The following is a 57,671-nucleotide window of genomic DNA, read 5'->3' as shown; positions in this document are numbered from 1 at the left end:
GAGTTCGTCGTGGCGCTCCGCGTCCTCCGGCTGAAGACCGACAAGGACGGCGGTGATCTCGGGCTCGATCTCGACCGGTTTTGTAGCTGCCAGGGCGAGGAGCGGTCGTGCATCCCGCCCGCGGGACAGCCGGAGAAGCTGAGCTGCGACAAGGCGATGGGGCGGGACAACCAGATGCCTGCGCTGTTCAACCTCGTCGAGCTTGCCTTGCAGGTGCAGGACCTGTCCGAGCGGTACAGCCAGTTCGCCGAGCTCGGCAACTGGGGCATCGTCTTCCACGTCAGCAACTACAACGGCCAGCTCGACGACTCGAAGGTGCGCGTCGCCTGGTACGGGAGCGAGGGGACCGCGGCGACGCCGGTGTGGGATGGCAACGACGCCTGGCCGATCTCGACGAGCACGCTCGAGAACGGGCTGCCGAAGTACTTCGACAACGACGCCTACGTCACCGACGGCACGCTCGTGATCTCGGCGCCGACGGGCGGGATCGCGGTCGCTGGCGGCAACACGCGGCTGCACATCAACCTGTCCTCCGGCACGATCACCGCGAAGATCCAGAAGGACGACTTCGGCCGCTGGGTGCTCCGCGACGGGCTCATCGCCGGCCGTATCCCGCAGCTCGAGCTCTTCCGCATGGTGCAGAGCTTCCGCGACGATACGGGGGCGCCGTTCTGCACCGACAACATCTTCTGGGGCGCGACGCAGGACGCGTTCTGCCGCGGCCTCGATGTGCAGACCGGCCCGCCCGAGCCGAACAAGCCTTGCAATGCGGTCTCGTTCGCGGCCGGCTTCGATGCCGATCCCGCGCTGCTCGGCATGCCGAAAGATCCGAACCCCGACACGATGGGCTGCCCGCCCGAGACCGATCCGATCGCGTCGTTCCAGATGTTCGGCTGTCCGCCGCCGCCGAATCCCTGACTCAATCGGTCGCGGCGTCGCCCGCGTCGCCCGCGTCGGTCGTGGCGGGCGTCGTCGTGCCCGCGTCCGCGGGCTTCACGACGAACGCGCAGTCGGCGAGTTGCTCGGGCTTGCGCGTGATCACGAGGCACGGCGCGATCGCGGCGGGATCCGCGGAGGCGACGAGCGGCTCGGCGGGGCAGTCGGCCATGGTCGCGGCGCCTGCGCGCGCGCAGCCGGCCACGGCGCGCACGGCCTCGACGCAGAGGGCCGTGGCGTCCGCGCTGGGCTCGACGTCGTTCTGGATGCCGTGCAGGCATTGATCGCGGTAGAGGTCGATGCAGAACGTCGCCTCGGCCTCGGTGGCGCCGCAGGCCTGCGTGGCTTCGCACCGGGCCGTCTCGATCTCCCGGCACGCGTCGATCCCCACGGCGTTCGAGCCGCACGCGCTGGCGACGCTGCCGGCGAGCAGGCCGAGGGCGGCGGCGAGGAGGTGGCGGGGTCCGAGGCGCAGGCGCACGGCGGTCGGGTAGCATGGCTCTTGGCCATGCGTCGAGCTTTCGGCAAAGCTACGCGCCGAAGCGCCGTCCCGACGGAAACGTCTGGCCGTCCAGGGCGCTGATCGAGCCGTTTGACCATGACGACCGCGATGATCCTCTGCGCCGGCCTCGGCACGCGTTTGCGGCCGATCACCGACGAGCTCCCCAAGCCGCTCGTGTGGGTCGGCGATCGACCGCTGCTCGCGCACATCGCCGAGCGGCTCGCGCGTGGCGGCGTGCGTCGCGCCGTGCTGAACACGCATCACCTCGCCGATCGTTTCGACGCGCGGATCCTCGGCGCGCTGCCGCTCGACGCGGGCGTCGTGCACGAGCCGAAGATCCTTGGCACCGCGGGCGGCGTGGCCGGCGCCGCGGCCGCGCTCGGGCCAGGGGACGTGCTCGTGTGGAACGGGGACATCCTCGCGGAGGTGGATGTCGCGGCGCTCGGAGCGGCGCACGCGAAGGCCGTGGCGGCGGGCGCGCTGGCGACGCTGGCCGTGGCATGGCGGCATCCGACGGAGGCGCGGATCGGGGAGGGGACGGCCGGGATCGGCGCGGATGGATCGGTCGTGCGGCTGCGCGGGGAGCGGTTTGGGGAAGAGGTGCGCGGCGCGGATTTCGTGGGCGTGCAGATCGTCGGCGAGCGGGCGCGCGCGCGGTTGCCCGCGGAGGGCTGTCTCGTCGGCGACGTGTATCTGCCGGCGATGCGGGAAGGCGCTCGGGTCGCGTCCTTTCCGATCGGCGGGGGTTTTTCAGATCTCGGAACCGCGACGACCTACCTCGAAGAGAACCTCCGCTGGATCGCGACACACGGCTCCTTCGTGGGTCGTGACGTGCACGTCGATCCCGCGGTCTCCGTCGTGACGAGTGTCCTCGGCGACGGCGTCACCGTGCGAGGGCAGGGCGAGGTCCGCGAGGTCGTGGCCTGGCCCGGCGCGACGTTCGAGGCGCCGCTCGCGCGCGCGATCGTGCTCGGGAGCGGCACGATCGTCCGCGTCTGAGGCGTCCTTCAGTCCGGGAAAAACGTCTCCACGTGCAGCGCGGGCGAGCCGTCCTCGAGCACGCCGCCCAGGATCGAAAGCGTCCCGTTCGGCGCGGCCACCACCGTCGCGCCCGATCGTGGCTCCCGCAGCGGCCGCTCTTCCACCGTCGGCACGCTCCGATCGATCACGAACACCCGCACGCGTTTTTCCGTCGAGGCCTCGTGCCCGATCACGATCATCCGCGATCCGCCCAGCGAAAACGCCTGCGACCGCGTGAGCCCCACGGGCAGCGTCGCGCCCGAAACCTCCTCGGTTGCGCATCCGGACGTGCAGCTCGGGCTCCACGTCCGCACCTTCGCCGCCGCTCCGGCCGCATCGATCCCGCCGACGAGCGCCATCTTCCCGTCGCCCGCCACCACCGCCGCCGCGCCCTCCGTCGCGTCCGCCGGCATGTCCCTTTGCACGAACGCCGTCCCGCCCTCCGGCAGCACCTCGAACCCCGCCGCGCTCGCGCTTCCGGAGGCCACCACGAGCCCCACGCCCGGCGCCCACGCCGCGGCCGCGCCCTTCCGCGCCGCCGACAGACGCAGCACCGACAGCGCGCCCGCCGAGCTCACCACGAGCACCTCGTCCGTCGCCGTCTCCGCCCGCGTCGCCCCCACCACGTAACTCGTGCCGGACGGCGACTCCACCACGAGCCCTCCGGCCACGTCGGCGAACGAGCCCGCGCTCTCCGGCCACGCCACCGCGTACGTTCCGCTCCCGCCCACCGCGCTCGCGCCCGTCTCCCCGACGAGCATCATCCCGCCCGGCCGTCCCACGATCGTCCGCGCCGTGAGCGGAAACGCGTCCATCACGGCCGGCCCCCAGCCGAGCAGATCGTAAAAATCCCCGAGCCGCACGTCGGCCGCGCCGTCCACACCCGCCGCCGCGCTCCCGCCCGTCGTCACCAGGAACTGCTCGCCGAGCACGGCCCCCGGCGCGTCCACGTGCGCCCGCAGGAGCTCCCCCGGCGGCCGCGCCCACTTGCCCACGCGTTGCACGAACACCGGCACGTCATTCACGAACGCGCCGGGCACGAGCCCCGTCAGCGACCGACCTCGCACGACCGTCGCCCCTTCGGCCGTGGTCCCCGTCACTTCGACCCCGAGCGGCTCGTCTTCGGGCACCTCGCCGAGATCAAACGTCCCGCCGGGCGTCGTCTCCGCGGCGAACGTCGTCCCGGTCGCGGTCTTCGCCTCGATCCGGATCTTCGTCACGGCGGGCGCGGCCGAGAACGTGTCCGTCTCGTGGCCCGTCACGATCTGCAACGTCCGCTCGAGCGGCTCCTCGCTGCATCCGCTCCCGAGGAGCGCCGCGGCCACGAGCCACCCAGCGCGCTGGTCCATTCGAGCGCTCACGCGGCGCGAGCGTAGCCCGAGCGCGGCTGCTTTTCATCTCGCCGCCGCGAAAGGCGCGCCCCGTGCTAGCAGGATCTCGCCGTGCTCGTCGGTCGACAGCTCCCCCTCGCGCCCGATCCGATCGCCCTCGCCGATCGACTGCGCGCCGCCGGCGCGGACCGCCTCGCCCTGCTCCACGCCGCCGACCGCACCCCCGGCCCCTACGCGCGGTTCTCGTACATCGCGTGTGATCCCGACCGCCAGTCGAGCGCCCTCGATCCGCTCGCCGACGACTCCGATTTTCCGCTCGGCGGCGCGACGGGCACCTTTCGGTCCGTGCCCCGCTGGATCGGCGTCTTGCCCTACGAGGGACACCGGCACCTCGAACGTCCCAGATGGACACCCCGGGAGGGCGATCGCCGACCGCGGGCGATGCTCGAACGACCGCTCTGGCTCCGGTATCCGGCCGTCGTCGTCGTGGACCATGCCGAGGGGCGGGTGTTTGCGGTGGGCGTCACGCACGACCACGTCGAGGCGCTCGCGCGGCGCCTGCTCTCGACGCCTGCACCAGCGGGGCGGGGGCCGTTCGCCGTCGAGGTCGCGGACGCGGAGCCGACGCGGCTTCATCTGGAACGGATCCTCGCCGCCAAGGAGCTGATTGCCCGGGGGGAGCTCTACCAGGTCAACCTGGCGCGACGGCTCCTCGTGTCGCTCGTGCGTGGCGAGCCGCTCGATCTGCACCGCCGCCTGAGCGCCGCCGCGCCGTCTCCGTTCGCCGCGTGCCTGCACCTCGACCGTGAATTAGCTGTGGTGTCCACCTCACCGGAGCTTCTGCTCGACGCCCAAACGAGGCATTCTCCCGGAGGCATGGAGTTTCCAGCAGATGGAATGCAACCCTTCATGTCGAACCTGCGAAAGGGTCGAAATCGGCCGGATCGGGGAGGGGATCCCCGGCAGAGGGCCATCCTGAATTCGGTCTCTTTCGGCCGATTGTTCACGTGTCCCATCAAGGGTACGCGACCGCGCGGAAAAGACGCCCGCGAGGACGCCGCGCTCGTCCAGGAACTCGACCAAGATCCCAAGGAAAACGCCGAACTAACGATGATCGTGGATGTGGAACGTAACGATCTCGGTCGCATCGCAGCCGTCGGATCGGTCCAGGTCCTCCACGGGCCCGGTGTGGTGACGCACAGAACCATCCACCACCGCGAGGCCCTGCTCGGGGCGTGGACCCGACCCGGCGCGACCCGGCACGACGTGCTCTCCGCCATGGTCCCGAGCGGCAGCGTCACCGGCGCGCCCAAAGTCCGCGCCATGGAGGTCATCGCGCGCCTCGAAAGCGCCCGCCGCGGCCTTTACACCGGCGGTTTCGGCCACGTCGCCCACGACGGCAGCGTCATCCTCGCCATGGCCATCCGCACCGTCGTGCTCCAGGGCCGTGAGGGTGAATACTTCACCGGCGGCGGCATCGTCGCCGACTCCGACCCCGTCCGCGAGCTCGAAGAGACCCGCTGGAAGGCCCTGCAACTCGAAAAAGCGGCAAATCGGGCCTTCGTGGCATCCTGATGTACGCCGATGTAAGACTATGTGTTGACAGAAAGTTGGTGGTCCGAGCGGCCTCGGGGTACTAATCCGCCCGTACGATGGGCGTCGAAGAGCAAGTTCGGAATCTGGTGGTGGGTGCACTCACCGATCTGGCGGGGAGTGGGGTCCTGCCGTCGGAAGTTACGTCGGCAGCGTTTTCGGTGGAGCGCCCGAAGCGCCCTGAGCACGGCGACCTGGCGACGAACGCGGCCCTCGCGATCCAGAAGGCAGCCAAGAAGCCGCCTCGGGAAATCGCGACGCTGCTCGCCGAGCGTCTCGGCAAAGAGCCCGACATCCGCGCGGTGGAGATCGCCGGTCCGGGCTTTTTGAACCTGCGCCTCGCGCCCGCGATCTACCAGCGCGCGCTCGGCGACGTGCTCGCCGCAGGGCCTTCGTTCGGGCGAGGGCCCGCAGGGCTCGGCGAGCGGGTGCTCGTGGAGTTCGTCAGCGCAAACCCGACGGGCCCGCTGCTCATCTCGCACGGTCGAGGCGCGATCCTCGGCGACGCGGTGTCGACGCTGCTCGAGGCCGTGGGGCACCGCGTCACGCGCGAGTACTACATCAACGACTTCGGCAACCAGATCCGTCTGCTCGCCGCGAGCGTGCTCGCCGTGGCGCTCGGCCGCGAGCCGCCCGAGGGCGGCTACGGCAAGAACGACTACCTCGAGGATCTCGTCGCCTGGCTGCAGAAGACGCACCCCGAGCTCATCGCCGACGACAAGGTCGACGAGCTCGCGCGCGTCTGCGTGACGCGCATGCTCGACGGCGTGCCGGGCTCGAAAGCGCTGCCGGGCATCAAGAAGACGCTCGCGTCGCTCAGGATCCAGTTCGACGGCTGGTACTCCGAGGAGAGCCTGCACCGGTGGGGCCGCGTAGGCGCAGCGCTCGCCGAGCTCAACACGCGCGGTTACCTCGAGGAGCGCGAAGGAGCACTCTTCTTCAAGAGCACCGACGAGGGCGACGACAAGGATCGCGTCGTGAAGAAGCGCGACGGGTACTACACGTACTTCGCGAGCGACATCGCGTACCACGCGGACAAGATCAACCGCGGCTACGACCGGCTCGTGAACGTGCTCGGTGCCGATCACCACGGCTACACGGCGCGGGTGCGCGGCGCGCTCGCGGCGCTCGGTTTGCCGAAGGAGCGCTTCGAGGTGGTGCTCTACCAGCTCGTGAACCTGCTCCGCGACGGCAAGCCCTACAAGATGGGCAAGCGGCTCGGCAACCTCGTCACGATCGAGGAGGTCGTCGACGAGATCGACGAGGCCGCGCGGCGAAAGGGCGCAGGCGCCGACGCGCTCCGCTACTTCTACCTCGCGCGGCGGAGCGACACGACGATCGACCTCGACATCGAGCTCGCCAAGAAGGCCTCGATGGACAACCCCGTCTTCTACCTGCAGTACGGCTACGCGCGCCTCTGCTCGATCCTGCGCCGCGCCCAGGAGAAGTTTGGGCTCCAAGTACCCCGGCACTCGTCCGCGCTCGCGGCGCGCCTCGAGCACCCGGACGAGCTCGCGATCCTCGGCCGGCTCGGGCGCTTCCCCGGCGTGGTGGCGGAGGCCGCGGCGCTGCGCGAGCCGCACCGGATCCTGTTCTACCTGCAGGAGCTCTCGCAGGACTTCCAGAGCTACTTCACGCGGCTGAAGAAGGACGGCGACACGATCCTGCCCCTCGACGCGCAGATGGCGGAGGCGGGCTGGCAGGAGAAGTGGGATCGGCCGAAGAGCGAGGCGCGGCTGCTCTGGATCGAGGCGATCCGCACGGTGTACGCCGCGGGGCTCAAGCTCGCCGGCATCACCGCGCTCGAGCGGATGCACAAGCTCGAAGGCGAGGCCGCCGCGGCGGAGAGCGGGGAAGAGGAGGCCGAAGCGTCATGACCGTACGTTCGGACATCGGGGACGGCGGGGCCATCAAGAACCTGGAGGACATCCAGGAGGCCGATCCCGCCTCGCGCCCGTCGCGCGCCTCGGCGCTCGTGCTCGCCTCGCTCGGCGGCGCGTGCATCGTGTTCGCGGCCGTCGCGCTGCTCCGCGCGCCCGTGAAGGAGAAGCCGACGAACGTGGATCCGCTCGGCGATCTCGTGGCGAAGGCGCACCCCGCGGGCGTGAAGGTGGACAAGAAGCCGGATCTCGCCGGCCACGAGATCACCTTCCCGGGGATGCTCTCCGACACGAAGAACACGACGGCGCTCGAAGCCGTGCGCTCGCCGCAGTCCACAAAGCAGCCGCCGCCGGAGGCGGCCGATGCGCCGCTCCCGCTGCCGCCGCCGGAGACGGTCGCGGACAGGCTCCCGCCGTCGCCGTTGCCGGCGCAGCACATCTTGCAGGCGCCGCCGGACTCGGCCGCGGGTCGCGACACGCTCACGCAGATGGCGAAACACGTGGCGCGGGAAGACGGCGCCGAGGCCGCGGAGGCCGGCGGGCCGGGGCAGTACCAGCTCCAGGTGAGCTCGTTCAAGACGCAGCAGGAGGCCGACAAGTTCGCCGCCGCGCTGCGTCGACGTGGCCACCGCGCCTACGTCGAGCCCGCGATGGTGAAGGGCCGCGGCCTCTGGTACCGCGTGCGCATCGGCCCCTTCAAGTACAAGCACTCCGCCACGATCTACCGGCAGGACTTCGAGGCGAAGGAGCGCTTGGTGACCTTCATCGTCGAGCCGCCCAAGAAGGACGCCGCCGGCAAGCTCGCGGACGAGAGCGCCGCGCAGTAAACGGCTACCGCCCGATTCCCCAGATCTCGCCCGTCGCCCAGGTCGCGTCGAGCAACGACAGCGCGCCGTGCACGACCTCCGCGGGCGTGCCGAAGCGGCCGAGGGGAGAGCGCGCGGCGAGTCGGTGCAGGCGTGTCGGATCGGCGTCGGCCTCGGGGTCGGCGACGATGCCGATCGCGAGCAGGTTGACGCGCACCTGCGGCGCGAGCTCGACGGCGAGCGCGCGCAGGCCCGTTTGCAGCGCGCCCTTCGCGGTCAGGTACGCGACGTGGTTCGGGAAGGGCCGCGTGACGCCCGCGTCGACGAGCGCGACGACCGCGCCCTCGGTGCGCGTGAGCTCCTCGGAGAGCGCGTTCACGAGCAGGAGCGGCGCGACCGCGTGCACGGCGAGCGTGTTCTCGAGATCCTCGCGCGAGAGCTTTTCGAGCGGTGTGTGCGGGAAGGGGCCGCAGGCGAGGATGATGCCGTCGAGCCGACCGCCTTCGAGCACGCGGCTCGCGATGCGCTCGGGCGCCTCGGGATCCCGCAGGTCCGCGCAGACGATGGTGGGTCGGCTGCCCGGCGCGCGTGTGAGCTCGTCGGCGAGGGCGTCGAGCCGCTCCTGGCTACGGGCCGTGATCGCGACGTGATCGCCGCGGTGCACGAGCGCCTTGGCGATGGCGACGCCGAGCCTACCGGTGGCGCCGACGACGAGGATACGCTTCGGATCGTGGGGGATCGTCATCCCTGCTCCTGCTCTCGGTCTCTGTCTCTGGAAGGGGAAGCTTGGACGTCGTTCGGGCGCGTCTCGTCGGCCACGGAGGCGGCGACGTGGAGCTCGCAGGAGAGCACGCCTTTCGTCCCGGCGATCTTGCCGGCGAGCGCGGAGAGGCTCTCTGCATGGCCGCGCAGCACCATCGTGTCGAGGTAGCGATCACGATCGATGCGCACGTGCTGGCTCGCGACGACGAGCTCGGCGCTGCCGGGTTCGGGCTCGGAGAGGCGCAGGACCTCGGCGCGCACGTGGGGCTTGTAGACGACCGAGAGCGTGGCGACGACGGGGGCGCCGCGGTCCCAGGCGGCGCGCGTGAGATCGGCGCGGACGAGATCGCGGATGGCTTCGGAGCGGTTCTCGTAGCCGAGCGCCGCGATGCGCCGATCGAACTCGGTGAGCAGCGCGCGGTCCATGGCCACGCCGAAGCGGACGAGATCGCTCATCGTTCGAACACCGTATCAGCTCACTGCTTCTTCCGGTCGAGGTGCCTGCGCGCGGCTTCCTGAATCGCCTGGGTGACATTCTTGCTCTTGGCGAGCTGGCGGACGTCCGCGTCGCGGAGGAGCGGGATCAGGCGCGTCGACATGGTGAGGGGCGTCTTCGGGTTCTCCACGAGGTTGCGCTTGATGGTGTAACTCTTCAGCCACTCGGCATTCGAGCCGAGGATCCGCAGCACCTCCTCGGAGACGTTGCGGTTCTTCGTGATGAGGTTGACGTCGTCCTCCTGGAGCATGGGGCTCCGGGCGACGGCGCTCGCGACGAGGCGGTTTCGGTCGCGCACGAGCAGGAGGCGCTCCTCCTTCGAGCCGAGCTGCGCGCGCCGCACCTTCTGGCTGATGCTCATGTCCGCGATGAGCTTGTAGAGCGGCTTGAACTTCGGCTTCACGGCCTCTGCGCCCTCGTCGCTCACCTCGTGGGTGTCCTCGGGGGCGGGCGAGGCGAGCGTGTCGGCGAGGGCGGCTGTCTCGGCGAAGAGGACGTCGTCGGGCGTGGGCTCGTCCGAGGCCTCGGGGATGAGCTCGCCTTCGAGCGCGGCCGCGGCCTCGCGGAAGGCGGGGATGCCGGAGAGCTCGAGGCCGTTTCGGCGCGCGAGGTCGACGATGCGATCGGCCGTGGACATGCGCGTCGCGCGGTTCATGTAGAGCAGCTCGATGAGCCGGGGGTGGGCGAGCAGGCGCGCCTCGTTCGTGGCCACGAGCTCGGTGACGAGCTCGGTCCCCGTCCGCGCGAGATGTTCGATCGTCGCCAGATCGACGCGCCGCATCGTGACGAGCTTCTCGAGGACGTCGAGCTTGTCCACCGAGGCCCGCGCGAGGGCGTCGATCACGGCCGGTTGGAGGTCACTCGCGAGGGCGGCGGCGAGCAGCGGCGCGGGCAGGGCGGCGAGTGTCGCGCGGGCCGTCGTGGCGACCTCGGCGCGCTCGCTTTGCGCGAGGTGCACGACCACGGCGAGGACGTCGGCCGGCTTCAGGCCCGGCGCCACGCCACGCGCGGCGAGCTCTTGCAGCTTTGGTGGCGCGCTCGGGTCGACGAGCTTCTGGGCGGGGCCTGGCAGGGAGCCGATGTCGATCGGGGCGCTCATGGTGGACCTGTGCTCTTCCGGCCGGCTTGCCATTGCTGGAGACCGTGCTCGGCACTATTCTCACCGACGTCGCGGTCCGTCGCGGCGAAAAGTTCGAGCCATGGGAAGCGGGCCTGCCGAAAGCGGGTTTCGCGTGACGTGGCAAGGCGTCCGTCCCGCCGGCTCGCGGGCGGAGAGCAGGGAGCTCGACATGGGGATCATGGATTTCGTCAAGGGTGGCGTGCGCGAGATGATGATTGCGCGCCCCGATAGGTTCAAAAACCTCATCGTCTACAAGCACCCGGATCAGAACATCCCGTTCTGGTCGCAGCTCACCGTCGACAGCGACGAGTGCGCGCTCTTCTTCAAGGACGGCAAGTACATGGGTTACTTGCCGCCGGGGCGTCACACGCTGCAGACGCAGAACATCCCGTTCCTGAACAACCTCATCAACAGCTTCACGGGCGGCGACGTCTTCATCGCGGAGATCTACTTCGTGAAGATGCAGCCGATCCGGAGCGTCCCGTTCGGCGGCCCGCTCGAGTCGATGGAGGATCCGATCCTCTACGAGTTCGTCACGCCCCGCATCTTCGGCGAGTTCTCGCTCGTCGTGACGGACCCGGTGCGGTTCGTCATCGGCTACCACGGCCAGGCGGCCGGCGCGCAGGACAACGACGTGATCCTGAACTGGATCAAGGGCCTGTTCTTCATGAGCGTGAAGACGGTCATCGGCCAGATGTGTGCGCAGCAGGGCAAGAGCCTGCTCAACCTCGGCGGCATGAGCATGGAGATCTCGGGGCGCATCCAGCAGAGCGCGCCGAACCTCGACGAGATCGGGGTGAAGATCCTGCAGATCGGCAACTTCAACATCAACTTCGCGGCCGACGATCAGAAGCGCCTGACGGAGGCGAACAAGGCGCGGGCCGAGGCGCGGCGTGGCGTCGGGATCGCGGCGGACACGGCGCGGGCGCAGCAGTTCCAGCTCGATCAGAAGTTCCAGCAGGATGCGCGGTACGTGCAGCACCTCGCGGGCTCGCCGGCGTGGAACAACTACGCGGCCGGGCAGGCGATGATGGGCGCGGGCGAGGGCATGGCCAAGGGCGGCGGGAACACGGGCGTCGCGCAGCTCGGCGCGCAGGCCGCGATCGGCGTGGGCATGGCGCAGATGATGCACCCGCAGAACTTCCAGCAGCCGCAATACGCTCAGCAGCCGCAGCAGCAGCCGCAGCAGCAGGCGCCGGGCGGGGGGCAGAGCGTGGAGGCGCGGCTCCAGAAGCTCGCGTCGCTGAAGCAGCAGGGCCTCATCAGCGATGAGGACTTCAACGCGCGCAAGGCGAAGATCCTCGAAGAGATCTGAGCCGCCGAGCGGCCTCGACCCAAGGGCACGGGCGCCTCGCGAGAACCGCGGGCGCTCGTGCTTCGTACGTTCGAGAAGGTTGCCCAACCCTCAGGCGCATTGATACCGTGGGGACTCGGGGGCAGGGCGGTGGAAGCCGACGGTTTGTCCCCGCGCGGGACACCCATTTTGAGGACGCGGCCTGCCGGTTCCTCGGTTAGAGTTGTTCAGTGGCGCGAACCATCCGCATAGGGAACGACGCTCCGGCGCCTTCGCCCGCCCCTCCTCGCGAGCCGAACGGAGCCGCCGTGGACGCATCGCTCGTGACCGACGGGAAGCAAAAGCGGGCGCGCGCCCGGCGCTGCCCCGCCTGCGACAAGTGCTTCTCCGGCGAGGTGCGCTTCTGCCCGTACGACGGCGACGCGCTCATCGACGCGCCGGACTGGAACCCGAACGCCGATCCGCTCATCGGCCAGATCATCGACAGCCGTTACGAGGTCGTGTCGGTGCTCGGCGAGGGCGGGACGGGCTCGGTGTACGAGGTTCGGCACACCACGCTCGGGCGCAGGTTCGCCCTCAAGGTGCTGCGCGCCGACATCGCGCGCGACGCGCAGATCGTCACGCGGTTCATCCAGGAAGCGAAGGCGGCCGCGGCGATCGGGCATCCGAACATCGTCGCCGTGAGCGACTTCGGCGAGGTCGTTCCGGACAAGAGCGCGCCGCTCAGCTCGAAGGTCCCGTACTTCGTGATGGAGCTGCTCACGGGGAGCTCCCTCGCGAGCGTGCTGCGCAGCGAGCGGATCCTGCCGGCGGATCGCACGGCGGCGATCGGGCTTCAGTGCGCGCTCGGCCTCGCGTCGGCGCACGAGGCGGGCGTCATCCACCGCGATCTCAAGCCGGACAACGTCTTCCTCGTCCGCAGCGGCGATCGCGAGTTCGTAAAACTACTCGATTTCGGCCTCGCGAAGATCGCGGGCACGAGCCGCGTCACGCGCCAGGGCATCATCTTCGGCACGCCACACTACATGAGCCCCGAGCAAGCGATGGGGCAGCCCGTGGATCATCGCACTGACATCTACGCGCTCGGCGTGATCATGTACGAGTGCCTGACCGGCCGCGTGCCCTTCGAGGCCGACAGCTTCAAGGGCGTGCTCGATCAGCACATCCACGGCGCGGCTGTGCCCGTCGAGCAACGTGTCCCCGATCCCTCGCAGATCGGGCCGCTCGGCGAGATCATCAACCGTTGCCTCGCGAAAAACCCGGCCGAGCGGTTCGCCACGATGGCGGAGCTCGCAGCGGCGCTCGAAGAGGCGATGGGCCTCATTCCGCAGAGCGGCGATCTCATGTTCGGCGAGGAAGGCCAGGCGATTGGCCCGCCGCGCGCGGAAAAACGCGAGGCGCCTGCCGCGTCGGCCGCGCGGGGGCCGCTCGTCGTGGTGCTCGCCGCGGCCACGGTGATCGCGCTCGGCGTGGTCGCGTATCTCGCGATCCAGCCGCCGCTCACGCCGCAGACGACAGGGGCGACGGCGACGGCTCCCACGACGCCGACCGCGCCGACGGCGACGGTTCCCGCGACGCCGACGACGCCGGCCGCAGTCGCGACGCCTGCGCCGACGCCCACGGTGACGACGCCGCCCGCGGTCACGACGGAGGAGCCGACGCCGCCGACGCCGACCGCGCAGGTCCCGCCGACGCCGACGGGCGCGCAGACGGCCGTGGTGCGTCCGTTTGGCACGACGACCGGCGGCACGTGGAAGAGCACGGGCTCGCCGCCCACCGCGACCGCGCCTGCGACCACGCCGACGCCGCCGCCGACCACGACGACGAAGAAGAAGTCGGGCGGCGGTGGGGACGTCGTCGATCCGTGGGGCTAGCGAGGACCGCCGGCGTTCTCGATCACTTGCGAATGACGGGCCCTTGCTGCCGGGATCACCCGACTTGACACCCGACGCGCGCCCTCGCCATCCTTCCTGGGCGGAAAACCCTCGTGGCAAAACAACAGCTCCTCCTGGTCGACGCTGACGCCCGCAGCCTGCGGGTGCTCGAAGTAAGCCTCAAAAAGGCCGGTTTCAGCGTCACGACGGCGCAAGACGGAGCGGATGCCCTCTCGAAGATCGAGCTCTCGTCGCCCGACCTGATCCTCACCGACACGCGCCTGCCGAACATGGACGGCTACGCGCTCGTGCGGCGGCTCAAGGAAAACCGCGATTGGGCCTCGATCCCGGTCGTCTTCCTCACGAGCCAGAAGTCGATCGAGGACAAGATCCGGGGCCTCGAACTCGGCGTCGAGGACTACCTCACGAAGCCGATCTTCGTCCGCGAGCTCATCGCGCGCGTGAATCTGCTGATCGCGCGGCGCACGCGCGAGGGCATCGCCACGAAGCAGCAGAACCAGACCGGCGGCCGCACGCGCTTCAGCGGGCTCGTCTCGGACATGGGCGTGGTCGACTTGCTGCAGACCTTCGAGGTCAGCCGCAAGAGCGGCATCGTGCACATTCGCTACGAGCGGCACGACGCGCACATTTACTTCCGCGAAGGCAAGGTCGTCGACGCGACGCTCGGGCGTCTCATGGGAGAGGAGGCGGTGTATCGCGCGCTCCTGTGGAACGAGGGGTCGTTCGAGGTCGAGTTCTGCAAGGTCGACAATGTCGACGTGATCGGCGCCTCGACGCAGGGCCTCCTGATGGAAGGCATGCGGCGCGTCGACGAGTGGGGGCGGCTGCTCGAAGCGCTTCCGTCGCTGACGACGGTGTTCGAGGTGAACGCCGAGGAGCTCGTCGATCGGTTGAACGAGATCCCCGACGAGCTGAACGGGATTCTTCGGTTGTTCGATGGCCGTCGTGATCTGATGGGCGTCGTCGATGCGTCGCCGTTCGAGGATCTCTCGACGCTGTCGACGATATCGAAGCTCTATTTCGAGGGGCTGCTCGTGCCCCGCATGGAACCCTCGGAGCCGCCGGCGCCGCCGGAGGACGCGATGGTAGGCGAAGGCGCGCACGACGAGGCGGCGCCGCAGACCGCGATGGCGCGTTCGCTGCTCGGCGCGACGTCGTCGCAACGCGCGGTCATCCCCGGCGAGCCGATCGCGCCGATGCCGGGGGATCTGCTCTTCGAGGATCCGGTCGTGCCAGCCGCGTCGTCGATGATGCTGTCGGCGACGGCGCCGGTGAGCACGCGCGGGCGAGGCGCATGGGGCGGCGTGACGAGCCCGATTCGATCGATCGGGATCTCTCCCGCGCCGGAGAGTCGGCTGAATCCGCCGCGCGGGCCGGAGACGATCCGGCAAGGGACGCCCGGCGCGAGCGCGGTGGCAGCGACGCGCGCGGTCGAGGAGGAGCGGCCGCCGCAGACGCGTCGCGCAGGGGGGAAGGGTGCGCTCGGCGCGCCGGGGCGGCTCGCTGCAGACGAGGGCGAAGAGACCGCGCCGCCGACGACGGCGTCAGGTCGAGCGCCGGGCGCAGCACCGCCGCCCGTGTCGGCGCCGGAGCCAGCGGCCCATGCAGCCGCGGACGCCGCGCCGGAAGAAGCACCGCCCGAGCCGCTGAAGGCCGCCGAGACGACGCAACCCACCGAGCGTGAAGCCGTGCGGCTGCCGGAACCCGAGGCTGCACCGGAGGAGGCCGCGTCGGAGGCGGCCGAGGCGCCAGCCGAGGAGGCGACGCAGGAAGAGGCGCCTGCCGAGGCCGCGGAGGCGACGCAAGAAGAGGCGCCTGCCGCGGAGGAAACAGCGGCCGCAGAGGCATCGGCGGAAGCGGCTCCGGCCGAGGAGAGCGCGAGCGACGAGGGCGCGGCGCCTCCCGCGGAGGAGGCGTACGCGGAGGGATCGGGCGAGCCGCTGGAGGATGCGGCCAGCGCGGAGATGGCGCGCATCAGCGAGCCGCCTCCGTCGAGCGACGTGCTCCCGATCGGCCCGTCGCCCGAGCAACGCGCGCGTCAGGCGCGGATGATGAAGATCGTCGGCGGGGTGCTCGCCGTGCTCGCAGTGCTCGTGCTCATCGGCATCGCGAAGCAGCAATTGTCCGGACGAACCGACACGAAAGGCACGAGCACGACGCTGCCGACGCCGCCCGCGCCGACGCCGACGACCACGCAGAACACGGTCGCGCCCGCGGTCACGACGCAAGCGCCTGCGCCCGCGCCGACACCGACGACCACGCCGACGGCAGAGCCCACGGCCGCGCCGACGGTGGAGCCCACGGCGGCCCCGTCGTCCGCGCCGACCTCGCAGCCGGCGTCGACGGGCAAACCTTCGGGCGGTGAGGCACCCGCGTCGGAGCCTACGCCTCCGCCCACGCCCGCCGATGACTCGGGCCCGCTGCCGGTGCGGATCCAGAAGGCGATGGAGTCCGGCAACATGGGCAAGGCGCGGCAGCTTGCGAAGCAGTACACGCAGCAATCGCCGGGCAGCGCCGAGGCCTGGTACCTGCTCGGCGCGGCGGGCGGAGGCGCGTCCGCGTTCCGCAAGTGTGCCGAGATCGCGGGGCCCGAGTCGGCGCGCGGCGCCGAGTGCCGCGCGCTCGCCGGGATGTGATCACGCGTCGTTCTTCGGTGCGCGGTCGATTCGCGGATCGAGGAGCGGCGCGAGCAGATCGACGAGCAAGGTCGAAAGCACGACGGCCGTCGAGGCCACGAGCACCGTCGCGACGATGACGGGCCCGTCACGGTTGAGGAGCGACTCGACGGCCATCTGCCCCATGCCGGGCCACCGGAAGAGCCGCTCGGTCACGACGGCGCCGCCGACGAGCGCGCCGAGATCGAGCGCGGCGAGCGTGGTAATCGGGACGAGCGTCGGGCGCAGGCCATGCACGATGAGGGCTCGCACGCGTGAGGCGCCCTTGGCGAGCGCGGTGCGCACGTGGTCTTCGGCGAGCGCGGCGCCGAGCTCGGCGCGGACGAGGCGCGAGTAGAGGGCGCTGCCGTAGATGCCAAGCGTGAGGGCCGGTAGCACGAGCGAAAGAAGATGCTCGCCGGGGGTTTTTCCGAGCCCGTCGTACGGGAGCACGCCGAGGCGATGCGCGAGCACGTACTGGAGCACGAGCCCGGTGAGGAACGTGGGCGCGCTGATGCCGAGGAGCGAGAGGCCCGCGCCGAGCTCGTCCCATCGGCTGCCGCGGCGCGCGGCCGTGGTGATGCCGAGGCCGAGGCCGAGCGAGAGCTGCACGAGCAGCGCGGCGAGCGCGAGCTCGAGCGAGCGCGGGAGCTTCGCAGCCACGAGGTCCACGACGGGCCTTCGATAATGAAAGCTCTGCCCGAGATCGATGTGCACCGGCCCGATCGCCGCGCAGCTCCGGTGCTCGCGCTCCTTGCGGGCTTCCGCCGTGGGGCCCGCGCCGGTGTGCACGAGCCTTCGCATGAAGCGCAGGTACTGCACGCGGAGCGGGCCGCCATGTCCGTAGAGCTCGCGCGCGCGCGCGACGTCGGCGGCCGAGGCCTGCGGCCCGACGAGCATGCGCACCGGATCACCGGGCAGCACGTGCACCAGGACGAACGACACCATCGTCACGCCGTAGATGACGACGAGCGCCCAGCCGACGCGGCGCGCCAAACGCGCGAGGCTCATCGCCATGGCGAACCTCGTCGGGAAGCGAAGGGGAGCAAGAGCGACGCGGGCCCGAGCTTCGATTGTGTGTGTGCCTCGGCGAGGGCGACCGTGTCGATCCAGGTGTCGCGGAAGCGCTGCGGGACGATCGGGTGCGGCGTGTAGCCGCGCACGTAGGGTTGCCAGATCTCGAAGGCGCGCGGGGAATACACCGGCACCCACGGGGCCTCGTCGCGGACGATCTCCTCGGCGCGCACGAAGAGGCGGCGTCGCGCTTCGGGATCACGCTCGCTCGACGCGGCTTCGAGGACGCGGTCGAACTCCTCGTGCGCGAAGAAGGCGTAGTTCTGCGAGTGGTCGTCGTCGATCGCGCGGGACGAGAGCGTGGGCTCGAAGAAGTTTCCGGGGTCGGGGAAGTCGGCCTCCCAGCCGGCCCAGCCCATGGGGGTCGTGCGCCTGCGTGAAGCTTCCGCCAGGTACGTCGCGAAACTCGTGAGCCGCAGCCGCACGCGAAGTCCGATACGCGCGAGCTGCTCCGCGAAGACTTCGGCCGCTTGCTGCTCGAACGTGTCCGCGGGCGCGAGGTAGTCGATGGGATGCGGGTAGCCGCCGCGGCCCGTGGCCGGGTCGAAGGCGTATCCCGCGCGCCGCATTTCTTCGAGCGCCGCGGCGAGGTCGTGACGGCGCATGGGCGGGATGCCCTCGGCCCCCGGGATGCCTTCGGGGAGCACACGCGACGTGGCGCGCACTTCGCTGCGCACCTTTTCGAGCACGCTCGGATCGACCGCGAGCGCGACGGCGCGACGCACGGCGCGCACGTCGAAGGGCGAGAGCTCGGTGTTCATGAAGATCGCGTTCGTCGCGCGGGAACGTGAGAACGCGTGCTGCCCCGACCACGCGGAGCTCGCGCGGTAGAGGGCGGCATCCTGGCTGCCGAGATCACGCGTGTAGTCGAGCGCGCCGCGTTCGAACTTGTAACGTTGCGACGTGGAGCGCTCGCTCGTGTGCCACTCGATCGCGTCGAGGTAGGGTTTGCCCGGCTCGAAGTAGGCCACGTGCCGCGCGAGCCGGATCGGAGCCTCGGGCTCCCACGACGCGACGCGAAAAGGACCGGCGCCGCAGGGCAAGGGCGGGTGGGCAGCGTCGACGGTTGCGCCGGAAGACGGGCACACGGGCGCGGCGAACGCGAGCGTGAGGAGCGGGAGGAACGTCGGGTCGGGGCGCTCGAGCGTGATCTCCACGGTGAGGTCGCCCGTGGCGCGCACGCCTTCGAGGTGAGGCGTTTTGCCCGCATGAAAGGCGGAAAAACCGAGGATGGACGCGTAGTGGCTCGCGGCCGGGCAGGGCGTGCGCGGGTGGAGCGTGCGTTCGAGGGAGCGCGCGACGTCGGCGGCGCGGAGAAGCGCGCCGTCGTGGAAGACGACGCCGTCGCGAAGGAAGAAGGTGTACGTGCGGCCGTCGGCTGCGATCTGGATGTCGCGCGCGAGCTCGGGGACGATGCGGCCGTCTTCGGCGAAGGTGACGAGGCGCGCGAAGACGAGGTCGGAGAGCGCGGTGGCGGCCTCGTCGTAGGCGAGCGCGGGATCGAGCGTACGCACGTTGACGATGGTGGCGACGCGGAGCGTGCCGCCACGCATGGGTGCGCGATCGGGCGGATGCGAGGTGAGCGGCGGCGCGACGGGCGCCGGGCGGATGACGGCGAGGAGAAGGAGCGCGGCCGCGACGAGCAGGAGATCGGCGTGCACGCGTGCCTTCGGCGGGGTTTGTCCCGACGGAGCTTCCAACGCGTCGCGCAAACCTTCGCCGACGCGACCGAACGCGAGCACGGAGATGAGGATGGCGATCGCGGGCGCGGCGACGAGGCCGAGGCGCGTGCCGACGAAGGGCTCGGCCTCGTACAGCATGCGTCCCCACGTGGCCTCGGGCGGCGGCACGCCGAGCGAGAGGTACCCGAGGACGGCCTCGGCGAGCATCATCTGTCCGACGCTCGTGGTCGCGAGCACCACGATGGAGCTCGCGGCGTTGGGAAGGACATGGCGTAAGACGATACGCACGTGCCCCGCGCCGAGCGCGCGCGCAGCCGTGACGAACGAGAGCGAGCGGATCTGCATCGTCTTCGCGCGGAGCACACGCGCGAAGCCGCCCCAACCCGAGAGGCCGAGCACGCAGAGCACGGTGAGCGTGTCGGATCGACCGACGAACGCGCCGATTGCCGTGACGACGAGCAGGAACGGGAGCGCGAGCAGGATGTCGACGATCCGCATGAGCGTGACGTCGATCGCCGCGGCGCGCGTCTGTGCGGCATACCCCGCCGTCACGCCGACGGCGGTGCCGACGAGCGTGGCGATCAGCGTGGCGAGGGTTGCGATGCCGAGCGAGAGCCGTCCGCCGTGCGCGAGGCGCGCGAGCACGTCGCGGTAGAGCGCGTCGGTGCCGAGGAGGTGTGTCCGCGAGGGACCGGGGGGCGCGCCGAGCGCGTCACGCACGAGGGTGAAGTCGCTCGTGTTGGGATCGTGCGGGACGAGGAGGGGACCGAGGAGGGAAAAACCGACGAGCCCGAGCACGAGGAAAAACCCCGTACGTTGCGCGGGGTTCTTGGCGAAGGTCCGCGCGGCCTCGCGGAGGTTCACCGTTTGCCCTCCAAGAATTGCGCGGCGAGGTCGGCGAACTCGCGCGGGCGCTCCTCGTGCGGGGCGTGCGCGGCGTCGAGGATCGCGAGCTTGGCCTGGGGCAGCTCGCGCGCGAGGCGCTGCGCGGAGGCCGCCGGAAAGATGCGATCGTCGCGGCCCCACACGACGAGCGTGGGCGTCGTGATGCGCGTGATGCGCGCGACGATCGGTCGCGTGTCGAGGATGGCGCGCAGCACTGCGTACGCGCTTTCGCGCGCGGAGGGGCCGTTGAAGAAGTCGTAGTGCTGATCGATGCGCTCGTGCGGCAGCGCCGCGCCGGGGCGGAAGAACTCGTCGCGGAAGTAGGAGCGGAACGTCCTGCGTCCGTAGAGCTGCTTGAAGATCGCGCCGCCGAGCACGGGCAAGAGCGGCAAGCGGCCGCGGAGGCTCAGCGGGAACGGGTAACAGAGCGCGTCCTCCACGACGAGGCGCGTCACGAGCTCAGGGTGTTCGGCCGCGAGCGTGAGCGCGACGGCCGCGCCCATCCCGTGGCCGATGACGGACGCGCGGCCGACGCCAAAGGCCGCGATGAGATCGGCCATCGACTCGGCGAAGGCCTCGATCCCGTACGGATAACGTGTCGGGCTCGGCTTCTCGCTCTCGCCGAACCCGGGCAGATCGGGCGCGATGACGTGAAAGCGCGGCGCAAGCGCGTCGATGATGTCGTCGAACGAGCGGTGGCTCACGAGGAAGCCGTGCACGAGCAAGAGCGCGGGCCCCGAGCCTGCTTCGAGGACACGCATGCGGACGCCGCGGGCATTCACATCCCGCAGGACCCGCGCAGGGGGGTCGGGGTTCTTGTCGGCCATGGGAGGGAGCAAGCCTATCAGTCGTGCGGAAAGCGGCAGTCAGTGTAGGGAGATGCACTCATTGACGGGGGAGGGGGGGATCCTCAGATGCACAAAACGGTCAAGAAAAAACGATCCTAGGGCGGACCGAAAATGTCCTAGTGCGTTTCGGAAAATGCGGGAGGCGCAGGCTCTTCGCGCATCCGGAAATAATCACAGTCCGTTAGATTGACTGTATTCTACTGAGTGGAATACATTCACGAGCGTCGTTAAGGGAGCTGCCCCGAACGGGGCGGAGGCGGAACCTTGCAGCGGATCTCGGACGACGCGCTCGATCGTCTCGAACGCGAACACGAACAAGGCATCACGTCGGCCGAGATCCTCGACATCTTCGCCGCCCACGGGATCAAATTCAGTGAGGCCACGCTTCGAAAATACGTACAGCTCGGCCTCCTGCCCCGGAGCGTCCGGGTCGGCAAAAAGGGAAAGCACCAGGGCTCGCAAGGGCTCTACCCGGCGACGGTGGTCAGGCAGATCCAGCGCATCAAGGAAATGATGGCGCAGGACTACACGATCGAGGAGATCCAGCGGGAGTTCCTCTTCGTGAGGGGTGACATCGAGGAGCTCGAGCGGACAATCGGTAAAGTGTTCGATGCGCTTCGTGACGCAGCCAAGGATCGGCGAAGCGACACGAGCGATCGAGCCATCCATCAGGAGCTCTCCATGGCGGAGAGGCTCGCCAAGGACCTCGTGGCCAAGCTCTCGGCGATCGAAGAGCGATTGATGGCCCAGGCCCGGCTCTCGCGAAGAGCAGCGGCAACAGGCTCCTGAAGGACCGAAAAAAAAGATTTTTCCGCGGCGTCGCGGTTGACGCCTCGGGGCTGATTTCAAGTCGATGAAGGACGGCTGGACCGTCCTCCATCGATGAAGACGAAAACGTAATCGACAGGGAGCAGGACCCCTGCACTCGTCCGGACCGGTCTCCGAACGGGCAGGGGGACGTGCGCGCGCAGTACGGAAGGACCAGCGGGAGGCAGCGCATGGCAACGATGGGTGATGGCGAGCTCGGCGGTTTCGGAGAGCTCGAGGACGATATGGACAGCGGCATGAACGACGCGCAGACGAGGGAGACCGGCGACGAGAACCTCGTCGAGGGCGCGCTCGCCCGAAAGGCAGCCCCCGCAACATCCGCAACCGCGATCACGCGCGAGCAGAGGCGCTCGCGTCGCAAGCGTGAGGTCCGCGCCCGGACGATCAGCGTCAAGCGCATGACCAAGCGCGAGCTCGAGATCGGGCGGATGCTCTATCCCGAGGTGGACTACTGGAAGCCGCGCACGCGCGCCGAGTGCGCCGACGGTCCGCGGCCGTGCCCGTACGTGTCGTGCAAGCACCACCTGTTCCTCGACGTGTCGGCAAGGACGGGCGCAATCAAGCTGAACTTCCCGGATCTCGAAGCCTGGGAGATGAGCGAGAGCTGCGCGCTCGACGTGGCCGATCGTGGTGGCACGACGCTCGAAGACGTGGGCGCCATCATGAACCTGACGCGCGAGCGCATCCGTCAGGTCGAGGTGAAGGCACTCGCAAAGCTGCAAGCGCTGCGCGACATGATGGGGCTGCGCGACTACGTGGACGAGGGTCCCGTCGGCAAGCGTCGTCTGCCCGTGCTCGCGCAGAGCGACGACGAGGACATCGACGAGGAAGAGCGCGACGAGGACGAGGACGACGACGATTTCGATGATGACGACGCCGCCGAGGCCAAGGCAGATTCGGATTCGGATTCGAAGGAGCCGCAGCTTCTCGAAGAGTCGGACGATCTGTTCTGAGGGGAGCCCCGCAGCGGCGTAGCGCCGGGGTTTCACCCCGGTCCCGACCAGGGGCTGTTCGCCCCTGGACCCGAACCAGGGCAAGCCCTGGACCTCAGGTGCATCGACCGCGATGCGGTCGATGCATGGGATCAGGGATCCGGGTGCGTCTCGACCACGAGGAGCGCGTTTTCGGCGAGGGACGTCGCAAGGAAGGCGGCGATCGCTTGGGCCGTGGGCGTTTCGCGGGGCGTTTGGCTGCGGCCAGACCAGAGCTGGATGAGGCGGCGGCGCGGGTCGGCGCGTGATTCGGTGTCACGTCGCGACGCGAGCGCCGCAGCGCGGCTGAACTCCGGCGCGCCAAGGCCCGAGCGCGAGAGCCGGCCAAGGAGCGCGCGGACGTCGTTCACCGCAGACGCAAGCAAATCCGAAGGCGCGCGGACGTCGATGACGAGCGCAGCAGCTTGATTCGTGCCGACGATGCGCGCCGTCGCGCGGACGCCGTTCGAAGGCGGGAGCGCAGCCTCGAGGAGGCCACCGTCGCCGCCGAGCGCGAGCGCGACGAAGAGCGCGAGGTCGTGGCCAGACGCAGAGACGGCCGGCATGGGCGCCGCGACGAGCGCCTGCGCGAGGCCTGCATCACGCGCGAGGCGCGCCGTGAGCGGGCCCGTGCGAGGCGCGCCGCGTGTCGAGGTCGGACAAGCGCGCGCAGGCGGTCGCGGGACGAGCCATCGATCCACGGCCTGCGCGACCTCCGCAGCTTGCGCGGCGTCCGCATTCGCGAGCACCGCGAGGCGGAGCGGTCCTTCGAGGAGCGTGCGCAGCCGGAGGCGCGTGCCTTCGAGGCCCGCACCAGAGACACGCGTGTAGACGCCGAGCGGATCGAGCCACGAGGGATGTTCGGGCACGAGCGCGGACGCGAGCGTTTCGAAGGCGACGCCGCCGCGGCCGGTCGTGCGCTCGATGTGCGCGAGCGCCGAGGTGCGCGCTTCGGTGAGCGCGAGCGACGTGAGCGCAGTCGGCGACAAGGCACGCGCAGCCGCATCGCCGACACGCCGCGCGAGTTCGACGGGCGTTTCGTGTTCGTCACGCGGCGCGGCATGCGCGACGAGGCCGACGCCATCCGGTCCGACCCAAGGTTCGAGGGCGACACCCGCGTTCGGATCACGCGAGGCCGCGGCCGCGAGCATCGCGAGCGCCGTCAAGCCCGCGTCGGTCGCGCCTTCGTCGACGACGCCACAAGGGCTCGCGACGAGGGCCCAGAGCTCACCCTGGCCACGCTCGACAGCGGCGCGACGCTCGACGACAGGCTCGTTCGCCTTCGCCCACGCGCTGTCGAGCTCGGCGGCGAAGGTGCGTCCGGACGATCCAGGCGCGGTCGTTGCGCGTGGCGGCAAGGCGAGCGCGACGGCGAGACGCGGAGGCGCAGAAGGAACGGGCGTCGTGAGATCCCACCAGGCAGCGCGGGATGCGGCGTCGCGCGGGTCGGCCGCGGAGAGGATCTGGCGCATCGCGACAGAGGCGTTCGCAGGGGCCGCGCTTTCGAGGCGGATTTCGTGACGCGTGATGGCAGCCGCGCGGGCAGCTGCGCGCTCGAGCGCAGCGGGATCGATGCGCACGTCGGGCTCGATGGTGACGCTCACGCAGCCGCCGCGGGCGCGCGCGACGCCGACGACCTCCACGGCGTGGAACGCTTCCGGCAAGCTGCCGAGCCGCGCATGGAGCGGTGAGCCCGGAGCCGCGAGGCGCTCAGCGGTCGCGACCGCGCCGAGGGCATCGCCGAGCCGAACGGCGAGCGTGACCTGACCGCGCGGCGCGCTCTGCGGCGGCGCGACGTAACTCGCAACGGTGTCGGCGGTCGGGAAGGGATCGGCGGCGGGCTCGCCGATGGGCCAGCCTTCGCTCGCTTCGAGCGCCTTCGCGACGAGCGCGCCGAACGACGCGGGGCCGACGGCGGCGATGGAGGCGCGTCCTGCGTGCAGACCTTCGCGGCGTTGTCCTTCGAGCTCGCCGGCGAACGTGGGCGCAGCGGGATCGGGCACGGGCTCGCTCGGCGAGAGGCCGAGGCGCCCCGTGCACGCGGAGGCGGCCGCGAGCTCAGGCGCGTCGAGCGGCGTCTTGCGCAAGGCCAAAAGGCGGCGCGTGACGAGCGGCGTCTCGGGCCCGTTCGCGACGACGGGATCGCGCATCGCGCGGACGAGCGCACCGAAGAAGGGCGTGATGCGCGTGGTGTTGTCGACGAGCCACTCGACGCGGAAGCCGGTGCGATCGGCGCGCACGCGCGTCTCGAACCCCGCGGTCGTGAGGCGCGCCTCGACGAGCGCCGAGAGCACAGCGGCCGTGGCCGGGCCCGGATCCGTGGCGAACGCGACGGCGATGGCGGGCGCGGGATCACCGTCGCGGTTCACGAGCGTGAGGCGCGGGCGTTCGTCGAGGGCATGGACCTCGATCCCCGCGATCGGCGCGCCCCCGGGCGCGGTGAGCACCGAAGGACCACCCCGCGTGGACGTTGCATTCGCGCCGCTGCAAGAGGTGAGCACGAGGGGCGCGGCGAGCGCGGCGAAGCGCACGAACGTTCGCGACGGAGGCCGCCGCGGGTGGGTGTCGGGCGGGGTCTCGGGCGTCGTCTTCATGGCCGGTGCGAGGCGCGAGCTCGGGGGATCAGAGCTCGAAGTCGGCCGCGGAGCGAGGCGCGATCTTGAAGCCGTAGAAGTAGGTGACGACGCCGGTGACGGCCTTGAACTTCACGCCCTCGGCGAGGAGCGGGCCCTTGTTCTTCAGGTCGAAGAGCTCGTTCGAGATGCTCGGCACGTCGATCTGGCTGATGCCGCCGCCGACGTCGATCGGCGCGGAGTAACGGCCGCTGCTCTCGTACGCCTTGTCGGCGATCTCGACATTTTCGATGCGCACGAGCATGCCGAGCCACTGGCGCGCGCCTTCGTACGTCTTGAGGTCGGTGGTCGGGATCGTCCTCGCGGGAAGGTCCGGGCCGAGCTCGAAGCGGAACGTCATGGTGCCGCCGATCTCCGGCAAGGTGCGGCACTGCGGGAACGGGCCGCTCGTGGGACCGGGGAACTCCATGAGGTTGCCGAGCACGTCGACGACGTCGCCCTCGGCGAGGCGTAGATCCGGCGGGCTGAACGAGGGCGCGTACACCGTCATGCCGGAGTAGGGGCCGATCGGATCAGCGCAGCCGTCTTGCACGTAGTAGTTGCCCGACGCGCCGTTCCCGGTCTCGTCGAAGCGATCGATGGCCACGATGCGCAGGCCCGAGAGGTTGACCGGCCGATCGGGCGGGTAGCTGCACAAATTGCTCATCGCCTGGTCGGGATCGACCCAGGTCGGCTCCGAGACGACGTCGGACAGTCGGTCGCCTCCGCCACAAGGATCGGCGGCGGGCTTGCTGGGCGGATCTCCCGTGCCGCCGTCACCCGTGCCGCTGCAGGCCGAGGTGGCCAGGGCGACGAGGAGCGCAAACAAGGAAGTCCGCGCGGCAACGCGGGTCGGGGCGCACGGGGCGAAGCGGTCGCGAAACAAGCGCATCTCCTGCCCGGGTCTTACCACGTCTCGGGCGATGCTTGGATCCAAAGGCCCGGGCAGCTCGTTCGTGTCGCCCGCGAAACCATGCCTGCCCCGAGGCGCGCACGTTGCTATAGGGAGAACGTGCTCTCCGGTCGCGCGCTCGCTCTCGTGGTGCTTGCCTGGTCGCTGTTCAAGGTCCTCGTCGGGAGGCTGTTCGGGCGGAAGACGGGCCTCCCGCTGTTCCACGAGAACTACGACGCCGACGGCCTGCCGGCGCTCGACCCGTCGGAGCGCGAGCGCGTCGCGAGTTTTTCGCGGTGTATCGCGTGCGGGCGTTGCGACGTGGGCGAGGCGGATCGCATCGCGGCCTCGAACGGGGAGTACCCCGGGCTCATGACGATCGTGCTCTCGTCGTCGCGCAGCATGCCGGACTACGACGCCGCGGCACGCTCGCTCGCGCACGTGCCGATGGAGGTGCTCGCGCAGAAGGAAGAGATCTGCCCGACACGCGTGCCCTTCGTCGAACTCGCTCGGTTCGTGCGATCGAAGGCCGGCGCAAAGCAGCTCCCGGCGCCGAGCGTCATGGCCCGGGCGGCCACGGAAGACGCGGAGGCAGCACCGGCAGAGCGCGAGCATCCTCCGGCGACGGCTCCGACGTAGGATTTGCTTTTCGCCCCCAGCATGTCGGGATAGACGGGAGATACGGCCGCGCCTCGGGCGCGCCTCCCGATCATGCTGGTTCGACGTCTCTTTCCTGGGCTCGCGCTCGCAGCGCTCCTCGGCCTGTCCACGGGTTGCGGCGGCGGCGCGGAAACGGCGGGGCGAGGCGCGGTGACGCCGGATGCGGCGTCCGCGGGCGGAGCCGGGGCGGGGCGTGAAGAGCGCGGCAAGGCGAGTTATTACGCGGACAAGTTGAAGGGGCGGCCAACCGCGAGCGGCGAGCCATACGAGCCGACCGAGCTCACGGCCGCGCACAAGACGCTGCCGTTCGGCGCGATCGTGCGGGTCGAGCGCGAGGGACGTTCGGTCGAGGTGCGGATCAACGATCGGGGTCCTCACGTGCGAGGGCGGATCATCGATCTGTCGCGGCGCGCGGCCGAGGCGCTAGGGATCGTGCGGATGGGCGTCGCCGACGTGGTGCTGCGCGTGGTGTCGATGCCGCCGCCGAAGACAGCGGCGAAGAAGAAGAAGCGTCGCTGATACAGGCATCGCCTGCCGTTGCGCCGGGGTTTCACCCCGGACCCGACCAGGGGTTGTCCACCCCTGGACCCGGACCAGCGCAAGCGCTGGACTCGGGGTCGATGAACTGCGCGATGCGCAGTTCATCGAACGGTCGCCGTCAAGAGGCCCGTCATCCTGCCGAACACGTGCCCTCTGCCGTCGACGGCGCGTGTTCGGCGGCGCAACGGATGCCTCCGGCCGGCGACCGCCGGAGGGACGTTGCCCGCCCTCCTGACGTTGGCCTCGGCGCTGGCTGATCGTCCCCTGCGACAAGGCACATCAACGGCCGACGGTCCGTGTTCGGCTGCTCGACAAGGCTCGTCGGCCGCCTCCGACCCGTGTCTTCGGGCTCGACCTTCCCCGGGGAACACGCCTCGCCACTTGTCCGGCGGCGAGATACTTGCCCTGTCGCGCCGACGAGCCTTGTTCGGCTTCGCGACCGAGGTCCGGCGACGGTGACGTGGCATGTCGCGGAGCAGAACAGACGAGGACGAGGGCCGATGTCGCCTGTCAGCGCTGCGACTTTGGTCTTGGTCGGCAGAATCGCCCTTGGTCTTGCCACGGCCTGTTCGATGAACTGCGCGTTGCGCAGTTCATCGACCCCGGGTCCAGCCCCTGGCTGGTCCGGGTCCAGGGGCGGACAGCCCCTGGTGGGGCCTGGGGCAACGCCCCAGCGCTACGCCGCCCCGAGAGCCCCTCTCACACGAGCCGGAGCCGCGGGCCGGTGGAGAACGCGGCGATGTGGCCGCTCTCTTCGACGACGTAGACGTCGCAACGCTCGTCCACGCGGAAGAGATCGGGCACGAGATCGGCCGGGACGCGGCCGAGGAGTTTTCCATCGCGAGGACGCACGACGAAGAGCTCGCTCTGCGGGACGAAGAGCGCGCCCGAGCGGAGCATCGGCTCGAGCCTTCGCGGCCTGTCGCCCTCGGCGCCGCCGAAGACGTGACGGTAACGCGTCGCGCCGTCCTTCGCGTCGATGGCCACGAGCTCGCCGCCCTCGCTGTTGAGGATGACGGTGCCGTCGACGACGAGGCACGAGGCCGCTGAGGCGCAGGCGACGATGTCGAAGCGCGGGGCGCCTGTGGCGCGATCGAAGCCGACGAGACCCGTGCCGCGGCGGCCGTGCGTCTGGATGACGACCGTGTCCGGCGCGAGCAGGGGCGCGCCGAGTGGGCGCGTCTCGGCGGGAAGATCGATGCTCCAGCGCGCGGCGCCGGACCAGGGATCGATGTGGTGCAGGCGCGCGCTGCCGCGATCGACGAACGCGCCGTCGCCGCTCACCGCGAAGAGCGCGTCGTGATCGACGGTGACGTGCGAGGCGAAGCGGCGGCGATCGCAGAACCGCCAGACGACCTCACCCGTGAGCACGTCGAGCGCGACGAGCGCGGACTCGCCCGAGGCCACGACGAGCAACTTGCCCGCGCGACGCACCCGGAACATGCCGCTCCTCCGCGACGCGTAGCGCCACCGCACCTCGCCGCCGTGCAGATCGATCGCGGCGAGGTGGCGCGCGCCTTCGTTGACGACGAGCATGCGCGGGAGGCCCTGCGTGCTCACGACGACGCCCGACGCGCTCGCGCCGGTGCGCGGCGTGAGGTTCGTGGTCCAGAGGACGTCGCCCGTCTGCAGGTCGTGCAGGTGGAGCGCGCCTTCCGCCTCCATGCGCGCGAGGCCGAGGGGCGTCATCACGCTCGCGGCGCGAGGCACGGGCCGCGTCCACGCGAGCTCGCCGGTGCGACGATCGATGCAGGAAAGCTCGCGCGTGGCGCCGACGACGAGCGCGTCGCCGCAGAGGAAGGTGGCGCGCAGGTCGATCGAGGGGATCGCGGCGAACCAGCGCGGGGTGTAACGCAGGCGGCTCGAGGCGAGGGTCTCGTCCTCGGGCGGAGCCGGCGGCTGGCGGAGGGACGCGGCGAAGGCGCGGTAGCCCTCGGGCGCGTCGTTGATCTTGGAGTCGTCGCGCGTGAGGTCGCGCATGCGCTCGCCGAGCTCGCGCACCTTCGTGCGGAACGCGGAGAGGCGGAGGTTCTGCGCCTGCGCGCGGTCGCGGCGCACGACGCTCCGCGCGAGGGCGCGGCCGAAGGCGACGACGCTCTGCACGAGCGCGCCCACGTCGACGGCGGGGAACGTCCACACGTGTCCACGCTCGTCGGCGCCGCGGCGCGGCATGCCGATCGTGAGCGAGGCGTGGCCCTCGCCCTGGATACGCACGGCGCAGATGGCGCCGCCGATGGTGAGGCGCCGGTAGTAGGGCCGGCCGAGCGCCCACGCCGAGAGCGCCTCGAGCGTGATCTCGACGAGCTGCTCCGCGAAGAGGAACACGAACACGTCGGGCAGCTCGCGCGCATGCTCGGCGACGATGACGCGCAGCTTGCCGCGGAAGAGGAGCGCGAAGAGATCGGCGCGTTGCACGGCCGTCTCCGCCGTGGCCGAAGGCACGGGCGTGCGCATGAGGATGTCGGCCGCGATGGTGATCGGCACGTCACCCGTCGGCTCGACCGCGACGACGGCGGGCTCGGGGAGGTCTTCCCCCGAACCGAAGGGCGCGCTCGCGGCGAGGTGCTCGCGGGCCGCGGCGATACGCGCGGCTTCGCCGTAGAGCTGCGACCGCGGCCCTTCGCCGTCGAGGGCGGCGAGCGAGGCGATGGCGCTCTGCTCCGAGCGGCCCGCGAGCGCGTCGAGCGCGCCGAGGATCCGCGTGGAGAGCGCGTCGCCGTCGACACGTCGCTCGTGGATCGCCACCTCGGGCTTCGAGCTCGTCTGCGCGAGGGAGACGAGCACGTCTCGTCCGGCGCGTTCGAGGCCGAGCTCCCAGGGCTCGCCGCAGAGGCTCACGCGGAGGGCGGCGCGGCGCCTGCGCGAAGCGCAGAGGTCCGCGACGGAATAAGCGAGGTCGATCACGAGCGAGGTCGCGTCTCGCTCGGGAAGGACGGTGGCGTCAGGGGCGCGATCGAGCACGAGGTCGAAGAGCGCGCGCAGCGCCGGGCTGTCGACCGAGGTGGTCGAGGCAGGCTGGATCTCGGGGCGTCGGGCAACGAGAGTGAGGCCGGTCATCCGTGGGCCGAATGCTAGAGAGGCTTCTGTCGCTTCCTAAGTTTTGTGCATCGATCGTCGCGGAGTGGACAAACCGATGGAGTGTCGCTAGGAGCCCGTCCGTGCCGGTTTTTTGGCCGCGCGCCCTTGGATTCGCCGCGCTCGGCGCGGTGCTCGCGCTCCTGCCGGCGCTCGTCCTGTACGGCTTCACGGTCGACGACGCGCTCATCCCCGCGCGCTACGCGACGCACATCGCACGTGGCCTCGGCTACCGCTGGAACATGCACGGGCCGATCACCGACGCCGTGACGCCGCTCGGGTTTCCTTACTTGCTCGCGCCGTTCGCCGCGCGTGGACCCCTCGACGCGCTCGCAGCCGCGAAGTTTCTTGGGCTGCTCGCATGGACAGCGGCGGCGGCGCTGCTCGCGGTCACGATCGATCGTGCCTCTTCGTCTCGCGCGCGCTGGTCCGCGCTCGTGATGTTGCCCGCGTCGGCGCCGCTCGCGGCCTGGAGCGTCGCAGGGCTCGAAACGGGCCTCGCGACGGCGCTCGTGTCGATCGCGGTGTGCCTCGTCGCGCTCGGGCGCCCCGGGGCGGGCGTGTTTCCGCTCGGGCTCGCAGCCGCGCTTCGGCCGGAGCTCTTGCCGTTCGTGCTCGTCGTCGCGATGACCCCGCCGCCGGGGGAGCCGATGCGCCTCGGACGCGCCGAGGTGGTTCGTGGGGCTCTCGCAGCGGCTCCTTTTTTTCTCGTCGTTGCGATCCGCCTCGCCGTGTTTGGTTGTCCCACGCCGCTCGCCGTGCTCGCCAAGCCCTCGGATCCCTCGCTCGGCGCGAAGTACGCCCTCGCGTGCTTCTTGCTCACGGGCCCGCTCGCGCTCGTCGCGCCGCGCGCGCTCCTGCGATCGACGGCATTCGTGCGCGGGCTCGTGCTCGCCGTCGCCGTGCACTTCGCCGCGGTCGCCGTCGCGGGCGGCGACTGGATGCCACTCTCGCGCCTCGTCGTCCCCGTGCTCCCCGCGGTGATCCTCGCCGCTGCGCATCTTGCCTCCGTCGCGGACGCGCGCGTGACGGCGGCGCGCGTCGCGCTCGCGCTCGCGGGCGAGCTCTTCGTCATGATCAAGATCGGCCCCGTGGCCGCGCGTGTCGGGGCGGCTCGGACCGCGCTCGTGCGTGAGCTCGGTCCCGCGCTCGAAGGCGCTCGTGTCGTGGCTTCGCTCGACGCCGGCTGGGTCGGCGCGGCGACCGAGGCGAGCATCGTGGATCTCGCGGGGCTCACGGATCCGGCGATCGCAGCCTTGCCCGGCGGGCACACGACGAAGCGCATCGCGCCGGCGATGCTCGACGCGCGTGGCGTGGATACGCTCGTCCTCCTGCTCGCGCCGGGCGCGCGGGTCGAGACGCCGTGGACGGCTTCGATCTTCGATCGCGGCGTCGAGGCGCGGATCGCGAGTTTCCCGGAAATGGCCGCGAACTTCGTGGTGACCGCGGAGAGCCGCGTGCCCGGCTTGCCGTACGTGGTGCTGCGCCTTCGGGCCGACGCGGCGAGGGACGTCAGGGGCGAAGCCCCTTGATCCGAGGCCACGGCCGGCCTTTGATGCGGCCATGGCGCGGCTCGTCGAAAGCCTCTCGAACTTCTTCGGACGGGTCGAAATCCTGGCCCGCGGCCTCGAAAACGAGCGCCGCGCCGCAGAGCTCTCGCTCGCGCGGGGCCGTCCGCTCGAAGCGCGTGACCTCGCGCGGACGATCCTCGCGAGCGTGCCCGGCTCGCCGCTCGGGCTCGCGCTTTGGGCGGACGCTGCCGAGGATGCGGGCCTCGATCACGAGGCTGCCGAGGCGCTCGCGGAACTCGCCACGCTCGTCCCCTGGCGCGCCGACGTGTGGCTCCGGCTCGGTCAGGCGCGAGCGCGCATGGGCGACGTGCGTGCCTCCGAGGCGCTCGAGCGCGCCGCCGACGCGCCCGAGGAACGCGAGGCCGCGCGGCTCGCGCTGCTCGACCTGTGTGATCGTGACCTCTGGGCCAGCGATCCGGCGCGGGCCGGCCGCTGGCTCGATCGTATCGGCACGTCGCTCGCGGTGGCCGCGACGACCGGGACCGAGCTGCCTGCAGCGCCCGATCGCGAGGTTGCGCTGCGACGCGCCGAGTGCGCGCTCGCGCTCGGTGACGTGAACGCGGCTGCGCGGTATGCGCCCGTCATCGACCCCGAGCGAATCGACGGCCGCGGCGCGCTCGTCCGCGCGCGGCTCGCGTTCGCCGCAGGGCAGTGGTCGACCGCGCTCGAGCTCGGCCTGCGCGCCTGCATCCTCGACGCGTCAGGCTCCGCGGAGCTGCTCTCTGCGCTCATCGCAGGCTGCCGCGACGTCGTACTCGTCGATCGTGCGCGACGCGTGGTGACGGCGGCGGGCCTCATCGAGGAGCCCGCGTGGGCCGCGGCGTTCGCGTTCGCCGAGGGCCGGCGGGCCGACGCGCGCGCCGCGCTTTCACGAGGCCTCTCCGCCGGGCACGCGGGCGCCGCCGCCGCGCTGCTCCGGCTCGCCACCGAGACGCGGGATCTCGACGCGCTGCATGCGCTCGCCGCGCGTGATCCGGGCCGCCTGCCCGAGGACCTGGGCACGCTTCGCGAGGGCGCCGTGCTCGCGGCCGAGGGACGTCATCGCGCGGCCCTCGCCAAGCTCGAGCGCGTATCAGGCGAGGCAGCGGCGTGGGCGGCCGAGATCGCGAGCGGCATCATCCGGAGCTGGGTCCCGGGCGATGGCATCGCCTCCTGGCCCGACTTGCTCGACGAGCTCGGCCGCTCCGCGCGCGCGCTCGAGCGGCTCGACGTCGTCACGGGCGTCGAGGCGATCGCCGTCGAGCGCGAGCGTCCGCTGCGTGTCGCCGTGGTGGGCGAGTTCAACGCCGGCAAGAGCACCTTCCTGAACGCGCTCCTCGGCGAGGACGTCGCGCCGACGGGCGTCTTGCCCACGACCGCGACGCTGCACTGGGTCGCGTGGGCGCCGGATCCTTTCGCGCGGATCGTGGTGCGCGGCGCGCCCGATCGCGTCGTACCGCACGCCGGCTTGAAGGCTGCATTGAAGAGCCTCGCGGGCAGCGGCGAGCGGGTCGAGCGGGTCTTCATCTACGCGCCGATCGAGCGACTCAAGCGCGTGGAGATCCTCGACACGCCGGGCTTCAACGCGCCCGATCCCGATCACATCGCGGCGGCGCGGCAGGCCTTCGACGAGGCGCACGTCGCCGTCTGGCTGCTCGACGCGAGCGGACCGATGAAGGAGAGCGAGCGGCGCGTGCTCTCCGAGATCAAAGGCCTCGGCGTGCCCGTGCAGATCCTCGTCAACAAGGCCGATCGCCTCTCGCCCGACGAGCTCGCACATGTCCTCGTGCATGTGCAGAAGAGCCTCGAAGAGACGGGGATCGGCTCCTACGCGGCTCCGCTCGCGTTCTCCGCGCGGCTCTCCTTGAAGGGCAAGCTCGGCGACGCGGCCGCGCTCGAAGCTTCGGGATGGGCGGGCGTCGAGGCGCTCTTCGCCGAGCGGATCGTCGATCGCTCGGCGGAACTGCGCGAGCGCGCCCTCCGCCGCAGGGCGCTTCGTATCGCGCGCGAGCTCGCGTCGGTCGCGGCCGCGCGCGCCGCGGAGGATCGGGCGAAGATCCAGGAGGCGCGCGCGATGCACGAGGTGCTCCTCGCGTCCGCGGCCAAGCTTCGCCACGATCGACGCACGATCGCGGCCTCGATCGAAAAAGGGCTCGAGCATGCGCGGCGCGTGCTCGCCGCGGATCTGCGCCCCCTCGGCGATCTCGCGGACGAGCGAAAGCGCACCGATCCGGGGCTCGAGGCCTATGTCGAAGAGCGCTTCGTTTCCAGGCTCACGGACCCCTTGGTACACGAGATCGCGCAGCACGCCGGCGTCGCGGTACCGCCCGCGGCCGCGGCCTCCGTGCGCGCCGCGCTCATGGGCGCGGTGGCTGCGCTGGAGAGGCCTGCCGAGCGTGTCGATCAGCCGCTCGGGCGCGTGATCGAAGCTGCGATCGTGGCCTTCGCGGCGGCGCTCGTGGCCGCGACGGAGGTGGGCCTGCCTGCGGCGCCGTTCGCGCTTATCGAGCAGCGTGCGGCGATGGTGGAGCGCGCACTCTCCGCAAAGACGTGAGCGGCCCGGCCCGGAAAAACACTTTGGAGGCTCGCGGGCCGCGTATTTCGTACCCCGCTCGTCTGCACGCGGGTATCATCGCGCCCAAGAATTTTGCGGGATCGAGGCAAGATCATGGATTTGTCGTTTGGCGGAAGCAGTGACACGCAGAAGCGAAATTCGTATCGGCGCGGCCTCCTCGGCGGGCTCGCGCTCGCGCTCGGTATCGTCGCGATCACGCCCTCCTGCTCCGTCATCGTCGACACGGGCACGAAGCAGTGCGAGGTGAACACCGACTGCCCGAACGGCATGAAGTGCGAGGCAGGTGTCTGCGTCGGCGGCGGCGACGTTCTCTGCGCGAAGACGAGCGACTGCGGCTCGCTCGGCCAGGATCAGTTCTGCCGCAAGGGGCCTGGTGATGCGTCCGGCGTTTGCAGGTCGCTGCTGTCCCCCGAGTGTCAGGTCGTCGAAGGGGATCCGACGGCCGACAACGTCTTCCTGATCGGCTCGATTCACCCGACCACGGCGACGGGCTTCGACGGCGAGATCGGCGTGTCGATGGAGAACAGCATCCGGCTCGCGGTCCGGGACATGAAGCAGAACGTCGGCGGTCTGCCGCCGGTCGGGGAAGGGGCCACGCGCCCCGTCGCGATGATCGGCTGCACCGATGCGGGCGAGGGCAGCGTGAGCGTCAAGGCGGCCAAGCACCTCATCGACAACCTCGGCGTCCAGGCCATCATCGGCGGCGCCTTCAGCGGCGTCGCGATCCAGACGGCCAACGAGGCGACGGTCCCAGGGGGCGCGCTGTTCATCAGCGCGTCCGCCACGGGCATCGCGTTGACGGACCTCTCCGACAAGCCCGCGGGCGCGACGGCCGGGCTCGTGTGGCGCACCGTCCCTTCGGACATCTTCCAGGCGAACGCGATCGTGCAGTACGTGCCGAAGCTCGAGGAGCGGATCCGCATGGAACTCGGGCTGATGGATGAGCAGATCAAGCTCGCGCTCGTCCACAAGGGGGACGCATACGGCCAGGGCCTCCGAACCGCCCTCCAGACGACGCTGACCTTCAACGACAAGCCCGCGCTCGACAACGGCGAGAACTTCCTCATCGTCGACTACGGCGATCCTGACGGCACGACCAAGTACCCCGAGACGCTCGAAGCGGTGAAGAACCACGGCTCGCACATCGTCCTGCTCATCGGGACGGGCGAGGCGGTGTCGTCGCTGTATGGCCCCATCGAGATCGGGTGGAACAGCGCGCTCGGGTACAAGCCGCGGTACGTTTTCTCCGACTCGAACTACAACACCGGCGCGCTCGCGGGTGCCATCGACGTCGGGGCGGATGCCGCGGCCAAGGCCGACTGGCGCAGGCGCACCACGGGCGTCGTGCCCGGTCCGCAGAACACCGACCAGAACTACCAGCTCTTCGTGAACCTGTACGGGACGACGTTCGGGACCGAGAACGGCGACCCCTCGATCCTCGGCGCAGCGAGCGCGTATGACGCCGCCTACTTGCTGTTCTACAGCGCGTCGACGATCGCCGACGGCGTCATCACGGGCCGGAAACTCGCCGCGGGGATGACGAAGATGTCGAAAGCGGATCCTCCCGGGGACGAGATCAACTCCGGCCCGACCAAGCTCAGCGATACGATGAAGAAGCTCATGTTGGGCGAATACAAGTCCATCGATTACAACGGCGCCTTCGGCCCGCTCGACTTCGACCCCGAGACGAATGATCCCGTGGCGAACATCCAGGTGTTCTGCCTGTCCGACGATGGAACCGGCAAGACCAAGGAGCAGCTCTCAGGCCTGTACTACGAAGCTGACTCGCATTCGCTCAAGGGCTTGTTCACCGACGCCTGCAAGTAAAGCGGCTCGCTGAAACGAACGAAACGCCGTCCTCCGGGGCGGCGTTTTCGTTTCGAATGCGCTTGCAATGTGCGGACACGAAAAAGGCCGCGGTGCTCTCGGGCGCCGCGGCCTTCGTTTTGGGGCGGGGAAGGGGGCTAGAAGCTGCCCTTGAGCGTAAAACCCGTCGGCGAAACACCGACGTCGACGCGCTTGATCAAGCCCGTCTTCGGTTGCTCCTTCGCGGGCGCGGGATCACGCACGGTGAAGTAGAGCGTCACGGCGCCCGCCACGACGGCGGCACCCGTGAAAATGTCGCTGACGAGCGCGAGGGTTGCCGTGGAGCTCGAGGCCTCGTCGAGCTGCGTCTTCGTCGCGCCCGAGTCGGGCTTGCGCAGATCCGCGAGCTCGCCGTTCTTCGAGAGCGCGAGCACGCCTGTGGCGACCGCGCCGATCGCGAGCGCGCCCGTCACGCCCCAGCCGGCCCACGGGACCGACTTCGGCGGCGGGGGAGGCGGGGTCACGGGCGCGCTGTTCGTCGCCGGCGCTGTTGGCGTCGCCGAGGCCGTGGGGAGCGCCGTGGGCGTGGTTCCCGTCTCGGACGGCCTTGCGATCTCTTGCAGATCGAGCGTCACCTTCTCCGAGTCGAAGCTCGCCACCTCGATGGTCCGCGACGCGCTCGTCCGGCCTTCTTTCGTCGCCACGATCCGGTGGCGACCCGGGTTCACGAGCAGCGGCTTCGCGAAGGGCGACTTGCCGACGGGCACGTCGTCGATCGTCACGTCCGCGTCCGGGACGCTCGTCACGATCTCCACGCGCGCCACGCGGGTGCGCAGCTTCTCGATGTCCTTGTCCACGTCGGCGCGGCGCTTCGCGTCGATGTTCGCGCCGCCCTCGGCCAGGTATTTCTCGAACGAGACGAGCGCGTTCGCGTAGTCCTGGAGCTGGAAGTAGACGTTCCCGATGTTGTAGAGGACGTTGTAATTCGGGGCGAGCTCGTTCGCGCGCCGGAACTCGATGAGCGCGGCGCGGTAGTCACCTTCGCCGAACAGCTCGATGCCGCGCTTGAAGCGCCGCGACGCTTCCTCCTTGGCTTCTTTCGAGGGTTCGGCTTTCGCCGGGGCCGGCGCCGCGGCCGGGCCCGCGGGCTGCTGGGCCGAGACGGCGAGGGGAATGACGGGGAGCGAGAGGGCGACCGCGAGGGCGATACGTCGGGATGTCTTCATCACTGATACGGGTTGTTCGGGTCGACGGTGCGGTTCGTCTTCTTGGTGCCGCCGGTCTTCATCGGATCCTCGGCGGTCGTGGTCGGCTGCGGGACGAAGATGACCTTGGTCTTTTCCTTCGAGGTGTCCGTGGGTTGCGGCGTCGCCAGCGGCGCCGCGGCCTGCTGCTCGAGGACCATCTCGATCGTGCGGTCCTTGTCGAACGTCACGTCGCGGCTGCGCGTGGTGAAACCCGAAGCCTCGGCCTTGATGATATGCGTCTTGTCCTCGCGGGGGAACTTGCCGACGAAGGGGTTCGTCGCGAGCTCCTTGCCGTCGAGGAAGATCTTCGCGTTCGGCGGCGTGACCGTGATCGTCACCTCGATGTCACCCGCGACCGGCGCGGCCGTCGCCTGCGTCGGCGGTGCAGGCGGGGGCTTTTGCGTCATGAACCAGACGCCCGCGCCGATCGCGGCGACCGCGATGAGTGCGACCGCGCCGAGCACCCCACGCTTCGGGCCTGCGGCCGTCTGCGCGCCCGTGTTCGTCGCGGACGCCGTCGAGGCCGTGAGCGAGGTCGGCGACGACACGCCGTTCGTGCGGCGCGTGCCGGGCGACGAGAGATCCTGGCTCGACATCGCCTCGCGCGCGCCCGTCCGATCGACGGACATCGGGCCCGACGCCGACGTGCCGTCGAGGTGCGGGAGGTTGATCGACTGGAACTCCGTCGTCGCCAGCGACTTCGCGGCCTTGAGCTGGGCCTCGACGATCTGCTTGATCTTCGAGCGGTTCTCCTCGAAGTGCTTCGCGACGAGCTTGCCGACCTCGCGTAGCGAGGTCTTGTCGCCCATCTGATCCAGGAGCTCTTCGAGCGCGGCCGCGAGATCCGTCGAGGTCGCATAACGATCCTCGCGACGCAGCGCGAGCGCCTTCATCACGATCTTCTCGAGGCCCTCGGGCACGTCGGGATCGACCGAGCGAGGCGAGGGGATGTCGCCGTTGATCAGGCGATGCAGGACCGTCAGATCCGGGATGCCTTTCCAGAGGCGCCGGCCCGTCGCGGCTTCCCAGAGCATCACGCCCGCGGAGAAGATGTCCGCGCGCCGATCCACACGCTCGCCGCGCGCTTGCTCGGGCGCCATGTACGCGACTTTGCCCTTCACCACGCCGAGGCGCGTCTCGGCCGACGAGTTCATCGCCTTCGCGATGCCGAAGTCGACGACCTTGACCTGACCTTCGTACGTGACGAACACGTTGTGCGGCGTGACGTCGCGGTGCACGACGTTGAGCGGCGTGCCATCGAAATCCGTGAGCTCGTGCGCGTGATTCAGGCCCGAGAGCATGTCGACGATGATGCGCAGGTGCATCGCGAGCGTGAGCCCGCCGTCCCGGCCGATCCGGTGCAGGACGCGGTTCAGCGGCTGCCCTTCGAGGTACTCCATCGCGATGAAGTACCGATCGCCCTCCTGACCGACCTCGTTCGTCTGCACGACGTTCGGGTGCGACAGACGCGCCGCGAGCCGTGCTTCATCGAGGAACATGCCGAGGAACTCGGGATCCGTCGCGAGTTGCGGGCGGATCTGCTTGATCACGCAGAGCTTGTTGAACCCTGCAGGTCCCTGCACGACGGCCAGATAGACCTCGGCCATACCGCCATGGCCGAGCTCGGCGATGAGCCTGTATTTGCCGAGGGTATTGGCCTCGGGCCCCTTCGTGACGCTGGACCCCTCCATGGTCGACATTCACCTCGCTGGAGAGCCGGATCGGATCTGGGCGTGCGTGCTCCAGTACGCACCCCCACGTCAAAGCATGGTACCGAAGAGTGCCCCTAGAGCGCAATCGATGCGAGTTTTCGGTGCGCAAAAAAAAACGGGCTCACGGTTCGCACCGGAAGCGTGGATCCAGGCTCGCGCGTCACGTGGTGGCGCAGGGTACATCGAGCTCCGCAAAGGACCGAAAGGGAGGTCCTCGCGCGGCGTGGCTCGCCGTCCGAGGCTGTCCGGGGGGCGGTTGACGGAGGGCCCCGAGGTCGGGCACCGTGGCTCTCGTCGCATCGACGGGAGGCGCGCATGACGACCAGGGCCGGTGTCGGTTTCTCGAACGAATCGTCCTCGACCGACGCAGGGACGGCGGCCGCGCAAGAGGCGCTGCGCACGCTCGGCGGAGGGGAAGCCGACATCGTCTTCGTCTTCGCGTCGACGAACCACGACTACGGCAAGCTCCTGCCCGCCATCCGCAAGATCACCGGCCCCGTGCCGCTCGTCGGGTGTTCCACCGCGGGCGAGTTCACGCACGCCCACGTCGGACACGGCTCAGTGGCCGTGATGGCCGTCAAGAGCGACGTGATCCGGTTCCGCGTGGGCTTCGGCCGCGGGCTCAAGAGCGCGCGCCAGAGCGCGACGACCGAGGCGCTCCGATCGTTCGCCGCCGAGCACCGCGCCGCGCGTACGGCCGGCTTTGGGCACGCGACGTGTATCGTGCTGAGCGACGGGCTCGCGGGGCAAGGCGAGGACATCGTCGAGTCCGTCCACGCGGGCGCAGGGATGCTCGCGCAGGTCGTCGGCGGCGCCGCGGCGGACGACGCGGCGTTCGCCCGGACCGACGTGTTCCTCGACGATCGGCACTACACGGACGCGATCGTCGTGGTGTCCGCGTTCTCGAGAACGCCGATCGGCATCGGCGTGCGGCACGGCCTGTCGCCCGCGTGTCCGAGCATGATCGTGACGCGCGCCGTGAACAACGTGATCCACGAGATCGACGGCCGCCCGGCTCTCCTCGCCTACGAACGTTTCGCGGCGGATAGCCGCGAGCCGTTCACGGAGGCGAACCGCGACGCGTTCATGATCACGCACGAGCTCGGCATGCTGACGTCGAGCGGCGAGTACAAGATCCGGGCGCCGCTCAAGGCGACCGAGGAAGGCGCGATCGTGATGGCCTCCGAGGTGCCGGTGGGCGCGAGCGTCACGATCATGCGCGGCAGCGAGGAGAAGCTCGTCTCGGCGGCGGAGCACGCCGCCCGCAGCGCCCTCGCGAACCTCGCGGGGGGTCGGCCGGGCGCGGTGCTGGTCTTCGACTGCATTTGCCGCCGGATCTTCCTCGGCGAGCAGTACAAGCGTCAGGTCGCCGCGTTCCGCTCGGTCGTGGGTCAGGACGTGCCGTTGATCGGCTGGGAGACGTACGGCGAAATCGCGCTCACGCCCGGCCAGCAGTCCGGCTGGCACAACTCGACCTCGGTCGTCGCGATCTTGCCCGACTGAGGCAGACGATCCCGGTTGAAAAACGGTCCGACCGAGCCGAAGCTGAGAAGCGGAGACCAAGTGGCTGACAAGACGGATTCGAACGAGCAGAAAGAACGCGATCCCGCGGCCCGCCGCGCGGTCACGCGGCGCAAGATCGACGTCTACCTCGATCGCATCGTCAACGACGTCGAGGCCATCGCGCGAGGCGATGACGGGCGCGAGCTCTCGGCCCCGCCCGCGGACGAGCCTCGCGCGGCCCGCCTGCACGCGGCGCTCTCTTCGCTCGTCGAGTCGAACCGGAAGGCCGGCCGCGGGATCGTCGCGGCGACGCGCTTTCGCACGCTGGGCCAGCAGGTCGCGGGCACGCTGGCGGAGCTGCTCGCGAGCACGCGTCAGCAGGCCGCGAGCGGCAGCCAGCAGGCCGGGATGGTCAACGACATCACGACGACCATCGAGGAGCTCAACGAGGTCGGGATCCAGAACGTCGAGAAGGCCGAAGGGATCATCCAGATCGCCGAGCAATCGGAGCAGATCTCGCAGGACGGCCAGCGCGACGTCGTCGCCGCCATCGAGGGCATCGACCGGCTGCGCCAGCAGGTCGAGCTCATCGCGGCCAAGATCCTCGACCTGACCGAGCGCACGCAGCAGATCGGCGAGATCATCAGCAGCGTCAACGAGATCGCCGAGCAGAGCAAGCTGCTCGCCCTGAACGCCTCGATCGAAGCGGCGAAGGCCGGCGAGCACGGGCGCGGCTTCGCGGTCGTCGCGCTTGAGATCCGCACGCTCGCCGAGCAGTCGAAGCAAGCGACGCAGCAGGTGCGCTCGATCCTCGGCGAGATCCAGAAGGCGAGCCACAGCGCCGCGATGGTCACCGAGGAGGGCTCGAAGGCCGCGACGGAGGGTAGCTCGAAGGTGCGCCGCATCGGCGAGCGCCTCGGGCAGCTTGTCTACGTCATCAACCAAACGACGCGCGCGGCTCGGCAGATCACGGGCGCGATGCGGCAGCAGAGCCTCGGGCTCGAGCAGATCGCCCAGGGCATGAAGCAGATCAACATGGCCACGCAGGAGACGAAGATCAGCGTGGAGCAAGCCGAGATCGCGCTCGATCGGCTGGCCCGATTGACGGAGCCGATCCGGTCCCACGACCACGGCACGGAGGCTTGAGCTTGGACGGCGGGGTGACGAACCTCGTCCTCACGCGGATGGGCGGCCGCCCGTGCGCGATCCCGTGCGAGCACGTGGTCGAGATCATTCCGCGTGTGCAGCTCGATCACGTGCCCGACGCGCCGCCCGAGGTGCTCGGCGTGATCAACCTCCGCGGCCGCGTGGTGCCCGTGATCGATCTGCGCGGGCGGCTCTCGCAAGTGAAGCCGCTGCCGTTCTATCAGCACCTCGTGATCGTACGGGCCGCGAAGGGAAAACTCCTCGGGCTCGCGGTCGACGAGGTCCGGGACGTGGTGACCGTGCAGGAGGACGCGATCGAGAAGCCGGGCGATATCGCCGGCGTACGTTCGCCGGGCGTCGTGCGTATCGAGGACGACCTCGTGCTCGTGCTCGGTCCGGAGGACGCCTACCATGGCTCGAGCTGAGGCCCGGCGCGCCCCGGATCCGGGGGTTGTGCGGCGCCTCGGCGAGCTCTTGCGCGCGCGGACGCGGCTGCAGATGCGCCCGCGCAACATGGAGATCATCGAGCGCGTGGCCGAGCGTCGTGCGGCCGAGCGTGGCGCCCCCGTGGGCGCGTACCTCGAGCACGTGATCCTTTCGCACGACACGGCCGAGCTCGAGTCGTTCATCGCGGAGATCACGGTCGGCGAGACCCACTTCTTCCGCGGCCCTCCGCAATTCGAAGCGCTTCGCAACGAGATCGTCCCGTCGCTCCTCCACAAGCGGCGCAAGGAGCGCGTGCTGACGGCGCTCTCGGCTGGCTGCGCCACGGGCGAAGAGGCCTACTCGCTCGCGATCGTGCTTCGCGAGGCCGCGATGAACGACGGCTTCCGCGTCGAGGTCACGGGCATCGACCTCAACCCGCGCGCCTTGCAGAAGGCCGAATCCGCGCGGTACTCGGCGTGGTCGCTGCGCGACGTGCCCGAGGTCGTGCGCCGCATGTATTTCCGCACCGAAGGCGAGACCTGGCACCTCTCCGAGGACGTGCGCCGCCTCGTGCGTTTCCGCCGCTTCGGGCTCACCGAAGGCCCGCTCGTGAACGTCTTTCCGAAGGGCTTCGATCTCATCCTCTGCCAGAACGTTCTTTACTACCTGGAGCCCGAAGCGCGGCCCGAGGTGATCGCCTCGCTCGCGGCCGCGCTCGCACCGGGCGGCATCTTGATGTTCGGCCCCGTGGACCACGCCGGTGACGTGCCCGGGTGTCGAGCGGTGCACGTCGGCGAGGTCGTGGTGCACGAGCGGTTCGGGCCCGTGAGCGTGCCGCCTTCCTCGCCGCGCGGCCGCAGGTACGCGCGCCTCTCGATCCCTCCTGTGCCCTTGCCCGAGCTGCGCATGGAGGCCGCGGCCGCGCCTCCGGTCGCCCCCGCGGCGCCGCCGCCCCCGTCGCCCGAGCCTGCGCCTGAGGTTCCGGCCCCGGCCGCGGCGCCTTCGCTCGCGAGCGCCTTCGCACACGCCGACGCGGGGAACCTCGAAAACGCCCTCGCCGAGCTCGAAGCGCTCCTCGAAGAGGAACCCGAGGAGCCGCGGGCGCACTTGCTGGAAGGGCTCCTCTTGGTCGAGCTCGGCGGCTTCGAAGCAGCGCTCGACGCCTTCCGCCGCTGCGTGTACCTCGATCCGTCGATGATGCTCGCGCACGCGGGCGCGGCCGTCGCGGGCCTCCGCCTCGGCCGCCCCGATCTCGTCGAACGCCATGCTGCACGCCTGCGCGCCCTCACGGTCGCGCGTGGGAAGGGCGTCGACGCGCCGATCGAAGGATGGGACGGCATGACCGTGGGCCGGCTGCTCCGGCTGTTTCGAGACACCGAGATTCAATGAGCGCCCGGGAAGAGAGCGTCTACGAGAAGCTGCGCACCTCGCTCGCCGAGCTCGAGGAGAAGTTGCGCGAAGGCAAGAGCGGCGAACGCGAGGTCCATCCGCGCATCCTCGCCGAACGTACGCGCCGCATCGCGCGCGAGCCGACGCGCCTCGATCGCGCGCCCGACTCCATCAGCTGCATCGTCTTCGAGCGAAGCGGCCGGCGCTACGCGGTGCAGCTCGAGTCCGTCGACGAGGTCGGCCCGATGAGCCGGATCACGCGTGTCCCCGGCGTGCCTGATTATTTCCTCGGCGTCGCGGCACGTCGCGGCCGCATCGTCGCCGTCGTCGATCTGCCGCTGCTCTTCACGCCCGATGCGCGCGCCGAGACGTCCGCCGAGCACCTCGTCATGGCGTCGAATGCGGAGGTCGTCTGCGCGGTGGCGGCGGACGCGCTCCACAATATCATCGAGGTCAACCGCCGCACGATCGCCAAGGCCATGCCTACGTTTCCCCCGCTGGTCCAGCGTCACACGCTGGGCGTGCTCGAGGATCGCACCGTCGTCCTCGATCTCGGATCGCTCCTCTCCGACCGCTCCTTGCGCGTCGAGGAGCGCGGCTAATGGCCCTCGACGACGCGGCGTTCGAGGCCCTCTGCGAGACCCTTCGCAACGAGGCCGTCGAGCAGGTCGAGCGCATCGGGACGGCCCTGCTCCTCGTGGAACGAGGCGCCGAGGGCAGCGCGCGCGAGCAGCTCATCGATGAGGCGTTCCGGCAGGCGCACAACATGAAAGGCGCCGCGAGCTCGCTCGGGTTCGCGCACACGGCGCGCCTCGCGCACGCGATCGAGTCGGTCCTCGCCTCGCTCCGCGCGATGGACTACGAGCGCACGCCCGAGGTCTTCGACACGCTGAACGCGGGCCTCTCGACCGTGCATCACGCGCTCCGCGTGGATCCGAACCCGGATCCGGATCCCGTCATCATGGAGGCGATCGAGGGGCTCGAAGCCGTGCTCCTCGCGTCGAAACCCTCGCCGGGCCTGCCTCTGCCGGCGCCGCCGCCTCCGCCCGTCGTGCGACCGGTCGATGGGATCACCGTCGCGACGCGATCCAGAAGCCCCCAGTCGATCCTGCGGCAGCACCGAGCCGCCGCCGAGCCCGCGGCGCCGTCGCGCAACGTGAGCGCGGGCTACAACGAGCCGAAGACGAAGCACAGCGAGCCGCCGCCGAACCCGCACGCGGGCGCGCCTCTCGTGTCCTCGCATTACGATGCCGCCCCGCTCCCTGCGGGTTTCGGTCCTCCGCCCATCGCGTTCAGTCCCCCCGCGATCGGCCCCTACGGACCACCGACGGGATACGTCGCGCGCGCGGAGATCGGGATCCCGGGCGGCGTCACGCCACCGCCGGCGCCCGTCGTCACGCCTGGCACCTCGGGCGGCGGCAACGCACCCGGCACCTCCGCGGGCTCGCCCGGCACCTCGGCCGGCGTTGCGGTGGCCGCGGCCCGCGCGAACGCTGCGGGCAGCGATCGCGGCCCGAACCCGACGGGGCAACTCCCGAAGATCCAGAACGCCCCTGCGCCGCTCCGCTCGAGCACCGAAGAGACGCTTCGCGTCTCCATGAAAAAACTCTCGGCGCTCATGGCGCAGGTCGGCGAGCTCCTCGCCGCGCGCGTGCGCACCGATCAGCGCCTCGCCGAGCTTCGTGCCGTCCTCTCCGCAGAAGAAGAGCGCCTCAAGGCGCAGACCGCGATCCGCGCGATGGTGCGCGACGAGGCGCCGGCGAAGCTCGAAGGCTGGTCCGAGCGTCTCGTCGAGGTCCAGAACGAGGACCTCGAGCACGAGCGGCTCCTCGTGCGCAGGCTGCGCGAGATCGTCCGCGCCTTCGAGGCCGACGCGCTCCAGTCGACGATCCTCTCGGGCCAGCTCCAGGAGGACATCCGCCGCATCCAGACCTTCCCGCTCGCGAGCGTGCTCGAACCGCTCCCGCGCGCGGTTCGCAACATGGCGCGCGAGGCCGGCAAGATGGTCGACCTCGTCATCACCGGCGCCGAGCTCGAGCTCGACAAGAAGGTCCTCGAAGAGCTCCGCGATCCGCTCTACCACCTCCTCCGCAACGCCATCGATCACGGCTGCGAGCACCCGGGCGCGCGCGCCGCCGCGGGCAAACCCTCGCGCGGCACGATCCGCATTCGTGCCGAGCATCGCGGCGACGTCGTCACCATCACGGTGAGCGACGACGGCCCCGGCGTGGACATTGCCGGTGTGCGCCGTGCGGCCATTGCGTCGGGCCTCTCGACCGCGCTCGAAGCGGCGGAGTTGCCCGAGCACCGCGTCCTCGAAATGCTCTTCGCGCCGGGCCTCACGACGCGCTCCGAGGTCGGCGAGCTCTCGGGTCGCGGCGTCGGACTCGACGCGGTTCGCACCAACATCGAGCGGCTCCATGGCACCGTCACGGTCGAGTCACGACAGGGCGTCGGGACTTCGTTCGTCATCGTCCTGCCGCTCACGATCTACGTCGTCCACTCGCTGCTCCTGCGTGTCGGTGAGGAGCAGTTCGCGATGCCGATCTCCTCGATCCAGCGCATTCTGCGCATCAGCGCCTCGGATGTGCTGGAGGTCGAGCGCACGCACGCGATCGTCGTCGATGGCCGCCCGATCGCGCTCGTCCCGCTGGCCACGCTCCTCGGTTTGCCTGTGGAGCTGCCCCCGCCGCCCGAGCGCATCCCGGTTTTGGTCATCGGCATCGGCGAGACCCGGTGCGCGCTTGCGGTCCGGGAGATCGTCAGTGATCAGACGGTCCTGGCGAAAAACCTCGAACCGCCGCTTGTTCGTGTACGGAACATCGCAGGTGCGACCATCCTTGGGGACGGCCGCGTCGTGTTGATGTTAAATCCCATCGATCTCCTCCGCTCGGCCTCCGGACGCGATGCCGACCGCTTCCGGGCGCTTTTGCCGAGGGTCGAAAACCGCCCCAAGCCGAGGCTCCTTTTGGTCGACGATTCTTTCACCACCCGTGCGCTGGAGCGATCGGTGCTCGAGGTCGCCGGCTTCGACGTCGTCGCGGTCGCAGACGGCAACGAAGCGCTCTCGGCGCTGGAGCTCGAGACCTTCGACATCGTCGTCAGCGACGTCTCGATGCCCGAGATGTCCGGACTCGAGCTTTGCTCGCAGATCCGGCAAAACGAACGGCTTCGGAGGCTCCCGGTCGTCCTGGTCACGTCGCTCGGGTCCGACGATGATCGCCGCGCTGGCCTCGCGGTCGGCGCAGACGCCTACATCGTCAAGAGCGAGTTCGATCACGAGGTCTTCGTGAAGACCGTGAACGAGCTCGTGGGGAGGGCTTGATGGCACGCGTTCTCATCGTCGACGACTCGGTCGTGATGCGCGACATCGTGCGCGCCCACCTCGCCGGACTCGCCCTCGAACTCGAGGTCGCGAGCAACGGGGAGGACGCGCTCACGCGCATGGGCACGTCGAGCCAGCCCTTCGACCTCGTCATCACCGACTACGCGATGCCCAACATGAACGGGCTCGAGCTCGCGCGTCGCGTGAAGGAGAGGGGAGGCACGCTCGCGCCGAAGGTCATCCTCATCAGCGCGAACAAGGAGCTCCGCGAGCGAGATCTTCTCGCCACGGGCTACATCGACGCCTTCTTCCCGAAGCCCGTCGACGGCTCGCAGCTCGCAGCGCGTGTCTCCACGATCCTCGCGCTCACCATCCCGAGCGCGCCGGTCGTTCCTTCGAGTCGCAGGGTGCGCCCCGTGATCCGCGTGGTCATCGCCGACGACACCGAGGTCGGCCGCACGCTGCTCGCGCGTGTCCTCAAGGCCGATCCCGAGATCGACGTCGTCGGCATGGCGCGCGATGGTCAGGGCGCCGTTGATCTCGCCGTGCGCGAGAACCCGCAGATCATCCTGCTCGACGCGATGATGCCCGGCCTCGACGGCGTCGCCGCCACCCGCCGCATCATGGCGCTCGCGCCGACACGCGTCGTCATCGTTTCCGATCAGCAAGGAAGCCGCCCCGCCGCGCAGATCTTCTCCGCGACCGAGGCTGGCGCGCTCGACGTGATCGCGCGGCCGAGCTGGGGTGATCCGATGGGCCCGCAGGCCGTCGCCTTGCGCGACAAGATCAAGATGCTCGCCGAGATCCCCGTGGTTCGTCGCTGGGCCGACGGACCACGCTCGGTGCGATCACGCCGCAGCAGCAGCCACCGCGCGCAGAACCGTGCCACCGTCGTCGGCATCTGCGCTTCGACCGGCGGCCCTGCGGCCATCGCCGCGATGTTGCCGGGCCTCGCCGCTGCCACCTCGTCCGTCCCGGTCCTGATCGTGCAGCACGTCCTCGCGGGCTTCGACGAGGCGCTCGCCGAGTGGCTCGCCGAGGTCACGCAGCTCCCCGTTCGCCTTGCCACGCACGGCATGCCTTTGCGTGCCGGCGTCATCGCGCTCGCGCCCGAAGGCAAGCATCTTGTCGCGCAATCGCCGCTCACGATCGGCGTCATCGAGGGCCCGCCCGTCGGCAACCATCGGCCCTCGGGCACGCCGCTCTTCGAGTCGCTCGCCCGGCATTTTGGTGACGGTGCTCTTGGCGTGATGCTCACCGGGATGGGCAACGATGGAGTCGAGGGACTGCGCGCAATCAAAGCGGCCGGCGGAAGTGTGCTCGTCCAGTCGCCGGATTCCTGCGTGGTGAGCGGCATGCCCGGAGCAGCGATTTCCCGTGGTTACGCGGATGCCGTTCTGTCCCTCGACGAACTCGGCCCCGAAATCGTCGAGCGCGTCCGTGCACCGGCGCGCTCGCGTCATTGAAGGAGCAAAGGAGCTGATATGGTTCCTCCGATGCAGGAGCCGGAGCTCCCGGAGCGGCTGGGGAAGTATCAAATCATCCGCAGGCTCGCCTATGGCGGCATGGCCGAGGTGCTCCTCGGCCGCCTCACGGGGACCGACGGCTTCATGAAAGAGGTCGTCGTCAAGCGGGTGCTTCCTCAGTACGCGTCGAACAACGAGTTCATCGCGATGTTCCGCGACGAGGCGCGCATCACGTCGCGCCTTCATCACGGCAACATCGTGCAGGTCGTCGAGTTCGCGGAGGAGGGCGGCCAGTACTACCTCGTGCTCGAGTACGTCGACGGCCCGAGCCTCGGCGCCACGCTCTACGAGCTCCGCAAGCGCGGCGAACGCCTCAGCATCCCCGAGGTCGCGCACATCGCGGTCGAGACCGCGCGCGGACTCGACTACGCGCACCACAAGCTCGGCGAGGACGGCCGCCCGCTCCTCATCGTCCATCGCGACGTGAGCCCCTCGAACATCCTCCTCTCGCGCGAGGGCGTCGTGAAGCTCGCGGACTTCGGCATCGCGCGCGCCCGCGAGCGCCTCTCGCCCACGCAGGGCGGCGCCGGCACGCTCAAGGGCAAATTCGCGTACATGGCGCCCGAGACCATCCTGCGCGGCCGCCTCGACGCGCGCTCGGATCTCTTCTCGTTCGGCGTGGTCCTCTTCGAGATGCTCACGGGTCGGAGTGCGTTCACCGGCGAGACCGAGGCGCACACGATCCAGCGCGTCACGACCGAGGACTTGCCCCCCGCGTCGAGCCAGAACCGCGCCGTCCCGCCCGAGTTCGACGAGATCGTCCATCGCCTGCTCGATCGCGACCCGGACAACCGGCCTTCACGCGGCCTCGAGATCGTCGACGCGATCGGCACGCTCCGCCTCCACACCTCGCCGCCGCCGAGCGAGCTGCTCATGGAGACGATCACACGCCTCTTCCCGATCCACCGCCACGAGGCGCGTGATCGGGCCACGGTTCGTCCGGCGAAACCGCGTGTCATCGTCGTCGACGAGTCGCGCACGCTCCGCGCGCTCGTGCGTGCGAGCCTCGGCCAGCGGTACAACGTCATCGAGGCCTCCACGGGCGACGAGGCGCGCTCCGCGATGCGTGGCGCCGTCCCCGACGCGGTGGTTTGTCAGCGGACGCTGCAGGGCATGTCGGGGCTCGAGCTCTGCCTTGTCATGCGCGAGAATCCGCGCCTCGCCGACGTCCCGTTCATCTTGCTCGCGTCCGACATCACGCCCGAGCTCGAAGCGGAGGCGCGGGTGATCGGCGTGCAAGCCGTCCTGCCGAAGCGCTTCGATCCACGTCAGCTCGAAGCTACGTTGCAGAAGATTCTCGAATCGTGACGGGAGCCGATCGTTCGGCCGCTCGTCATTTCGTGGGGGAGGGGAGCGCGGCATGAACGACACGGAGCGCCTGTTCCGACAGCGACCTCGCTCCGATGAGGAGCTCTACGAGCGGCTCGCCGAGATCACGAAGGATGAGCTCCGCAGGGACCTCGTCGCGCGCCTCGCCGCGCAGGGTGCGCTCCCGCGCGAGGTCCCGCTGTACGTGCGCGCCTTCTCGTTCCTCGGCCTCACCACGTCGGACCTGCCCGCGCTCACGAGCGTGCTGCTCGACACACGGGCGCCGATCGAGGGGCGCGCCGTCGCGCTCGCGCTCGTGCGATCGGTCGATCCGACGCGCGCGCAGGAGCTCGCGCGGCAGGTCACGCAGGCCGAGCTCCTCGCGATGAACGACGCGCAGCTCCTCGTGGTGATCGCGGGCCTCGCGGCGACACCCGCGCGCTTGCCCGAGATCACCGAAAAGATCGTCCGCCAGCCGCTCGAGTCCCGCCTCGCGCGCTTCGAGCAGATCGATCGCCTGCGCAAGCGCGCTCGGGTCCCCGCGGCATTTCTTTACGAGGACCTCGTTCGTCGTGACGACCTCGGCATCGGCGACGTCGCCGTCGATCGCATCGTCGAGGAGGGCGGAGCGGCGGCCGTGTGGCTCTGCGAATCGCTCTGGCACGAGGCGCCGAGCAAGGCGCCGCGCGCGCGCTGGGCCGACGTCCTCGCGCGTGTCTTTCGTTCGTCGGCACGTACGAACGTAGAGGGCCTGCGCGCCCTCGTGTTCGCCTCCGAGCAGAGCGAGGACGGCGCGCGCACGGCCGTGCTCTCCGTCGAGAGCCCGCTCGATGGTTCTCTCACGCTCGCGCGCGTGCGCGTGGACGCGGGCGGCGCCCTCGCGGGCGGCATGCTCACGACGCTCGCGGACGAACGTGATCTCGAAGATTGGCTCTCCGAAGGCCCGGAGCTCTTGCCTCGTGTCCCCGCGCCGATGGCCTCGATCGCGCCCTGGGTCGAGGACGCCACGCGCCGCACGAGCACGCCGCCACGCGCTGCCCTGCACCTCTTCGCGGCGGCGTGCTGGTTCTCGCTCGCGGCCCGCAGCTAACCCACGATTGCGTCGTCCAGCTCGACGCCCACAGGGCAGTGATCACTGCCCGTCACGTGCGGCGAGAGGAACGCGCCCTTGAGGTGCTTCGCCGCGCCTTCCGACGCGAGCACGTAGTCGATGCGCCACCCCACGTTCTTCGCGCGCACGCCGAACCGCTGGCTCCACCACGAGTAGTGCCCGGGCCCCGGCTCGAAGACGCGGAACGTGTCCACGTAGCCCGCGCGGATCCACCGATCGAGCTCCTCGCGCTCCTCCGGCGTGAAGCCACTCGTCTTCACGTTCTCCTTGGGCCGCGCGAGATCGATCTCGCGATGCGCCGTGTTGAAATCGCCCATCACGAGGATCGGCTCACCACGGCGCCGCCGCACCTCCAGCACGTCGAAGAGACGCCGGTAGAACGCGAGCTTGAACGGGATGCGGCTGTTGTCGCGGTTCGGCCCGCTGCCGTTCGGGAAGTACACGTTCGCCAGCGTGAGCCGCCCGTAACGCGCGATCTGCACGCGCCCCTCGGCGTCGAACGTCGCGTCCTTCAGCGACGTCGAGATCTTGTCCGCGGGCAAACGCGACAGCAGCCCCACGCCGCTGTAGCCCGGCCGCTCGGCCGCCGAGAACGCGCGCAGCCACGCGCCGCCGATCGACTCCAGGCACGGCCCGAGCTGCGCCTCCTGCGCGCGCACCTCCTGGATGCCCACGATGTCGGCCCGCTCGTTTGCGAGCCACGTGGAAAAACCTTTCCCCAGGACCGACCGCAGCCCGTTCACGTTCCAGCTCACGATCTTCATGCGTCGAAGACAGCTCTCTAGGGTTTGGCCGGGCCATGTCAAGCGAATCCGCTCTCCCGCCGTCGCCGCCGAACGCTCGCTCGTTTTTTACCCGCGCGACGGCTCGCGTGTCCCAAGCACCCGGACATCTCATCGAGGAGGGACTTGCATGCACACGCGCGCTTTCGTCATCGCCCTGTTGATCCCCGCCACGCTCGCCACCACGTCCTGCCGCAAGCAAGAAGAGATGACGACGGCCGAGGCGCTACAGGCCGTGCAAGAGGCCAGCATCTCGGGCGACGCCGAGAACGTCACCGCGGGCAGCATCGAGATCACCACCGACTTCACCATCGGTCAGGCCGCCGAGGCCGCGGCGCAGGAGATCCGCGACTTCGTCACCTCACAGCTCCCGTGCGCCGCCGTCACGCTCACGGGGCCGACGCTCAAGGTCGAGTACGGCAAGAACCCCGGGAGCTGTACCTACAAGGGCAACACGTACAGCGGCACGCACGAGATCACGGTGACGAAGAACGACATGAGCGACGTCGTCGTGAATCATACGTGGACAAAGCTTTCGAACGGCCGCGTCGAGGTGAGTGGCACGGCCGAGGTCACGTGGAGCGCGGCCAACGAGACGCGCCACGTCGTGCACGAGCTCGACTGGACGCGCATCGAAGACGGCAAGACCGGCAAGGGCACGGGCGACCGCACGCAACGCCCGCTCGAAGGCGGGCTCGCCGAGGGTTTTCAGGTCGACGGCTCACGCGCGTGGACGGGGCAGGGCGGGACGTGGGACCTCTCGATCGAGGGCGTCGAGTTCCGCTGGGTCGACCCCGTGCCGCAGGCGGGGACCTACAGGCTCGCGGATCCGAAGGAGCGCTCGATCGCGATGAGCTTCGAGCGCGTCGACGAGGACACGATCAAGGTCACCGTGACGAGCGGCGCGAAGTCGTTCTCGTTCAACGTCTCGAAGGCGGGCGCCGTCTCCGAGTCCTGATTCCCCGGGGCGACGTGGCGAGCGTAGACTCCGTGCAGCGGGCGTGATCGATCCCTCGCGACCCGCATCGCGCCCGTGCCCGGAGCCTTCGAATGATCGTCGTCGACATCAAGCGGCTGATTCGGAAGTTGTCTCGCGCCTGCATGACGGCGCTCGAGGGTGCGGTCCTGCGGACCGTGAACGCGAAGAACCCCGAGGTAACGCTGGTGCACATGCTCCTCGCGCTTCTCGACGACGTGACGTGTGATCTCTCGAGGGTCGTCGAGCAGCAGGGCATCGACCGCGCGGCGCTCCGGCATGCGCTCCTTGCTGCCGAAGCGGCCTTGCCGGGAGGGCACACGGGTCGGCCGGTCTTCTCGCCGGTGCTCATCGAGCTCCTGCAGGACGCGTGGACCTTCGGCTCGATCCGCCACGAGTACACGACGGTCCGCAGCGGTATGATCCTCGCGCTGATCCGTCGGATGCCCGGGCGATACGACCTCGCCACGATCGAGCGACACGTGCGCCCCGGCGCCGACGCGGCACCGGACTCCACGGAGCTACCGCGTATCGGCGCGACCTCGGGCGAGGCGCAAGAAGCGGCGCGGCAGCCCGCTCCGCGGAGCAACCTGCCGGGGCCGCGCGAGGAGGTGCTTTACCGTGTTCGCGCGGGCGACACCTTGCTCGGCATCGCGCGGGAGTTCGCGCTCGACGTCGAGCAGGTGGCCGAGGAGAACCGGCTGCACATCCACGACGAGCTCCTGCCCGGGACCCTCGTGCGGCTGCGCGTGCTGCCCGACGTCATCGAGCAGAACGAGGCCGAGGCCGCAGCGCGGCGTCTGCACTAGCGCCCCGACGCTCTCCTCGCCGCGCCGGGCGAACCGGGTGGGGAGGGAGCGCGAAGCGGGCGGACAAAAGCAAAACAGCCGAACCCTTTCGGGATCGGCTGTTTTGGTACTGCATACAAGAGAGCGGGGTGGACGGGACTCGAACCCGCGGCCTCCGGCGTGACAGGCCGGCGTTATAACCGACTTAACTACCACCCCATGGTGTCGAACTGCGCGTCGCTGTTTCGTTCTCGCTGACGGGGCCGGTGTCTACCAGCCTTGTTCTCCGTTTGCAAGCCCCTGTTTTCTTTTTTTTTTCCGCCTCCGACTCTCATCAAACTTCGATGGGGAGCCGGGTGGGCGGGACAGGGTTCGAACCTGCGACCATCGGCTTGTAAGGCCAATGCTCTACCGCTGAGCTACCCGCCCCGACGGAGAGGCCGCGGAGTCTACTCGGGGGACCTTTTCCGTCAAGAGGTTTTTTTCTGGGGCGGATCACGCCACGCCAAACTTCCGCCTGCACGAACAATCGGGCTAGAGTCGATGCGCGGGCGCACGATCGACGGCGCGCGCCTTGGCCGCGACGGGCGGCCCAAGGAGGAACGGAGAGTCGCATGACGGAGCGGATCGGCATTCTCGCGGGCTGGGAGCAGTCCTTCCCCCAGGCGTTCATCGAGCGCTGCAACCGAGTCCCGGGCATCCAGGCGGAGTTCGCGAAGATCGGAGGGACGCCGGAGCGCTTCGTCTCCCCGTACCGCGTGCTCGTCGACCGCATCAGCCAGGAGGTCAAGCACTACCGCTTCTACCTCAAGGCCGCGGCCCTCGGCGGCGCGTACGTGATCAACGACCCCTTGTGGTGGAGCGCCGACGACAAGTTCTTCGGCTACTCGCTCGCCTCGCGCCTCGGCGTCGCCACGCCGCGCACGGTGATGCTTCCGCAGAAGGACTACATCCCCGCGATCGACAAGAACCGGTCGCTCCGCAACCTCGAGTTCCCGCTGAACTGGGACGCCATCGTCGAGTACGTGGGGTTCCCGGCGATCCTGAAGCCCGCCGACGGCGGCGGCTGGAAGGACGTGACCGTCGTGCGCACCCCGATGGATCTGCTGCGCGCCTACGACGCCTCGAACCTCAACGTGATGACGCTGCAGGAGTTCATCGACTTCGACGACTACGCGCGCTGCATCTGTATCGGCCGCGAGCGTGTCCTCACGATCCAGTACGACCCGAAGCAGATCGGCCCGACGGGCCTCCGCGGTCGCTACATCTTCCGCGACCAGGAGCGCTGGCTCCCGCAAGACCTGCACGACCGTATCGTCAACGACGCGCTGCGCCTGAACCACGCGCTCGGCTACGACATGAACTCGGTCGAGTTCGCCATCAAGGACGGCGTCCCCTACGCCATCGACTTCACGAACCCCGCGCCCGACATGCACATCGAGCACCTCGGCGAGCGTTTCTTCGACACGGTCACCGACTGGATGGTCGAGTTCTGCGTCAAAGCCGCCAAGGAGGGCCGCACGATCCGCGACCGCTACGCCTGGAGCAAGATGGCCGCCGAGGTCGAACCCATCCGGTGGGATAGAGGCACGTGACCACCCACGAGCGGCCGTCGAAGCACCCCTTCACCGCCGCGCTCGACGCAGCCGTCGACCGCTACCACGACGCGCTCACGGCCTACGTGGATCGAGGGGGCGAGGATCACCTCGCCCTGCTCGAACGCATGGTGGCGCGAGGCGCGGTTTTCGCCGGTCGGCCTCTCTGCACGTTCCTCCGTCCGAACTTCGTCCTCCGCGCCCAGTACAACCTGCTCCTCGGGGCGCTCCGGCACTTCCGCAGCGCCGTCATCAAGGCGAAGGACCTCGTCCTCGCAGACCCCACGCTCCTCGAGCTCATGGGCCTGACGGACGGCGAACGACGGCTCCTTTCCTACAACCCCGCGTTCGAGTCCGTCGGCGTCGTCACGCGTCTCGACGCGGTCCTCGCGGGGTCCGAGCTCTCGTTCGTCGAGCTCAACGCCGAGGGCGCCTTCGGCCCGAGCTACGCCGACAGGCTCACCGAGCTCTTCGAGGCCTTCCAGCCGATGCGCGAGTTCGCCCGCGTCTCGCCGATCACGCCCGTCTACGCGGGCAACTCCCTCGTCGGCTCGATCCTCGACGCGTGGCACGAGTTCGGCGGAACGCACGTCCCCAAAGTCGCCGTCGTCGACTGGCAGGAGGTCGCGACGCGGACCGAGTTCGACATGATCTGCGAGCGCTTCCGGCTGCACGGCATCCCGGCGCGCTTCGTCGATCCGCGCGAGCTCGAGTACCGCGACGGCAAGCTCTCGGCGAAGGGCGAGGAGATCGACCTCGTCTACCGCCGCGTGCTCACGAGCGAGCTGCTCGGCCGCGAGGACGAGGTGCGCCCGCTCATCGAGGCGTACAAGGCGCGCGTCGTGTGCGTCGTGAACAGCTTCCGCGCGAAGCTGCTCGACAAGAAGGTCCTCTTCGCCCTGCTCTTCGATCCGCGCGTGACGGCGCTCTACACGAAGGACGAGGGCGCGGCCGTGCGCCAGTTCATCCCGTGGACGAGGCGCGTCGAGGAGATGAAGACCGAAGGGCCGGACGGCGTGGAGATCGACCTCGTCCCGTGGGCCCGTGACAACCGCGCGCGCCTCGTGCTCAAGCCGAACGACGAGGTCGGCGGTCGTGGCGTGGTGATCGGCGCGAACGTGGAGAGCAGCGTGTGGGAGCGAGCGCTGAAGCTCGCGCTCGTCGATCCGTCCGTTTTGCAGCTCCGCGTTTCGTTACCGACGTCGATGTTTCCGGAAGTTGGCGCGGCGGGCGAGCTCTACTTCTCGCGGCGTCACATCGAGCTCGATCCGATCCTGTTTCGCGGCGAGCTCGGCGGTATGCTGGGCAGGTTATCCGCGACGAACATGTGCAACGTTCATGCGGGGGCGGGAACGGTCCCCACGTTCATCATCGAGGGAGATTCATGAGCACCACGGTCCAGGGTCTGCTCGACGGTCAATTCACGCTCGGCATCGAGGAAGAGTTTCAGATCGTCCACCCCGAGACGCGCGAGCTCCGCTCCTACGTGAGTCAGCTCCTCGAGGGCGGGAAGCACTCGATCCTGCGCGAGCGCGTGCGGCCCGAGATGCACCAGTCCGTCGTCGAGACGGGCACGGGCATCTGCCGGGACATCCGGCAGGCGCGTCAGGAGATCTGCGAGCTGCGTGGTGAGCTCAGCGCGCTCGCGGGCAAACACGGCCTGCGCATCGTCGCGGCCGGCACGCACCCTTTCAGCGACTGGAAGAAGCAGGAGATCACCGACGGCGAGCGCTACAAGGTGATCGTCGAGGACCTGCAGGACGTCGCGCGCGCGAACCTGATCTTCGGCCTGCATGTCCACGTCGGCATCAAGGACAAGGAGGTCGCGATGGCGCTCGCGAACCAGGTCCGTTACTTCCTGCCGCACCTCCTCGCGCTCTCGACGAGCTCGCCGTTCTGGCTCGGACGCGCGACGGGCCTGAAGAGCATCCGCAGCGAGATCTTCAAGCGCTTCCCGCGCACGGGCATCCCGGGTCACTTCGACTCGTACGCGCAGTTCCAGTCGTACGTCGATCTGCTCGTGAAGACGGGCTGTATCGACAACGCGAAGAAGATCTGGTGGGACGTCCGCGCCCATCCGTTCTTCGACACGGTCGAGGTGCGCATCTGCGACATGACGACGCGCATCGACGACACCGTCGCGCTGACGGCGCTCATCCAGGCGCTCATGGGCAAGCTCTACCTGCTCTACCGGAAGAACATGGGCTTCCGCGAGTACGCGCGCGAGCTCATCGAGGAGAACAAGTGGCGCGCGCTGCGCTACGGCATCGACGGCCAGCTCATCGACTTCGGCAAGCAGGAGCAACTGCCCGTGCGCGTGCTCATCGGCGAGCTACTCGACTTCGTCGAGGAGGCGGCGGCGATCTTCAAGTCCGAGGCCGATCTCGACCGCATCCGCGGCATCCTCAGGGAGGGCACGAGCGCCGACAAACAGCTCGCCGTCTTCCAGAAGACGCAGAGCGTGCAGGCCATCGTCGATCACCTGATCGAGCAGACCGCCATGGGCGCCTGAGCCCCGCGCGTCCCCGCATTCCCGCCCAAAAACCAAAA

At 69.8% G+C, this 57,671-nt stretch carries 43 protein-coding genes and 2 tRNA genes (1 of these 45 only partly in view); 29 read left to right on the top strand and 16 right to left on the bottom strand.

Going from position 1 to position 57,671, the window contains the following annotated elements; all coding sequences use genetic code 11:
• Positions 1-918 carry the 3' portion of a hypothetical protein gene (locus KEG38_RS29275; protein ID WP_272423179.1) on the top strand. Its footprint begins 180 nt before the window's first position, so only the last 918 of its 1,098 coding nucleotides appear in the window; the start codon falls outside the window, past its left edge; its stop codon occupies positions 916-918.
• A 1-nt stretch (position 919) separates the two neighbouring features.
• Here the strand turns inward: KEG38_RS29275 and KEG38_RS29270 are convergent, their stop codons facing one another.
• A complete protein-coding gene (locus KEG38_RS29270; protein ID WP_272423177.1) occupies positions 920-1,417 on the bottom strand; it encodes a hypothetical protein in 498 nt (165 codons plus the stop codon).
• Between the two features lie 117 nt (positions 1,418-1,534).
• On the opposite strand from KEG38_RS29270, the gene KEG38_RS29265 reads away from it, so the two are divergent.
• A complete protein-coding gene (locus KEG38_RS29265; RefSeq protein WP_272423175.1) occupies positions 1,535-2,437 on the top strand; it encodes a nucleotidyltransferase family protein in 903 nt (300 codons plus the stop codon).
• Between the two features lie 8 nt (positions 2,438-2,445).
• On the opposite strand, the gene KEG38_RS29260 is transcribed toward KEG38_RS29265, so the two are convergent.
• Positions 2,446-3,819, bottom strand: coding sequence for a hypothetical protein (locus KEG38_RS29260; protein ID WP_272423173.1), 1,374 nt, complete (start codon positions 3,817-3,819; stop codon positions 2,446-2,448).
• Between the two features lie 81 nt (positions 3,820-3,900).
• On the opposite strand from KEG38_RS29260, the gene KEG38_RS29255 reads away from it, so the two are divergent.
• The 3 genes from KEG38_RS29255 to KEG38_RS29245 all read left to right on the top strand — a co-directional run bounded on the left by KEG38_RS29255 (position 3,901) and on the right by KEG38_RS29245 (position 8,089).
• Positions 3,901-5,364: a chorismate-binding protein gene (locus KEG38_RS29255; RefSeq protein WP_272423172.1), complete on the top strand. Its 1,464-nt coding sequence runs from the start codon at positions 3,901-3,903 to the stop codon at positions 5,362-5,364.
• Positions 5,365-5,441: 77 nt separating this feature from the next.
• Positions 5,442-7,259, top strand: coding sequence for an arginine--tRNA ligase (argS, locus tag KEG38_RS29250; RefSeq protein WP_272423170.1), 1,818 nt, complete (start codon positions 5,442-5,444; stop codon positions 7,257-7,259).
• Positions 7,256-8,089 (top strand): SPOR domain-containing protein, encoded by an 834-nt coding sequence (locus tag KEG38_RS29245; protein WP_272423169.1) that lies wholly within the window; start codon positions 7,256-7,258, stop codon positions 8,087-8,089. Before argS ends, KEG38_RS29245 begins: the two co-directional genes overlap by 4 nt.
• A 4-nt stretch (positions 8,090-8,093) precedes the next feature.
• Here KEG38_RS29245 and KEG38_RS29240 read toward each other — a convergent pair whose 3' ends face one another.
• From KEG38_RS29240 to KEG38_RS29230, 3 genes are read right to left on the bottom strand one after another with little or no spacing between them, the layout of a single operon-like run.
• On the bottom strand, positions 8,094-8,813 hold the full coding sequence (locus KEG38_RS29240; protein WP_272423167.1) for an SDR family oxidoreductase: 720 nt from the start codon (positions 8,811-8,813) through the stop codon (positions 8,094-8,096).
• Entirely contained in the window at positions 8,810-9,286 is a 477-nt protein-coding gene (gene nikR, locus KEG38_RS29235; RefSeq protein ID WP_272423164.1) for a nickel-responsive transcriptional regulator NikR, read from the bottom strand. The genes KEG38_RS29240 and nikR overlap by 4 nt, the downstream gene beginning before the upstream one ends.
• Before the next feature lie 20 nt (positions 9,287-9,306).
• On the bottom strand, positions 9,307-10,425 hold the full coding sequence (locus KEG38_RS29230; RefSeq protein WP_272423162.1) for a hypothetical protein: 1,119 nt from the start codon (positions 10,423-10,425) through the stop codon (positions 9,307-9,309).
• 100 nt (positions 10,426-10,525) lie between these two features.
• On the opposite strand from KEG38_RS29230, the gene KEG38_RS29225 reads away from it, so the two are divergent.
• From KEG38_RS29225 to KEG38_RS29215, 3 genes are all read left to right on the top strand, one after another.
• Positions 10,526-11,761 carry an SPFH domain-containing protein gene (locus tag KEG38_RS29225; RefSeq protein ID WP_272423161.1) on the top strand — a complete coding sequence of 412 codons (1,236 nt, stop codon included), beginning with the start codon at positions 10,526-10,528 and terminating at the stop codon, positions 11,759-11,761.
• 287 nt (positions 11,762-12,048) lie between these two features.
• Positions 12,049-13,614 (top strand): serine/threonine-protein kinase, encoded by a 1,566-nt coding sequence (locus KEG38_RS29220; RefSeq protein WP_272423160.1) that lies wholly within the window; start codon positions 12,049-12,051, stop codon positions 13,612-13,614.
• A 113-nt stretch (positions 13,615-13,727) separates the two neighbouring features.
• Complete coding sequence (locus KEG38_RS29215) at positions 13,728-16,271, top strand: response regulator (protein ID WP_272423158.1); 2,544 nt, start codon at positions 13,728-13,730, stop codon at positions 16,269-16,271.
• Here KEG38_RS29215 and KEG38_RS29210 read toward each other — a convergent pair whose 3' ends face one another.
• From KEG38_RS29210 to KEG38_RS29200, 3 genes are read right to left on the bottom strand one after another with little or no spacing between them, the layout of a single operon-like run.
• On the bottom strand, positions 16,272-17,306 hold the full coding sequence (locus tag KEG38_RS29210) for an ABC transporter permease (RefSeq protein ID WP_272423157.1): 1,035 nt from the start codon (positions 17,304-17,306) through the stop codon (positions 16,272-16,274). It lies immediately after the preceding gene.
• Positions 17,297-19,909, bottom strand: coding sequence for an ABC transporter substrate-binding protein (locus tag KEG38_RS55670; RefSeq protein WP_272423155.1), 2,613 nt, complete (start codon positions 19,907-19,909; stop codon positions 17,297-17,299). The genes KEG38_RS29210 and KEG38_RS55670 overlap by 10 nt, the downstream gene beginning before the upstream one ends.
• A complete protein-coding gene (locus tag KEG38_RS29200; RefSeq protein ID WP_272423154.1) occupies positions 19,906-20,757 on the bottom strand; it encodes an alpha/beta fold hydrolase in 852 nt (283 codons plus the stop codon). The genes KEG38_RS55670 and KEG38_RS29200 overlap by 4 nt, the downstream gene beginning before the upstream one ends.
• Positions 20,758-21,042: 285 nt before the next feature.
• Here KEG38_RS29200 and KEG38_RS29195 point away from each other — a divergent pair, with 285 nt between their 5' ends.
• Both KEG38_RS29195 and KEG38_RS29190 read left to right on the top strand, forming a co-directional pair.
• On the top strand, positions 21,043-21,567 hold the full coding sequence (locus KEG38_RS29195) for a MerR family transcriptional regulator (RefSeq protein WP_272423153.1): 525 nt from the start codon (positions 21,043-21,045) through the stop codon (positions 21,565-21,567).
• Positions 21,568-21,776: 209 nt separating this feature from the next.
• Positions 21,777-22,559: a sigma factor-like helix-turn-helix DNA-binding protein gene (locus tag KEG38_RS29190; protein WP_272423152.1), complete on the top strand. Its 783-nt coding sequence runs from the start codon at positions 21,777-21,779 to the stop codon at positions 22,557-22,559.
• Between the two features lie 131 nt (positions 22,560-22,690).
• Here KEG38_RS29190 and KEG38_RS29185 read toward each other — a convergent pair whose 3' ends face one another.
• Both KEG38_RS29185 and KEG38_RS29180 read right to left on the bottom strand, forming a co-directional pair.
• Complete coding sequence (locus tag KEG38_RS29185; RefSeq protein ID WP_272423150.1) at positions 22,691-25,171, bottom strand: hypothetical protein; 2,481 nt, start codon at positions 25,169-25,171, stop codon at positions 22,691-22,693.
• Between the two features lie 28 nt (positions 25,172-25,199).
• On the bottom strand, positions 25,200-26,018 hold the full coding sequence (locus tag KEG38_RS29180) for a hypothetical protein (protein ID WP_272423148.1): 819 nt from the start codon (positions 26,016-26,018) through the stop codon (positions 25,200-25,202).
• A 183-nt stretch (positions 26,019-26,201) separates the two neighbouring features.
• On the opposite strand from KEG38_RS29180, the gene KEG38_RS29175 reads away from it, so the two are divergent.
• On the top strand, positions 26,202-26,720 hold the full coding sequence (locus tag KEG38_RS29175) for a hypothetical protein (protein ID WP_272423147.1): 519 nt from the start codon (positions 26,202-26,204) through the stop codon (positions 26,718-26,720).
• Positions 26,721-26,792: 72 nt separating this feature from the next.
• On the top strand, positions 26,793-27,260 hold the full coding sequence (locus KEG38_RS29170; RefSeq protein WP_272423145.1) for a septal ring lytic transglycosylase RlpA family protein: 468 nt from the start codon (positions 26,793-26,795) through the stop codon (positions 27,258-27,260).
• Between the two features lie 720 nt (positions 27,261-27,980).
• Here KEG38_RS29170 and KEG38_RS29165 read toward each other — a convergent pair.
• Entirely contained in the window at positions 27,981-30,338 is a 2,358-nt protein-coding gene (locus KEG38_RS29165; protein ID WP_272423144.1) for a PQQ-binding-like beta-propeller repeat protein, read from the bottom strand.
• 101 nt (positions 30,339-30,439) lie between these two features.
• On the opposite strand from KEG38_RS29165, the gene KEG38_RS29160 reads away from it, so the two are divergent.
• The 3 genes from KEG38_RS29160 to KEG38_RS29150 all read left to right on the top strand — a co-directional run bounded on the left by KEG38_RS29160 (position 30,440) and on the right by KEG38_RS29150 (position 36,308).
• A complete protein-coding gene (locus KEG38_RS29160; protein WP_272423142.1) occupies positions 30,440-31,888 on the top strand; it encodes a DUF8728 domain-containing protein in 1,449 nt (482 codons plus the stop codon).
• A gap of 31 nt (positions 31,889-31,919) precedes the next feature.
• Positions 31,920-34,460, top strand: coding sequence for a dynamin family protein (locus KEG38_RS29155; protein WP_272423141.1), 2,541 nt, complete (start codon positions 31,920-31,922; stop codon positions 34,458-34,460).
• Positions 34,461-34,574: 114 nt separating this feature from the next.
• The gene (locus KEG38_RS29150; RefSeq protein WP_272423139.1) at positions 34,575-36,308 is read left to right on the top strand and encodes an ABC transporter substrate-binding protein; all 1,734 of its coding nucleotides are present in this window, start codon (positions 34,575-34,577) and stop codon (positions 36,306-36,308) included.
• Between the two features lie 137 nt (positions 36,309-36,445).
• Here KEG38_RS29150 and KEG38_RS29145 read toward each other — a convergent pair whose 3' ends face one another.
• Positions 36,446-37,513 carry a PEGA domain-containing protein gene (locus KEG38_RS29145; protein WP_272423138.1) on the bottom strand — a complete coding sequence of 356 codons (1,068 nt, stop codon included), beginning with the start codon at positions 37,511-37,513 and terminating at the stop codon, positions 36,446-36,448.
• A complete protein-coding gene (locus KEG38_RS29140; RefSeq protein WP_272423137.1) occupies positions 37,513-39,225 on the bottom strand; it encodes a serine/threonine-protein kinase in 1,713 nt (570 codons plus the stop codon). The genes KEG38_RS29145 and KEG38_RS29140 overlap by 1 nt, the downstream gene beginning before the upstream one ends.
• A gap of 336 nt (positions 39,226-39,561) precedes the next feature.
• Here KEG38_RS29140 and KEG38_RS29135 point away from each other — a divergent pair, with 336 nt between their 5' ends.
• The 9 genes from KEG38_RS29135 to KEG38_RS29095 are packed head-to-tail and all read left to right on the top strand — an operon-like array spanning position 39,562 to position 50,959.
• Positions 39,562-40,749 (top strand): FIST signal transduction protein, encoded by a 1,188-nt coding sequence (locus KEG38_RS29135; RefSeq protein WP_272423136.1) that lies wholly within the window; start codon positions 39,562-39,564, stop codon positions 40,747-40,749.
• Between the two features lie 60 nt (positions 40,750-40,809).
• A complete protein-coding gene (locus KEG38_RS29130; protein WP_272423135.1) occupies positions 40,810-41,895 on the top strand; it encodes a methyl-accepting chemotaxis protein in 1,086 nt (361 codons plus the stop codon).
• A 14-nt stretch (positions 41,896-41,909) separates the two neighbouring features.
• The gene (locus KEG38_RS29125) at positions 41,910-42,320 is read left to right on the top strand and encodes a chemotaxis protein CheW (protein WP_272423134.1); all 411 of its coding nucleotides are present in this window, start codon (positions 41,910-41,912) and stop codon (positions 42,318-42,320) included.
• Positions 42,307-43,710 carry a CheR family methyltransferase gene (locus KEG38_RS29120; protein WP_272423133.1) on the top strand — a complete coding sequence of 468 codons (1,404 nt, stop codon included), beginning with the start codon at positions 42,307-42,309 and terminating at the stop codon, positions 43,708-43,710. Before KEG38_RS29125 ends, KEG38_RS29120 begins: the two co-directional genes overlap by 14 nt.
• Positions 43,707-44,312 carry a chemotaxis protein CheW gene (locus tag KEG38_RS29115; RefSeq protein WP_272423132.1) on the top strand — a complete coding sequence of 202 codons (606 nt, stop codon included), beginning with the start codon at positions 43,707-43,709 and terminating at the stop codon, positions 44,310-44,312. The genes KEG38_RS29120 and KEG38_RS29115 overlap by 4 nt, the downstream gene beginning before the upstream one ends.
• Entirely contained in the window at positions 44,312-47,035 is a 2,724-nt protein-coding gene (locus tag KEG38_RS29110; protein WP_272423131.1) for a response regulator, read from the top strand. Before KEG38_RS29115 ends, KEG38_RS29110 begins: the two co-directional genes overlap by 1 nt.
• Positions 47,035-48,501, top strand: a complete 1,467-nt coding sequence (locus KEG38_RS29105) for a chemotaxis protein CheB (protein ID WP_272423130.1) — start codon at positions 47,035-47,037, stop codon at positions 48,499-48,501. The genes KEG38_RS29110 and KEG38_RS29105 overlap by 1 nt, the downstream gene beginning before the upstream one ends.
• 18 nt (positions 48,502-48,519) lie before the next feature.
• Entirely contained in the window at positions 48,520-49,869 is a 1,350-nt protein-coding gene (locus KEG38_RS29100) for a serine/threonine-protein kinase (RefSeq protein ID WP_272423129.1), read from the top strand.
• A gap of 52 nt (positions 49,870-49,921) precedes the next feature.
• The gene (locus KEG38_RS29095; protein WP_272423128.1) at positions 49,922-50,959 is read left to right on the top strand and encodes a hypothetical protein; all 1,038 of its coding nucleotides are present in this window, start codon (positions 49,922-49,924) and stop codon (positions 50,957-50,959) included.
• Here the strand turns inward: KEG38_RS29095 and KEG38_RS29090 are convergent.
• Positions 50,956-51,744: an exodeoxyribonuclease III gene (locus tag KEG38_RS29090; protein WP_272423127.1), complete on the bottom strand. Its 789-nt coding sequence runs from the start codon at positions 51,742-51,744 to the stop codon at positions 50,956-50,958. The two genes, KEG38_RS29095 and KEG38_RS29090, sit on opposite strands and share 4 nt — an antisense overlap.
• A 148-nt stretch (positions 51,745-51,892) precedes the next feature.
• Here KEG38_RS29090 and KEG38_RS29085 point away from each other — a divergent pair, with 148 nt between their 5' ends.
• Positions 51,893-52,720, top strand: a complete 828-nt coding sequence (locus tag KEG38_RS29085; RefSeq protein WP_272423125.1) for a hypothetical protein — start codon at positions 51,893-51,895, stop codon at positions 52,718-52,720.
• A 92-nt stretch (positions 52,721-52,812) separates the two neighbouring features.
• Entirely contained in the window at positions 52,813-53,547 is a 735-nt protein-coding gene (locus tag KEG38_RS29080) for a LysM peptidoglycan-binding domain-containing protein (RefSeq protein ID WP_272423124.1), read from the top strand.
• 124 nt (positions 53,548-53,671) lie between these two features.
• Here KEG38_RS29080 and KEG38_RS29075 read toward each other — a convergent pair.
• Together KEG38_RS29075 and KEG38_RS29070 are read right to left on the bottom strand one after the other, a co-directional pair.
• Positions 53,672-53,745 (bottom strand) — tRNA-Asp (locus KEG38_RS29075).
• A 138-nt stretch (positions 53,746-53,883) separates the two neighbouring features.
• A tRNA-Val gene (locus KEG38_RS29070) sits at positions 53,884-53,955 on the bottom strand.
• Between the two features lie 185 nt (positions 53,956-54,140).
• Here KEG38_RS29070 and KEG38_RS29065 point away from each other — a divergent pair.
• The 3 genes from KEG38_RS29065 to KEG38_RS29055 are packed head-to-tail and all read left to right on the top strand — an operon-like array spanning position 54,141 to position 57,633.
• The gene (locus tag KEG38_RS29065; protein WP_272423123.1) at positions 54,141-55,121 is read left to right on the top strand and encodes an ATP-grasp domain-containing protein; all 981 of its coding nucleotides are present in this window, start codon (positions 54,141-54,143) and stop codon (positions 55,119-55,121) included.
• Positions 55,118-56,509 carry a hypothetical protein gene (locus tag KEG38_RS29060; RefSeq protein ID WP_272423122.1) on the top strand — a complete coding sequence of 464 codons (1,392 nt, stop codon included), beginning with the start codon at positions 55,118-55,120 and terminating at the stop codon, positions 56,507-56,509. Before KEG38_RS29065 ends, KEG38_RS29060 begins: the two co-directional genes overlap by 4 nt.
• Positions 56,506-57,633 carry a carboxylate-amine ligase gene (locus KEG38_RS29055; RefSeq protein WP_272423120.1) on the top strand — a complete coding sequence of 376 codons (1,128 nt, stop codon included), beginning with the start codon at positions 56,506-56,508 and terminating at the stop codon, positions 57,631-57,633. Before KEG38_RS29060 ends, KEG38_RS29055 begins: the two co-directional genes overlap by 4 nt.
• The last annotated feature ends 38 nt before the right edge of the window (positions 57,634-57,671 follow it).

It is taken from the genome of Polyangium jinanense, from assembly GCF_028435265.1.
Classification (GTDB): domain Bacteria; phylum Myxococcota_A; class Polyangia; order Polyangiales; family Polyangiaceae; genus Polyangium; species Polyangium jinanense.
This window is presented reverse-complemented; position numbering and strand designations above follow the sequence as displayed.

Coding starts and splice junctions, on each gene's coding strand:
- KEG38_RS29265 (WP_272423175.1), top strand. CDS start 1,535: ATGACGACCGCGATGATCCTCTGCGCCGGCCTCGGCACGCGTTTGCGG.
- argS (WP_272423170.1), top strand. CDS start 5,442: ATGGGCGTCGAAGAGCAAGTTCGGAATCTGGTGGTGGGTGCACTCACC.
- KEG38_RS29245 (WP_272423169.1), top strand. CDS start 7,256: ATGACCGTACGTTCGGACATCGGGGACGGCGGGGCCATCAAGAACCTG.
- KEG38_RS29240 (WP_272423167.1), bottom strand. CDS start 8,813: ATGACGATCCCCCACGATCCGAAGCGTATCCTCGTCGTCGGCGCCACC.
- nikR (WP_272423164.1), bottom strand. CDS start 9,286: ATGAGCGATCTCGTCCGCTTCGGCGTGGCCATGGACCGCGCGCTGCTC.
- KEG38_RS29230 (WP_272423162.1), bottom strand. CDS start 10,425: ATGAGCGCCCCGATCGACATCGGCTCCCTGCCAGGCCCCGCCCAGAAG.
- KEG38_RS29225 (WP_272423161.1), top strand. CDS start 10,526: ATGGGAAGCGGGCCTGCCGAAAGCGGGTTTCGCGTGACGTGGCAAGGC.
- KEG38_RS29210 (WP_272423157.1), bottom strand. CDS start 17,306: ATGGCGATGAGCCTCGCGCGTTTGGCGCGCCGCGTCGGCTGGGCGCTC.
- KEG38_RS29200 (WP_272423154.1), bottom strand. CDS start 20,757: ATGGCCGACAAGAACCCCGACCCCCCTGCGCGGGTCCTGCGGGATGTG.
- KEG38_RS29190 (WP_272423152.1), top strand. CDS start 21,777: ATGGCAACGATGGGTGATGGCGAGCTCGGCGGTTTCGGAGAGCTCGAG.
- KEG38_RS29185 (WP_272423150.1), bottom strand. CDS start 25,171: ATGAAGACGACGCCCGAGACCCCGCCCGACACCCACCCGCGGCGGCCT.
- KEG38_RS29170 (WP_272423145.1), top strand. CDS start 26,793: ATGCTGGTTCGACGTCTCTTTCCTGGGCTCGCGCTCGCAGCGCTCCTC.
- KEG38_RS29165 (WP_272423144.1), bottom strand. CDS start 30,338: ATGACCGGCCTCACTCTCGTTGCCCGACGCCCCGAGATCCAGCCTGCC.
- KEG38_RS29155 (WP_272423141.1), top strand. CDS start 31,920: ATGGCGCGGCTCGTCGAAAGCCTCTCGAACTTCTTCGGACGGGTCGAA.
- KEG38_RS29150 (WP_272423139.1), top strand. CDS start 34,575: ATGGATTTGTCGTTTGGCGGAAGCAGTGACACGCAGAAGCGAAATTCG.
- KEG38_RS29145 (WP_272423138.1), bottom strand. CDS start 37,513: ATGAAGACATCCCGACGTATCGCCCTCGCGGTCGCCCTCTCGCTCCCC.
- KEG38_RS29140 (WP_272423137.1), bottom strand. CDS start 39,225: ATGGAGGGGTCCAGCGTCACGAAGGGGCCCGAGGCCAATACCCTCGGC.
- KEG38_RS29135 (WP_272423136.1), top strand. CDS start 39,562: ATGACGACCAGGGCCGGTGTCGGTTTCTCGAACGAATCGTCCTCGACC.
- KEG38_RS29120 (WP_272423133.1), top strand. CDS start 42,307: ATGGCTCGAGCTGAGGCCCGGCGCGCCCCGGATCCGGGGGTTGTGCGG.
- KEG38_RS29115 (WP_272423132.1), top strand. CDS start 43,707: ATGAGCGCCCGGGAAGAGAGCGTCTACGAGAAGCTGCGCACCTCGCTC.
- KEG38_RS29110 (WP_272423131.1), top strand. CDS start 44,312: ATGGCCCTCGACGACGCGGCGTTCGAGGCCCTCTGCGAGACCCTTCGC.
- KEG38_RS29105 (WP_272423130.1), top strand. CDS start 47,035: ATGGCACGCGTTCTCATCGTCGACGACTCGGTCGTGATGCGCGACATC.
- KEG38_RS29100 (WP_272423129.1), top strand. CDS start 48,520: ATGGTTCCTCCGATGCAGGAGCCGGAGCTCCCGGAGCGGCTGGGGAAG.
- KEG38_RS29095 (WP_272423128.1), top strand. CDS start 49,922: ATGAACGACACGGAGCGCCTGTTCCGACAGCGACCTCGCTCCGATGAG.
- KEG38_RS29090 (WP_272423127.1), bottom strand. CDS start 51,744: ATGAAGATCGTGAGCTGGAACGTGAACGGGCTGCGGTCGGTCCTGGGG.
- KEG38_RS29085 (WP_272423125.1), top strand. CDS start 51,893: ATGCACACGCGCGCTTTCGTCATCGCCCTGTTGATCCCCGCCACGCTC.
- KEG38_RS29080 (WP_272423124.1), top strand. CDS start 52,813: ATGATCGTCGTCGACATCAAGCGGCTGATTCGGAAGTTGTCTCGCGCC.
- KEG38_RS29065 (WP_272423123.1), top strand. CDS start 54,141: ATGACGGAGCGGATCGGCATTCTCGCGGGCTGGGAGCAGTCCTTCCCC.
- KEG38_RS29055 (WP_272423120.1), top strand. CDS start 56,506: ATGAGCACCACGGTCCAGGGTCTGCTCGACGGTCAATTCACGCTCGGC.